We start from the raw sequence: 55207 nt of genomic DNA, 5'->3' as shown, positions 1-55207 counted from the left end.
GGGCCCGATGTGCGCGATCAGGTAGAAGAAGATGAAATAGGCGATGCCCGTGCACGCGACGCCGAGCGCGAGCACCGCGCCCCATGCGTGCACGCCGATCGGCGCGGCCGGCCACGTCGCGATCGCGAACGGCAGCAGCAGCACGGTCGAGCCGATCATGCTGCCCGCTGCGTTGACGAGCGGATCGACGCCGCCGAGGTTGCGTTTCGTATAGTTGGCCGCGACGCCGTACAGCAGCGTCGCGCCCAGTGCGGCCGCCGCGGCGAGCGCGGTCGCGCCGGCGCCCGTGTCGCCGTGCGCGGTCGCGATCTGGTTCCACACGAGCGTGAGTACGCCGGCGAACCCGATGACGAGGCCGAGCGCGCGCGGCAGCGACAGCTTGTCCTTCAGCCACAGATAAGCGAAGAGCGCGCCCCACAGCGGCGTCGTCGCGTTGATCACCGACGTCACGCCGGCCGACAGCGTCAATTCGGCGAACGCGAACAGGCAGAACGGGATGCCGGAATTCAGCGCGCCGACGACGAACAGCGGCCACGCATGACGGCGCAACCGGGCGCCGAGATCGGCCGGTTTGAAGCGCGTCAGCGCGAAGCCCGCGAGAAACAGCGCGCCGATGCCCACGCGCAGCGCCATCAGCGGCGCGACGCCGAAATCGACCACGCCGATCCGGATGAACAGGAAGGATGCGCCCCACAGGGCGGCGAGCACGGTCAGCAGGAAAGCGTTTTTGGGCGACATCGATCGGGGAGGGCGGGACGGGATGCGAGGATCTTACACCGCGTTACCACACCGTCGTTTCACGATCGGATGAAACGACAAGAAACGGGAACGTCGCCGGTCGTGCCCGGCGGCGGGCGGCCACGCGCGGTGCGGCCGATCAGCGATGACGCCAGCCGCCGCGTCCGCCGAAACCGAAATTGAGCGACAGTGCCGGGCCCCAATAGCCGCCCCACGCCGGCCCATACGCAGGCGCCGGATAGTAGTAGGCGGGGGCCGGATCGACATACACGGGCGCGGGCTGTACCGGCGCCGGCGCCGCCGTGTAATAGCCTCCGGGATAGTAGGCGTATGGGTAATAGCAGCCGGCAAGCGTCGCGCAGGCAAGCGCCGAGGCGACGAAGGTCCTGTTCATGATGTGTCTCCGGCGCAGCCGGCTATCGGCAGATACTCGAAGCTTAGGCCGAGGACCGGTGACACGGTATGAGAAACGGTAACCGATCATTTCCGGTCAGCGGCCACGCCCTGCGGCGCTACATGCAAAAACGGCGCGTCCGCGGTGCGGAAGCGCCGTTGAGCCGATCGGCCGTGGCCGGATGACGCCCGGCCGGCCGGAGTCGGGCTGCTTACTTGCCGATCTGGTTACCGATGATGCCGCCGGCCGCCGCGCCGCCCAGCGTCGACAGCGCGTTGCCGCCGATCGCCGCGCCGGCGACGCCGCCGACACCCGCACCGATTGCCGTATCGCGCTGGCGCCGCGACATCGAATCGCAGGCCGACAGGCTGGCCACTGTCGCGACGAGGAGCGCGCATACCCCAAAACGCCGAATCGAATTCATGATCGTTGTCCTTGTGGTAGTGAACGGAAGGCGCGCGACCGACCGGCGGCCACGCATGACCCCAATCTACGCGCCGTCCTGCGGCGCTGCTGTAAGGACTTGTTAAGGCTCGCGCGGTTTCGTAATCAATTGTTTCCCCTGCGCCGGCAGGCACGCGACATGCGCAAAAAAGCCCGCTCGAAAGCGGGCTTCGCGCGGCGCGATGCGAGCGGTGCGGCTCGCGGCGCGCTTACTGGCGGTGGTAGATCTCGGCGCCGGTCTTCACGAACTCGACCGCCTTGACCTCCATCCCCTTCTTCAGCGCTTCGGTCTCCGACACGCCTTGCTGCGCCGCGAACTCGCGCACGTCCTGCGTGATCTTCATCGAGCAGAAGTGCGGGCCGCACATCGAGCAGAAGTGCGCGACCTTCGCCGAATCCTTCGGCAGCGTCTCGTCGTGGAATTCGCGCGCCTTGTCCGGGTCGAGACCGATGTTGAACTGGTCTTCCCAGCGGAACTCGAAGCGCGCCTTCGACAGCGCGTTGTCGCGCACCTGCGCGCCCGGATGACCCTTGGCGAGGTCGGCCGCGTGCGCGGCGAGCTTGTACGTGATGATGCCTTCCTTCACGTCGTCCTTGTTCGGCAGGCCGAGGTGTTCCTTCGGCGTCACGTAGCACAGCATCGCGGTGCCGAACCAGCCGATCATCGCGGCGCCGATGCCCGACGTGATGTGGTCGTAGCCCGGCGCGATGTCGGTGGTCAGCGGCCCGAGCGTGTAGAACGGCGCTTCCTTGCACCAGTCGAGCTGGAGATCCATGTTCTCCTTGATCAACTGCATCGGCACGTGGCCGGGGCCTTCGATCATCACCTGCACGTCGTGCTTCCACGCGATCTGCGTGAGCTCGCCGAGCGTCTTCAGTTCGCCGAGCTGCGCTTCGTCGTTCGCGTCGTAGATCGAGCCGGGGCGCAGGCCGTCGCCGAGCGAGAAGCTCACGTCGTACGCCTTCATGATCTCGCAGATCTCTTCGAAGTGTTCGTACAGGAAGCTTTCCTTGTGATGCGCGAGGCACCACTTCGCCATGATCGAGCCGCCGCGCGACACGATGCCCGTCATCCGGTTCGCGGTGAGCGGCACGTACTGCAGGCGCACGCCCGCGTGGATCGTGAAGTAGTCGACGCCTTGCTCGGCCTGTTCGATCAGCGTGTCGCGGAAGATTTCCCAGGTCAGGTCCTCGGCCTTGCCGTTGACCTTTTCGAGCGCCTGGTAGATCGGCACCGTGCCGATCGGCACCGGGCTGTTGCGGATGATCCACTCGCGCGTTTCATGGATGTGCTTGCCGGTCGACAGATCCATCACCGTGTCGCCGCCCCAGCGGATCGCCCACGTCATCTTGTCGACTTCCTCGCCGATCGACGACGTGACGGCCGAGTTGCCGATGTTCGCGTTGATCTTCACGAGGAAGTTGCGGCCGATGATCATCGGCTCGGATTCCGGATGGTTGATGTTCGCGGGGATGATCGCGCGGCCGCGCGCGACTTCGTCGCGCACGAATTCCGGCGTGATCTCGGCCAGCGCGTTCGCGCCAAAGGCCGCGGCGCCGAACGCCTGGCCCGGATGCTGGCGGCCCATCATCGCGGCGAGCTTCGCGCCGTTCGGGCCGCTCGACTTCAGGCTCTCGATGTATTCGGCGCGGCGCTGGTTCTCGCGGATCGCGATGTATTCCATTTCCGGCGTGATGATGCCCTGACGCGCGTAGTGCATCTGCGTGACGTTCTTGCCGGGCTGCGCGCGGCGCGGGTTGCGGTGCAGGCCCGGGAAACGCAGGTCGGCGGTGGCCGGGTCGGCCGCGCGCTCGAGGCCGTACCGGCTCGACAGGCCGGGGAGCACTTCGGTGTCGCCGCGCGCTTCGATCCAGCGCTGACGCAGTGCGGGCAGGCCCGCGCGGATGTCGATCTTCGCGTCCGGATCGGTGTACGGGCCCGACGTGTCGTACACGTAGATCGGCGGATTCTTCTCGCCGCCGAAGCCGGTCGGCGTGTCGGCCTGCGTGATCTCGCGCATCGGCACGCGAATGTCGGGTTGCGAGCCGGTGACATACACCTTGCGCGAATTGGGCAGCGGGGCGACGGCGGCGGCGTCGACGTGGGCGTCGGCAGACAGAAACTTCGGATTGGCGTTCATGCAATCTCCTGTGCGGGCGCCGGACAGGCGCTTCGGCGCTTGCCCGGAGCCCTTGACGAATGTGGGGCTCGAGCTAAGCAGGAGACAAGGCTTGGTGAGGCGGCGGGTTTCGTCAGAGGGATGGCGGCGAAATCCGTACGCTTCCCTGCGCTGGCATTATCCAGATCAGGTTCAAAGGGTATTTCTCACCCGCAATGCCGGTTGTTTGACCGAACGCATTGCAGGACCCCCGCGTTAGCAGCGCACACGATACACCGGCTTGGCGGTGGTTTCAACCGGGTGCGGATCGGATTGCGCCGGGCGATGGCCGGATCGCGGCCGCTGGTGCGCGCACGCTGCGCCGCAGCAAGCGCTGCGGTCGAACCGCGATGCAGGGCCGGACAGAACGGCCGAGCGGGGCAGTAGTCCGTTCCCTTTTTTCAGGCGCAAAAAATTTTCGTCATCGCTGTCATTTCCGTCCGCGTGCTCCGTCTATTCGGCTCCTTAACCCATGTATCGGAGAGATGTCATGAAAAAAGTATTCGTCGCCACCTGTATCGCCGCACTTGCCACGATCGCAACGGGGGCCTACGCGCAGAACGATGCGATGTCGAAGGACGGCATGTCGATGTCGAAGGACGCGATGGGCCACGACGCGATGTCGAAGGACGGTGCGATGGCGAAGGACGGCATGAAGAAGGACGGCATGAAGAAGCAGGCGATGAAGAACGACGCGATGAAGAAGGACGCGATGGGTCACGATTCGATGAAGAAGGACGACGCGATGAAGAAGGACGCCATGAGCCCGTCGAACTAACGAATGCGTGCGGGGCGCGACCGGCCGGTCACCGGCGCGCGTCGCGCCCCGTCACATCATCCCGGGAGTCTTCATCATGCAAACGGTCCCTGTCACTGATCGCGCGAATGCGCCGCCGCCCGCGCCGACGATCCATCCGCGGTGGGTGCGCGCGAGCCACTGGCTCAACGCGCTCGCGGCGATCCTGATGGCGTTGTCCGGCTGGCGCATCTATGACGCGTCGCCGATCTATCCGTCGTTCACGTTCGCGCACGGCATCACGCTCGGCGGCTGGCTCGGCGGTGCGCTGCAATGGCATTTCGCGGCGATGTGGCTGCTGGTCGGCAACGGCCTGTTCTACCTCGCGATGTCGATCGCGACGGGGCGCTTCGCACGCAAGCTGCTGCCCGTGACACCTGCGTCGGTGTGGCGCGACGTGCGCGCCGCGCTCGGCGGGCGGCTGTCGCACGACGACCTGAGCGTCTACAACGCGGTGCAGCGTGCCGCGTATCTGACCGCGATCGTCGATCTCGTCGTATTGGTGCTGTCGGGGCTCGCGATCTGGAAATCGGTGCAGTTCCCGCTGCTGCGCGAACTGTTCGGCGGTTACGACAATGCGCGCATCGTGCACTTCTGGGCGATGTCGCTGCTGGTCGCGTTCGTGGTCGTCCACGTCGCGATGGCGTTGCTGGTGCCGCGCTCGCTGCTCGCGATGCTGCGCGGCCGCTGACCCGTACACCGCGGGCGAAGGAAATCATCATGTCGGAATCTGAAAACAACCGCGGCGAGCCGCGCTGGGCGCTCGACCGGAAATCGCTCGAGCTCGACGTGCGCCGCGAACTCGAGATGCCGTCGCGACGGCTCTTCAACCGGCGCGTGCTGACGCTCGGCGGCCTCACGATGCTGACCGGCTGCACGCTGCAGGACGACGCGTCGGTCAACACGTTCCTCGAGAAAGTGTCGCGCATGAACGACCGCGTGCAGGCGTGGCTGTTCAACCCGAACCAGCTCGCGCCGACCTACACCGAGGCCGACATCACGCGGCCGTTTCCGTTCAACGCGTACTACGGAATCGACGACGTGCCGCACGTCGACGAATCGACGTATCGGCTCGTGCTGTCGGGCCGCGTGACGGGCAAACGCGTATGGACGCTCGACGAGCTTCGCGCACTGCCGCATGCGGAACAGATCACCCGGCATATTTGCGTGGAAGGGTGGAGCGCGATCGGCCGCTGGGGCGGCACGCCGTTCGGCGCATTTCTCGCGCGCGCGGGCGCCGACACGCGGGCGAAATACGTCGGCTTCAAGTGCGCGGACGACTACTACGAAAGCATCGACATGCCGACCGCGCTGCATCCGCAGACGCTGCTCGCGTTCGAGTACGACGGCCGCCGGCTGCCGGCGGAATACGGCTTCCCGATGAAGCTGCGGATGCCGACCAAGCTCGGCTACAAGAACCCGAAGCACATCATGGAAATCTTCGTGACGGACACGTTCCCCGGCGGCTATTGGGTCGATCAGGGCTACAACTGGTTCGGTGGATCGTGATGTGGGCCGCATCGCGCGAGGGGGCGGCGACTCATCTCGAAAATGATCGGAAAAGATCGAATTTTATGGCGTCAATGAGGCTGGTAATTTAGTACTTGTACGATTGTTTGTCAGATGCATCGAATTTTATAATTTTCTCATCGCGCCAGGTCTCCTCGCTGGAGATCGGCGCCGATTGACGGATGTATCTGGCAGCAGCGGAATTTAACCTATTCGCTATTCGAATCGCGAATGACAGGTCGAGTAACGCTGGTCGCGCACGGTGTGATGCGTGTGCGGCTGCGCCTTCCTTTTTCCTATTCGCGGTGAGTCGATTAGCATGGGTCGTGTATTTTTTCGGCGTGGTTTGCCGTTGGGAGCATTTTGTCTGCTGGCGGGTTTGACGTTGTCGGCCTGCGGCGGTGACGATTCGTCCGAGGTCGTGCAGATCGAGGACGCGAGCCCGCGTCCGGAGCCGGGCGATGTTGAAGTGGTCGATCCGCCGCCCACGCTGCCCGAGGCGGTGCCCGGCGAGCCTCCGCCGGTTGTGCCGCCGCCGGTTGTGCCTCCACCGGTTGTGCCTCCGCCGGTCGAGCCGCCCCCGGTCGAGCCGCCGCCGGTTGTGCCTCCACCGGTTGTGCCTCCGCCGGTCGAGCCTCCGCCGGTCGAGCCGCCCCCGGTCGAACCACCCCCGGTCGAACCACCCCCGGTCGAACCGCCGCCTGCACCCATCGACACGAGCTTCGCCATCCGCAACCTCGCCCAAGGCGGCGAGCGCTGCCTCACGATGTCGACTGTCGATGGCGTGTCCGTCGGGTTCGCGGCCTGTTCGGGATCGGACGCGCAGCGCTGGCGCATGGAGCGGGCCAACAACGAGAACTTCAGGGTGAAGAACGTGCTGGCCGCATCGCAGAGCCGCGACGTCTGCCTGCGTGCGGCGCCTGCCGCGCCGGGCGCGGTGAGCATGTCGTCGTGCGGCGGCGCCGATTACCCGGCGACGCGGCTGTGGCGTGCGGCGATGCTCGATCCGAACGGCATGTTCACGATGCTGAACAAGCACTGGGCCGCGACGAACACGCTGCAGGCGACGGAGGGCGCACCCGCGATGCTGCCCGAAACCGGCCAGCCCGCCGCGCGCTGGACCTATGAAGGCGAGGTGCCGACCCTCATGCGAAGGGTCGGCGGCACCGATCGCGTGTTGCTGATAACGGGCCGCTTTACGGGCCAGACGGCGAATCCCGCCGAGCCGATCCGCAAGGCGGTATTCGGTGACGGCGACGATTTTTCGTCGCTCGCGCACTACCTCAAGCTGGCATCGCGCGGCAAGTTCGGGATCGAAGGCACAATGCTGACCGACGTGGATCTCGGCGATTTCCCCAAGGGGTGCGATTCGGTCGCCATTCGCGCGCAGGCGAAGGCCGCGGCGAAGGCGCGCGGCGTCGATGCCGGCAAGTTCAACTTGTTGTTCGTCGATTTCCCGTCGAACCGCGAATGCAGATTTTCAGGTCTGGCCGGGAGCCCGGGCGCGTGGGTCCTGTCGAACGGCTCCGGGCATGGGTACTGGATGTGGACGCACGAGTTCGGGCACGGGCTCGGCGTACACCACCCCGATTCGCTGCAACACTGCCCGGTCAAGGATGGCGCCGTCGTGATCGGCAACGGCTGCGTGACGGGCGGCATCGACGATCCGACCGATACCGTGGGCGGTGGCGGCCGGCGGATGTATCCGGTCGATTACCAGTTGTTTACCGGCTGGCTTTCCGAGGAGGACGTGCCCGCCATCGTCAAGCCCGGCACGTATCGCCTCGCGCCGTTGTGGAGCACGCTGCCGGGCAAGCAGGGCTACCGGCTGCCGCGTGGGGACGGCTCGGCGCTGGTGCTCGAATTCCGCCGTCCGCAGCTCGACGCGGGCAAGCGCGGCACGTTCGAGGACTGGCCGGACACGTCGCCGTTCGTCAACGGCGTGACGGTGCGGATCATGCGCCACCCGAACACCGTGAGCATCAAGAACACCCTCGTCGATGCGACGCCCGGCAGCGCGGACGGCATGAAGGACGCGCCGCTGATGCCGGGCAAGTCGATCGTCGATACGGTGTCCGGACGCCGGATCACCGTGCTGTCGGCCGACGAGAGCGGCGCGGTCGTGCAGGTCGAACTGGCGCGGTAGACGGGAAGGGCTCGCGGCACGCCAGGTGTCGCGCCGAAACGTCACTCCCGATCCTTTCGGATAGGTCTGACGATGCTTTCGAATCCTTGATGCCATAATGCCGAGCGTGCGCAACCGAAAACGGTTGCGCGCGTTTTTTTTGTCCCTCTGCCGCCGCTTGCCGGTTCTTTTTCGTCGCCGTTCGCACTGCCATGTCGTTCCGCACGTTTGCTCTGCCTTCCCGGTTCCGCCTGGACCGTTTGCCGGCATTGCCGGCGTCTTTCCGCGGAGCACGCGACGCGACGTGCGGGCGGGCAGCGCAATGACACCGCTCGACCGCCTTCTCGATTTCCTCGCCCGATTTTCGTTCCGGATCCGCCTGCCCCAAAGCCGCGGCGGTCGCGTGGCGCTGGCGCTCGTCTTCATCTATTTCGTCTGGGGCTCGACTTACAGCGGGCTGCATTTCGCGCTGCAGTCGTTTCCGCCGCTGCTGCTGTCGGGGCTGCGCAACCTGCTCGGTGGGGTCGGCCTGTTCATCTTCGCGCTGCGGCGCAAGCCCGAATGGCCGACGCTGCTGGAAATCCGCAACTCGGCGATCGTCGGCACGATGCTCGTCGCGCTGTCGTCCGGCACGATCGCGCTCGGCATGCGCACGGTCAGCAGCGGGTCGGCCGCGGTGATGGTGGCCACGGTGCCGCTGTTCGCGACCGTGATCGCGGCGGTCGCCGGGCGGCCGGTGGCGAAGGGCGAATGGGCGGCCGTCGCGCTCGGGATGGTCGGCATCGTCGTGCTGAATTCGGGCGGCGCGGCCGCCGCGAACTCGGCGCTCGGCACGATCTGCGTGCTGGCCGGCGCACTGTTCTGGGCGGGCGGCGCGCATCTCGCGACGCGGCTCAAGCTGCCGTCCGACCTGTTCCTGTCGACGTCGCTGCAGATCGGCCTCGGCGGGCTGATGTCGACGATCGTCGCGTGGCTGTTGGGCGAACGCGTCGAACAACTGGCCGTCGGGTCGGTGTTCGCGTTCGTGTACCTGATGGTGTTCTGCACGATGGCCGCGTACGTCGCGTACGGCTATCTGATCCGCCATACGAGCCCGATCATCGCGAGCAGCTGCATGTACGTGAATCCCATCGTCGCGGTCGCGCTCGGTGCGCTGCTGCTGGGCGAACCGGTGACGATGGCGACCGTCGTTGCGACCGTCGCGATTCTCGGCAGCGTCGGGTTGTCGTTCGTGTTCGATCCGGCGCGTCGGCCTGCGGCTGCTACGGCCACCGCCTCGGCCGCCACTTCACCGGCCGCACCGGCCGCACCGGCCGCGGCGGTGGAGCAGGCGCTCACAAGCGATGCTTCGCCGCCGTCCGAGCCGATGGCGACCCCCGATCCGGCGCCGATTCTCGCGCCTTCGGCCGTCCCGTTGGCGGTACCGACGCCTGCCGCGGTGATGGATCCCGGCGCGGTGATCGACCCGGCCCCGGCGTTCGCGCCGCCGCCCGCCGCCGCCGAGCCGGCCGCCGCGCGCACCGACGCGTGACGCCGCCGCAGCCGTAGCAGCCGCAGCCGATCCCGCTCAGCCGCGCCGGCCGCCGCGATGGTGGGACCAGCCGGCGAGCGCGGCAAACAGCAGGCCGGCCGCGCACATGCCGGTCCAGCCGAACGCGCGCCATGCGGCGACGCCGGCCGACGAGCCGAGCGCGCCGCCGATGAAGTAGCACACCATGTACACCGTGTTCACGCGGCTGCGCGCGTCGGGCTTCAGCGCATAGATGCGCGACTGGTTCGAGATCTGCGCGGCCTGCACGCCCACGTCGAGCACGATCACGCCGATCACGAGCCCGACGAGGCTCGACCCCGACAGCGCGAAGATCACGAACGACAGCGCGAGCAGCGCGATCGCGAGCGAGATGATCGCGCGTGGGCCGCGCGTGTCCGCGAAGCGGCCCGCATAGGGCGCGGCGAGCGCGCCCGCGGCGCCGACGATCCCGAACAATCCGGCTGCCTGCGGGCCGAGATGGAACGGCGCGCCGGCGAGCAGCAGCGTGAGCACGGGCCAGAATGCGCTGAACGCCGCGAACAGCGCGGCGCCCGTCAGCGATGCCTCGCGCAGCCCCCGCAATTCGACGGCCAGATGCCACATCGAGCCGAGCAGCTTGCCGTACGACAGCGTCGACGTCGGCGAGCTGCGCGGCAGCCGCAGCACGATCACGACGGCGAGCGCGACGAGCGCCGCGACCGAGGCGGCGAACACCGCACGCCAGCCGAAATACTCGGCGACGAAGCCGGCGGCGGTACGCGCGAGCAGGATGCCGAGCAGCAGGCCGCTCATCACGGTGCCGACCGCGTGGCCGCGTTCGGCCGGCGGCGCGATTTCGGCGGCGAACGGCACGGCCTGCTGCGCGATGGTCGCGAGGATGCCGATCGCGAGGCTCGCGATCGCGAGCACGGCCAGCGACGGCGCGGCGGCCGCCACGATCAGCGCGATCGACAGCCCGGCGATCTGCAGCAGGATCAGCCCGCGGCGATCGAAACGGTCGCCGAGCGGCGCGAGCAGGAACATGCCGGCCGCATAGCCGAGCTGCGTCGCGGTCGGCACCGCGCCGATCCATGACGCGCCGTCCGGAAAGGTCGCGCGGAAGCTGTCGAGCAGCGGCTGGTTGTAGTAGATGTTGGCGACCGACACGCCCGCGATCGTCGCGAGCAGCAACAGCAGGCTGCGCGAGTAGTGGGGCGAGGCGGCGTCGGTCGGACGATCGGTGGAGGCGGTGGACATGGCGGCGGCAACGAAGTGGGGCGGCGCGGCAGGCGGCGCACGCGTCGGATGCGCCGGCAGGCCGGGCGCCGGTCGAGGCTGCCGATCATACCGGAGCGACGCGAATCCTGCCGGCGGCAAGCCGGCGCGACGGGCCGGCCTTCGCCCGTCACCGCGCTTCACATCGGTCAGTCGACCAGCTCGCCCGTCGGCTCGTAGAACGGATACGGCCCCGCGCCTTCGTCGATATACACGTGATGCGACGTCATCCCCATATCGGGCGCATGACGGTGGACCGCGAACGCCGGCGGTTCGAGCCGGAACGCGGACGGCGCGTCGGCCCGCAGGTCGAACGCGACCTGGTGCGCGGGCGACGGCACCGCGCACGCGAGCGTGCCGCCGAAGCGCGTGAACATCGTGCGGTGCACGTGGCCGCACAGCACGCGCTCGACGTTCGGATGCGCGCGCAGCAGCGCATCGAGTTTCGCCGCGGCGCCAGGTGCGAGACGCAGCTTGTCCATGTGGCCGATGCCCGACACGAACGGCGGGTGATGCAGCGCGACGATCACCGGCTGCGCGCGCGCGGCGTCGAGCTGCGCGGCGAGCCACGCGAGCCGCGCGTCGCACAGGTCGCCGTGGCTCGCGCCCGGCACCTGCGAATCGAGCGCGAGCACGCGCACCGCGCCGACATCGAGCGCGTACTGCACGAATTTGCCGTCCTGCAACTCGGCGCGATCGGCGAACGCACGGCGCAGACCGGCACGGTCGTCGTGATTGCCGATCATCAGGTAGTACGGCATCTCGAGTGCCGCGAGCAGCTCGCGCAGGTTGCCGTACTCTTCATCGTGGCCGAAGTCGGTCAGGTCGCCGGTGACGAGCACGGCGTCGGGGCGCGGCACGAGTGCGTTCAGCTTCGCGATGCAGCGCGCGAGCGCGGCCCCGGTGTCGACGCGCCGGTACGCGAGCTGGCCCGGCCGCTTGATGTGGAGATCGCTGATTTGAGCAAGCAGCATCGTCGTTCCTCGGAATCGTCTGGTTGTTGTCGCGGCGGCGTGCGCCGTCGTGGGGGGCTGCATGCATGATGCCCGATCGGCGGCTTACGCGCCGAGCGCGATCAGGCCTTCCGGCGCGATCGTGAGACCGACCGCCGTGCCGCGCGCGAGCGCGATGCGGCCCGGTACGTCGATCACGAGCGCGTCGGGCGCCGCATCCTCGATCGTGAGCCGCGTGCGCTCGCCGAGGAACGCGCATGCGCCGACCGCCCCGCGCAGCGGCGCGTGCGCGGGATCGGCGAGTTGCGCGTCCTCGGGGCGGAAGAACCATTCGTCGGCCGCATGCGGCGTGACGATCGCGCCGCCCGTCGTTGCGAGCGCCCCGTCGCGCCACTGGCCCGCCAGCCGGTTCAGCGTGCCGATGAAGTGCGCGACCGTGCGGTTCGCGGGGTGGTAGTAGATCTCGCGCGGCGTGCCGATCTGCTCGATGCGGCCCGCGCCCATCACGACGATCCGGTCGCCGAGCTCCATCGCCTCGGCCTGATCGTGCGTCACGTAGACGGTCGTCACGCCGAGCGCGCGCAGCAGCGCGTTCATGTCGCGGCGCAGCACGTCGCGCAGCTTCGCGTCGAGCGCGGTCAGCGGTTCGTCGAGCAGCAGCACGCGCGGCCGCACCGCGAGCGCACGCGCCAGCGCGACGCGCTGACGCTGGCCGCCCGACAGTTGATCGACCGGTTTGTCCGCATGCGCGTCGAGCCGCATCATCGCGAGCAGTTCGTCGACGCGTTCGCGCAACGCTCGCGGCGCGGTCTTGCGGATCTTCAGCCCGTAGCCGACGTTGCCGCGCACCGTCAGGTTCGGAAACAGCGCGTAGTTCTGGAACACCATGCCGACCTGCCGGCGCTCGATCGGCAGCGCGGTCACGTCGTCGTCGCCGAACGCGATCGTGCCGCCGGCGTCCGGCGTGTCGAGGCCCGCGATCAGGCGCAGCGTGGTCGTCTTGCCGCAGCCGGACGGCCCGAGCAGCACGAGCGTTTCCCCGGCGCCGATCGACAGGTCGAGCGGCTCGAGCACGCGTGTGCCGCGGAACGTCTTCGCGCAGCCGGTCAGGGTGATGGGCGTGGAATCGAGTTTCATGGAATCGGTAAAGTCAGCACAGGGTCAGTGCGGGCGCTTCTTCAGCGCACGCGTACCGGACGGATCGACGCCGAGCCACTGCATCGCGACGAGCAGCGGCAGCGTCATCAGCAGGAACAGGATCGTGTACGCGCTGCCGACTTCGAGGCGCAGCGACGCATAGGTATCGGCGAGCCCGACCGGCAGCGTCTTGGTGTCGGGCGTATGCAGCATCCACGTGAGGTTGAACTCGCCGATCGACAGCGTGAGCACCGCGAGCGCGCCGGCGACGATGCCCGGCCGCAGGTTCGGCAGCACGATCGTGACGAAGCGCGTGACGAACGACGCGCCGAGGCTCGCCGCGCCTTCCTCGAGCGTGCGCAGGTCGGCGCCGGCCGCAACCGCCGCGACCGCGCGCACCATGAACGGCAGCGTGAACACGACGTGGCCGACGACGATGAACCACAGGCTCATCCGGAATGCGGTGAAGCCGCCGTACACGACCAGCAGCGCGAGCGCCGAGGCCAGGCCCGGCAGCGCGACCGGCAGCACGAGCGCTTCCTCGATCGCACGCGCGACGCGGCTCTTGCTGCGCGCGAGCGCATAGCCGGCCGGCACGCCGATCGCGAGCACGATCGCGAGCGTCGCGAACGCGACGTAGAGCGACAGCGCGACCGAGCCGTGATACTGCTGCCACACCTGTTCGAGCCAGCGCAGCGTGAGGCCGCTCGACAGCCCGCGGAAATAATTGACGGTGAGGCCCGCGAGCACCGACATCACGACGGGCACGATCAGGAACGCGCACAGCAGCAGCGTGACGCTCCATTGCAGCGCGGCGATCGCGCGCGCGCCCGTGACGCGCGGTGCACGTCGTGCGACGCCGTTCGCATGCGACGGAGCGGGCGCCGACGACAGCGTGGAAGAGCCGGAAAGCGATTGCATGAAGGAATCCTCAGGCCGCGGCGGCGGCGGTGTGGCCGGTGAAGCGGCGCGCGAGCGCGAGCACGGCCCAGGTGACGATGCCGAGCACGATCGACAGGCCGGCCGCCGTCGCGATGTTCGCGTTCAGCGTGAACTCGGTGTAGATCGTCATCGGCAGCACGTTCAGGTCGGTGGCGAGCGTAAACGCGGTGCCGAACGCGCCCATCGCGGTCGCGAAGCAGATCGCGCCGGCCGCGATCAGGCCCGGCGCGAGCGCGGGCAGCACGATGTCGACGAAGATGCGCCACGGCGACGCGCCGAGCGAACGCGCCGCTTCCTCGAGCGACGCGTCGAGCTTCGACGCGGCCGCGATCACGGTGACGATCACGCGCGGAATCGAGAAATACAGGTAGCCGATGAACAGGCCGGCAACCGAGTACGCGAACACCCACTTGTCGCCCGTGAGCTTCGCCGACAGCATGCCGATCAGCCCCTGGCGCCCGGCGAGCATGATCACCATGAAGCCGACGACGACGCCCGGGAACGCGAGCGGAAACGTGAGCAGCGCGAGCAGCACGCGCTTGCCGGCGAATTCGCGGCGCGCGAGCAGCAGGCCCGAGATCGTCGACAGCGCGAGCGTCGCGAGCGTGACGCCCGCGGACAGCGCGACCGTCTCGCCGAGGCTCTTCATGTAGCGCGCATTGCCGAGCAGCGCCGCGTAGTGCGAGAAGAAGGCGCCGTCGGCGGACACCTGCACGAGCGACGCCATCGGCAGCAGCCAGAACGCGGCGAATACCGCGAGCGCCGGCGCGACGAGCGCGATGCGCCAGCGCAGCGGGAAAGTCAGGTCGAGCATCGGTTGCGTCCCGCGGCTTACTGCATCACTTGCAGGTACTGCTGGCCGAACGCCTGCTGGCCGGCCGCCATCTTGCCGAAGTCGACCGGCTTGGCGCGCGCGTATTCGCTCGCCGGCAAGAACTTCGCGGCGACGTCGGCGCCGAGCGCCTGCGCGCGCACCGGGCGCAGGTACGCATTGGCCCACAGCTTCTGGCCTTCGTCGGACAGCACGAAATCGAGCACCTTCCTGCCGTTCGCGTCGTGCGGCGCGCCCTTCACGAGGCTCATCACGTACGGTACCGCGATCGTGCCTTCCTTCGGAATCACGAATTCGACGTTCGCGTTGTCCTTGTATTTCGCGCGATACGCGTCGAAGTCGTAGTCGAGCAGGATCGGAATCTCGCCGGACAGCACGCGCGCATACGCGGTCTGCTTCGGCACGATCGGCGCATTTGCCTTCAGCTTGCGAAACCAGTCGAGCGCCGGCTTGAAGTTGTCGAGGCTGCCGCCGAGCGCCTGGTTGACGGCGACGGCGCCCGCGTAGCCGACGAACGCGCTCGACGGATCGAGGTAGCCGACCATGCCCTTGTATTCGGGCTTCAGCAGATCGGCCCACGAGCGCGGCACCGGCTTGCCGTCGAGCGCGTCCTTGTTCACGAAGAAGCCGAGCGTGCCCGAGTGGATCGCGAACCAGTAGCCTTGCGGATCCTTCAGGTTCGCGGGAATGTCGTTCCAGTGCGCGGGCTTGTACGGTGCGATCACGCCCTTGTCCTTTGCCTGGAACGCCGACGACACGCCCAGGTAGACGACGTCGGCGACCGGGCTCTTCTGCTCGGCAATCAATTGCGCGATCGACTGGCCCGAGTTCTTGTTGTCGAACGGCACGCGAATGCCGGTTTTCTGCTTGATCGCCGCGATCTGCGCGGCCCAGTCCGCCCATTCGGGCGGGCAGTTGTAGCAGATCGCCGTTTCGTCGGCATGAGCCGCGGGGGCGCCGGCGACGAGCGCGGCAAGGGCGAGCGGCGCGGCAAGCGCGCGCAGCAGCGAGGTCAGGCGAAAGGACACGGTGGGTCTCCGGGCGAGTGGGAGGGTGGTCGGTGTGCGTGGCGCGTGCGTGTTGCGATCAGGCCTTGCGCAGTTGCAGGTCGGTGGCGGGCGGCGCAATCGTCGCACCGTCGCGCACCGCATGCGGCAGGATCGTCGACGTGCGGTCGATCGCCGCGCCGCCGATGCATTCGACGAGACGCTGCCACGCGTGGCAGCCGATGTCGTGGTTCGGCGTCGCGACGCTCGCGAGCGGCGGCGCGAGCAACTCGCCGATCGCGATGCCGTCGAAGCCGAGCACCGACAGATCGTCGGGAATCGAGAAACCCGCGCGGCGCAGGCCGCGCATCACGACCATCGCGAGCAGGTCGTTGCTGCAGAAGAGGGCGGTCGGGCGCGTGGCGTGCGCGGTGAGATGCGCGAGCACCGCATCGGGCAGTTCGGGTGCGTTGAAGTCGACCTCGACGGGCGGCAGCGGGGCCACGCCGCTTTCCTTGAGCGCCTGCGCATAACCGAGATGACGCTGGCGCGCGCGATCTGACGCGGCGAGCGAACCGGCCAGCATCAGCACGCGGCGGTGGCCGCGCGCGGTCAGCAATTGCACGCCGTCATGGGCGGCGCGGCGGTTGTCGACCGACACCGACGGACGGCGCCGCGTGTCGTTGTGCATCAGCACGTAGTGCGGGCCGTCGCGGTCGAGCATGTCGAGCAGCGGGTGCGTGTCCGCATCGGCGACGGTGAGGATCAGCCCTTCGACGCGCTGCTCGCGCAGCGTCTCGATCGCATGACGTTCGCGCGCCGCATCGTATTCGGTGGTCATCAGGATCAACTTGAAACCGGCCGCGGTCGCGAGCGCGTCGATGCCTTGCAGGCAGTCGGCGAACACCGGGTTCGACAGCGTCGGCACGACGACGCCGACAAGCCGCGTGCGTTCGCCGCGCAGTTGCCGGCCGAGCGGACTCGGGCGGAACTGCAGCGTGTCGATGGCGGTGCGGATCGTCTGCAGCGTGGCGGGGCTGACGGTATGCGGCGCGTTGATCGCACGCGAAACGGTGGCGATCGAGAAGCCCGCGAGGGCAGCGACGTCCTTGATGGTCGAGGTCATGAAGTCATGCGATGTAAACGTTTTCGGCCGGGGAATTATCGAAAACGTTTGTGACTTCGCGATGACGCATGCGACGCTTGTTTCGCGAACGGCACGACACAAACGTCAGACGGTTGACGGCGTCGGACGACGCGCGACCGATTGTATCGACGGAGGCGGCGGCGCGGGATGAAATCGTCGGGCGTGGTGTCGGTATCGAATGCGCGGGCCGAGGCGGTGCGACGATGGCCGGTGTCGCGATGCGGCGCGGCGGAATAAGGGAACGCATGCGCCAAGCAATGGTAGAATCGCGTCCGCCCTCTTGCCGGGGTGATGAAATTGGTAAACATAGCGGACTTAAACGATTGAGTGCCCGGCCGGAAACGGTCGGTGCAGAACCCTTCAAATTCGGCGAAACCCCTGATGCGCGCATCGAGGCAACGCCGAGCCAAGCCTCGCGGCACCCGCGAGGAAGGTGTAGAGACTAGACGGGGGGCGCCTAAGGCGCACGGGCAGCGGTCACGCCCGCGCGCGACGGTGAAGGCATAGTCCAGCGCACGAACGGTTCTCGCACGCGAGGCCGGCTTTGAAAGAAGCAGTGTGACGAAAATCCGCCGCCTTAACTGGCTTGCCGGTTCGAGTCCGGTCCCCGGCACCATCGATTGCGTCGACGCGATCGATTCGATGACGGTGTAAAAAACCCGCGAGAAATGCAGCGCTCGCGGGTTTTTTATTGCGTGCACGCATGTGCGGCGGCACGCCGGCGTGGCTCGCGATGAGCTTCGCTGCGCCGAAAACGGCGCCATGTGATACTGGCACGCTCGTCGCGGCGTACGCCAGCGTCACCCTGGCGAACGCGTCCCCCGACCGCTTTTTCCCCATCGTTTGCCTCTCGCCAGACCACCCGTCATGACCGACTCGACCCATCACTATTACGAACCGTCGCAAGGCCACGGCCTGCCGCACGATCCGTTGAACGCGATCGTGGGCCCGCGCCCGATCGGCTGGATTTCATCGCGCGGCAGCGACGGCACGCTGAACCTCGCGCCGTACAGCTTCTTCAACGCGTTCAACTACCGCCCGCCGATCATCGGCTTTTCGAGCACCGCCGCGAAGGACAGCGTGCGCAACGTGCAGGAGACTGGCGAGTTCGTGTGGAATCTCGCGACGCGCGATCTCGCGGAGCGGATGAACCAGACCTGCGCCGCCGTGCCGTACGACGTGAACGAATTCGAACTCGGCGGCCTGACCGCGGTGCCGTCGCGTCTCGTGAATGTGCCGCGTGTCGCGGAAAGCGGTGTGAACTTCGAATGCAAGGTGACCGACGTGATCCGGCTGCGCGATCATCACGGTGTCGAGACACCAGCCACGCTGGTGCTGGGCGAGGTCATCGCGGTCCATATCCGCCACGACCTGCTGAAGGACGGCATCTTCGACACGTTCGGCGCGGGCATCATTCTTCGTGCGGGCGGCCCGTCGGCGTACGTGCACGTGAAACCCGACAGCCGCTTCGACCTGTTCCGTCCCGACGCGTGATCGATCGCGCGCCGCAGTAAGCCGGCAACCGGCGCGTACAAGCGCCCGAACCAGACGCAAGACCCCGCGGAGATCCCAGGATTTCTCCCGGGGTCTTTTGCTTCGTACCCTCACATGATCGGGACGGTGCCGATCCGTCCGTTCCTCGATGCCCGCTCGTCGTCCCAGCCCCGGCGACGATGCGCTGCAGCAAACCCGTCCTTCGCCGCCTCCGCCCGCCGCACTCACGAGCCGCCGACCGCGCCATGGCAAATCTGCTCACCACGAACGAGCGGCTTGGGCATCGACGCCCGCCGCTGCCAGGCATAAATTTCCAAGGTTGACGCGCTTATCCGCGCGCCAGCTCACGCGCGGGCCGGCAACCGGCTCGCGCGTTCCCAACCAGCGTGAGACACAATCGAGCGTGGAGACGACACGATGAGCCTGTCAGAGCCATTGCGTCTGCATGTGCCGGAGCCCACCGGGCGCCCGGGCTGCAAGACGGACTTTTCCTATCTGCATCTATCGCCGGCCGGCGCCGTTCGGCGCCCGCCGATCGACGTAGCCGCGGCGGACACCGCCAATCTCGCCCGCAGCCTCGTGCGCGTGCTCGACGACAGCGGCAAGGCCGTCGGCCCGTGGGCGCCCGATCTCGACGATGCGCGACTGATCGCCGGGCTGCGCGCGATGCTCAAGACCCGCATTTTCGACGCGCGCATGATGATCGCGCAGCGCCAGAAGAAAATCTCCTTCTACATGCTGAGCCTCGGCGAAGAGGCGATCGGCACCGCGCACGCGATGGCGCTGCGCGACGGCGACATGTGCTTTCCGACCTATCGGCAGCAGAGCATCCTGATCGCGCGCGACGTGCCGCTCGAACGGATGATCTGCCAGCTGATGTCCAACGAAGGCGATCCGCTGAAGGGCCGCCAGCTTCCGGTGATGTACTCGGATCGCGAAGCCGGCTTCTTCTCCATTTCCGGCAACCTCGCGACGCAGTTCATCCAGGCGGTCGGCTGGGCGATGGCGTCGGCGATCAAGGGCGACACGAAGATCGCGTCCGCATGGATCGGCGACGGCGCGACGGCCGAGGCCGATTTCCACACCGCGCTCACGTTCGCGCACGTGTACCGTGCGCCGGTCGTGCTGAACGTCGTCAACAACCAGTGGGCGATCTCGACGTTCCAGGCGATCGCGGGCGGCGAGGGCACGACCTTCGCCGGGCGCGGCGTCGGCTGCGGGATCGCGTCGCTGCGCGTCGACGGCAACGACTTCCTCGCGATCTACGCGGCGTCGAGCTGGGCGGCCGAGCGCGCGCGCCGCAATCTCGGCCCGACGCTGATCGAGTGGGTGACCTACCGCGCGGGCGCGCATTCGACGTCGGACGATCCGACCAAGTACCGGCCGAGCGACGACTGGTCGCATTTCCCGCTTGGCGACCCGATCGAGCGCTTCAAGCGTCACCTGATCGTGAAGGGCATCTGGTCGGACAGCGCCCATGACGCGTTGACGGCCGAGCTCGAGGCCGAGGTGATCGCCGCGCAGAAGGAAGCCGAGAAATACGGGACGCTGGCCGACGACCGGATTCCGTCGCCGGCCTCGATGTTCGACGACGTGTACAAGGAGCTGCCCGCGCACCTGCGCCGTCAGCGCCAGGAACTGGGAGCGTGATCATGGCGCGACACGAAACGGATACGGCGACGCAGCCGATGACGATGATCCAGGCGCTGCGCTCCGCGATGGACGTGATGCTCGGGCGCGACAGCGATGTGGTCGTGTTCGGGCAGGACGTCGGCTATTTCGGCGGCGTGTTCCGCTGTACCGAAGGACTACAGAACAAATACGGCAAGTCGCGCGTGTTCGATGCGCCGATCTCGGAAGGCGGGATCGTCGGCGCGGCGGTCGGGATGGGCGCGTACGGATTGCGGCCCGTCTGCGAGATCCAGTTCGCCGACTATTTCTATCCGGCTTCCGACCAGATCGTGTCGGAAGGCGCGCGGCTGCGCTACCGCTCGGCCGGCCAGTTCACCGCGCCGATGACGATCCGGATGCCGTGCGGCGGTGGCATCTACGGCGGGCAGACGCACAGCCAGAGCCCGGAGGCGATGTTTACGCAGGTGTGCGGGCTGCGCACGGTGATGCCGTCGAATCCGTACGACGCGAAAGGGCTGTTGATCGCATCGATCGAGAACGACGATCCGGTGATCTTCCTCGAACCGAAACGGCTGTACAACGGCCCGTTCGACGGCCATCACGAACGGCCGGTCACGTCGTGGCTCAAGCATCCGGCGAGCGCGGTACCCGAAGGCTACTACACGGTGCCGCTCGATACGGCCGCCATCGTGCGGCCCGGCAACGACGTGACGGTGCTGACGTACGGCACGACCGTGCACGTGTCGCTGGCCGCGGCCGAGGAGACGGGCATCGACGCGGAAGTGATCGACTTGCGCACGCTGTGGCCGCTCGATCTCGATACCGTCGTCGCGTCGGTGCGCAAGACCGGGCGCTGCGTCGTGGTGCACGAGGCGACGCGCACCTGCGGTTATGGCGCGGAGCTCGTATCGCTGGTCCAGGAACACTGCTTCTATCACCTCGAAGCGCCGGTCGAGCGCACGACGGGCTGGGACACGCCGTATCCGCATGCGCAGGAATGGGCGTACTTTCCGGGGCCGACGCGGGTCGGTGAAGCGTTGCGACGCGTGATGGAGGCGTGAGATGGGGATTCATGTCATCAAGATGCCGGATATCGGCGAAGGGATCGCCGAGGTCGAGCTGGTGGCCTGGCATGTGGAAGTCGGGCAGACGATCAAGGAGGACCAGCCGCTCGCCGACGTGATGACCGACAAGGCGGCGGTCGAGATTCCGTCGCCGGTGGCGGGCAAGGTGATCGGGCTGGGCGGCCGGATCGGCGAGATGATGGCGGTCGGCAGCGAGCTGATTCGGCTGGAAGTCGAAGGCGACGGCAACCTGAAGGCGGCGGCACCGGTGCGAGAAACGAAGGTAGCAACCGCACCGGTCGCGTCGGCGACGTCGAAGCCGGTGGCCGACGCGCCGTCCGAATCGCCCGAGCGGCCCGAGCCGCCCGCGCATGCGGCGCATCGCGTACCGGCGAAACCGCGCCGCGACGAACCGGCCGCGCAGCCGCGCGCGGCGCTCGCGCCGGGCGAACGGCCGCTCGCGTCGCCTGCCGTGCGTCAGCGTGCGTGGGACATGGGTATCGAGCTGCGCTACGTGCGCGGCACCGGCGAAGCCGGGCGGATCCTGCATGCGGATCTCGATGCGTATGCGCGTACCGGCGGCACCGCGAGCGGCGCGCAACCGCGCGGCTACGACGAACGCCATGACCAAACCGACGTGCCGTTGATCGGCCTGCGGCGCGCGATCGCGCGCAAGATGCAGGAAGCGAAACGCCGCATCCCGCATTTCAGCTACGTCGAGGAAATCGACGTGACCGAGCTCGAATCGTTGCGCGCGGAACTGAACCGCCGCCACGGCGACACGCGCGGCAAGCTCACGCCATTGCCGCTGCTGATTCGCGCGATGGTGATCGCGCTGCGCGATTTCCCGCAGATCAACGCGCGTTTCGACGACGAGGCGGGCGTCGTCACGCGCTACGGCGCGGTGCACATGGGCGTCGCGACGCAGACCGACGGCGGCCTCACGGTGCCCGTGCTGCGCCATGCGGAAGCGCGCGACGTGTGGTCGATCTCGGCGGAAATCGCGCGGCTCGCCGACGCGGTGCGCGCGAACCGTGCGCAGCGCGACGAGCTGAGCGGCTCGACGATCACGATCTCGAGCCTCGGCGCGCTCGGCGGCATCGTGTCGACGCCGGTGATCAATCATCCGGAAGTGGGCATCGTCGGCGTAAACCGGATCGTCGAGCGGCCGATGATCCGCGACGGCGCGATCGTCGCGCGCAAGATGATGAACCTGTCGTCGTCGTTCGATCATCGCGTCGTCGACGGCGCGGATGCGGCCGAATTCATCCAGGCCGTGCGCGCGGTGCTCGAACGCCCGGCACTGCTGTTCGTGGAGTGAGCCGATGAAGAACGAACACACCACACTGCTCGTCATCGGCGGCGGCCCGGGCGGCTACGTGGCCGCGATCCGCGCCGGCCAGCTCGGCATCCCGACCGTGCTCGTCGAACGCGACCGGCTCGGCGGCACCTGCCTGAACATCGGCTGCATTCCGTCGAAGGCGCTGATCCACGTGGCCGACGCGTTCGAACAGGCGTGCGGCCACGCGGGCGAAGAGGCGCTCGGCATCCGTGTGCGCACGCCGGAGATCGACATCGCGAAAAGCGTCGCCTGGAAGGACGGCATAGTCGAGCGGCTGACGCGCGGCGTCGGCGCGCTGCTCAAGAAGAACGGCGTGCGCGTGCTGCACGGCGAAGCGCGCGTGATCGACGGCAAGACCGTGGAAGTGGTCGCCGGCAGCCATACGGTGCGGATCGGCTGCGAACATCTGTTGCTCGCGACCGGGTCCGAGCCGGTCGAGCTGCTGTCGATGCCGTTCGGCGGACACGTCGTGTCGTCCACCGAAGCGCTGTCGCCCGCGACGCTGCCGAAGCGGCTGGTCGTCGTCGGGGCCGGCTATATCGGGCTCGAACTCGGGATCGTCTATCGCAAGCTCGGCGTCGACGTCAGCGTCGTCGAAGCGGCCGAGCGCGTGCTGCCCGCGTACGATGCCGAACTCGTGCGGCCGGTTGCCGATTCGCTCGCGCGGCTCGGCGTGCGGCTGTGGCTCGGCCACAAGGTGCTTGGGCTGGCCAAGGACGGCGCGGTGCGCGTGCAGGCGGCCGATGGCGCCGAGCAGACGTTGCCGGCCGACCGCGTGCTGGTTGCCGTGGGCCGCCGGCCGCGCGTCGACGGGTTCGGACTCGAGACGCTGATGCTCGATCGCAACGGCCGCGCGCTGCGGATCGACGACGCATGCCGGACCTCGATGCGCAACGTGTGGGCGATCGGCGATGTCGCGGGCGAGCCAATGCTCGCGCATCGCGCGATGGCGCAAGGCGAGATGGTGGCCGAGCTGATCGCCGGCCGGCGCCGCCGGTTCACGCCCGCGTCGATTCCAGCCGTGTGCTTCACCGATCCCGAGATCGTGACGGCCGGCTGGTCGCCGGACGACGCGCACGCGGCCGGCGTCGATTGTCTGAGCGCGTCGTTTCCGTTCGCCGCGAACGGGCGCGCGATGACGTTGCAGGCGACCGACGGATTCGCGCGCGTCGTCGCGCGGCGCGACAATCATCTGATCGTCGGCTGGCAGGCGGTCGGGCGCGGTGTATCGGAGCTGGCCGCGGCGTTTTCGCAGTCGCTGGAGATGGGCGCGCGGCTGGAAGACATCGGCGGCACGATCCACGCGCATCCGACGCTCGGTGAAGCGCTCCAGGAAGCGGCGTTGCGTGCGCTCGGGCATGCGCTGCATGTCTGACGTCATCGCCTGACGGGGCGCCGCCGGTGCGTCACGCACGTATCGGCGGCGCTCGCGGCGTCTGATGCACTTCATGTTGTTCATCGGTATCGGCACGCGCCGGTCCCGAAGCCGATCCGGTTGCCCGTACTCGCACGCCGGGTCGGGAACGCGCGCAACGGCAGCGCCGGCCGCGCCGCATTCGATCGCATCCGACAGTGCCGTAATTTTTCGAGACGAGGGGAGGGTTGCCGCCGCCGCGTCGGCCGACGATCATGTCGATAGCCGGAAACCGGGCCGCCTGGGTCCGCCAACGCAGGCTCCCTCCACACGGAATAGCGGACATGAAACTGCTGCTCGTCGGTGCGACCGGACTCGTCGGGCGCCACGTCCTCGAAGCCGCGCTGGCCGATGCGCGGGTCGATCAGGTGATCGTCCTCGCGCGCCGGCCGTTGTCGCCGCATCCGAAGATGCGCGCGCTGGAAGTCGATTTCGACCATCTGCCCGACGCGGCCGACTGGTGGCGCGCGGATGCCGTGATCTGCACGCTCGGCACCACGATGCGGGCGGCCGGTTCGCAGGCGGCCTTCCGGCGCGTCGATCACGACTATCCGCTCGCGGTCGCGCGGCTCGCGCACCGGCACGGCACGCCAACCTACGTGCTGAATTCCGCACTCGGCGCGGATGCTGCTTCGCGGATCTTCTACAACCGCGTGAAGGGCGAGGTCGAACAGGCGCTCGCCGGCGTCGGGTTCGATTCGCTCACGTACGGGCGACCGGGCCTGATCGGCGGCAGCCGCGACGAGTTTCGATTCGGCGAACGGCTGCTGGTGTTCGCGCTGAGCGCCGCCGCGCCGGTGCTGCCGGCGAAGTGGCGCGTGAATCCCGCGTCGCGGATTGCGCGCGCCTTGCTCGACGCGGCGATCGACGCACGGCCGGGCGTGCGGGTCGTCGCATCCGACCGGCTCGTCTGACGCGGCCGGGGCGGTGCGCTCGGCAGGCCATTCGTCTGCGCTTGCCGTGCAGTGACGGCTGCTCCCGATCGACTACCCCAGGCCAGCAAAATTTTCATTTTCCCGACATCCGGCTCGCGCCGAAATTGCGTGGGCGCGCCGCAATTGCTGGGACGATTTCGAAAATCCGTCGATTCCGGGTAATCACCGATATCTCGTAAGTTGTATATACAAGATCATCCGCTGGCAATGTCGGCACCCATCGTGCCGCTTGCGCGCCAGCGTGCGGACCATGCGTGCGTGGTGCATGCCGGCGATCCACGGCGCCCCGCATTCGCGGAGCCGAAAGAGTGGCGCGCAGCTTCCTGTCCCGTTCAAACCATGTGTGGTCCTGAGTATCGTGGAGATCGACCCGTGTCAACGAATTCCAGTGGAAAAGCCGGCGGACTGATCGAGGTACGCTCGATCGACTTCATTCCCGACGCCGAGCGCCACGGCGGCCTGCTGAGCCAGTTCACGCTGTGGCTGTCGGCGAACATGCAGATCACCGCGATCGTCACGGGCGCGCTCGCGGTCGTGCTCGGCGGCGACGTGTTCTGGTCGCTGGTCGCGCTGCTGCTCGGCCAGCTCGTCGGCGGCGCGGTGATGGCGCTGCACGGCGCGCAGGGCCCGCAGCTCGGCTTGCCGCAGATGATCTCGAGCCGCGTGCAGTTCGGCGTGTACGGCGCGATGATTCCGATCGTGCTCGTGTGCCTGATGTACATCGGTTTTTCCGCGAGCGGCTCGGTGCTGGCCGGGCAGGCCGTCGCGCAACTGCTGCACGTCGACGACGCGGCCGGCATCCTGCTGTTCGCGGCCGTGATCGTCGTGCTGACCGTGTTCGGCTATCGCGCGATCCACTTCGTCGGCCGGATCGCGAGCGTGGTCGGCATCGTCGCGTTCATCTACATGTTCGTGCAACTGTTCGCGAACCACGACGTCGGCGCGCTGCTCGCGAACAAGCATTTCTCGCTGGCGAGCTTCCTGCTCGCGATGTCGCTGTCCGCGTCGTGGCAGATCGCATTCGGCCCGTACGTGGCCGACTATTCGCGCTACCTGCCGCGCGCGACGTCGTCGGTCGCGACGTTTCTCGCGGTCGGCCTCGGCTCGGTGATCGGCGCGCAGGCGGCGATGGTGTTCGGCGTGTTCGCGGCCGCGCTCGCCGGCAGCCAGTTCGCGCACCATGAAGTGTCGTATATCGTCGGCCTGGGCTCGACGGGCGCCGTGGCCGCGCTGCTGTATTTCAGCATCGCGTTCGGCAAGGTGACGGTGACGGCGCTCAACGCGTACGGCAGCTTCATGTCGATGGCGACGATCGTCAGCGGCTTTCGCGGCAAGGGCGCGGTGTCGTCGAAGAGCCGCCTCGCGTACATCCTCGGGATGATCTGCGTGTCGACGCTGATCGCGCTCGCGGGCCGTCATTCGTTCCTGAAGGAATTCACCGCGTTCATCCTGTTCCTGCTCGCGTTCTTCACGCCGTGGAGCGCGATCAACCTCGTCGATTACTACTGCTTCACGCGTTCACGCTACGACGTGCCGGCGCTGTCCGATCCGGACGGCCGCTACGGCCGCTGGAACGGGATGGCGATCGCGATCTACGTGGTCGGCATCCTGGTGCAACTGCCGTTCATGTCGACGCACATCTACACGGGGCCGCTCGTCGACGCGCTCGGCGGCACCGACATCTCGTGGATCCTCGGCCTCGTCGTGCCGGCCGTGCTGTATTACGTCGGCGCCCGCGCGTCGCGACGCAGCATTCCCGAACGCCTGATTCTGCCGCTCGAACGCGGCGAGGTTCACCACTGACGACACGTCTCGCGCATCGGGCGGGCACGCCGCCGACTCGAGCGCCGGGCCGGGCGCTGCCCACGGGCCGTCACTTCCCCAGTCGCTCCGCGAGCGAGTAGCGCTGCATGCAGCGCTCCATCGCGTCGAGAAACGCGTGCTCGGCCGCATTCATCTTGCGGTCGCGATGCCATAGCAGGAACACGTCGACGTCGACGAGCCCGTCGTCGGGCGGCAGCCGCCACAGCCGTTGCTGCGCGATGTCGTCGCGCACGATGTGCTCGGGCAGGCAGCCGATCCCGTAGCCGGCGAAGATCAGCCGCCGCACTTCGTCGAGGCTCGGCGACGATGCGACGATGCGCCCCGTAAAACCCTTCTGGTCGCGGAACACCGTGAGCGGCGACAGGCTGTCGCCGATCTGGTCGCTCGTAAACGACACGAAATTCTCCGCGAGCAGATCGTCCATCCGCAACTGCGTCTGCCCGAACAGCCGGTGATGGCGGCCGCAGTAGATCGCATAGCGCTGGCGCAGGAAGCAGCGCATCTCCAGCTTGTCGTGCGGCGTGCGGCACAGGCCGAGCCCGGCCGTGGCCGTTTTCTGCAGCAGCGACGACAGGATGTCCGACGAGCGCATTACTTCGATCTGCAGATCGATACGCGGATACGCGCGATGGAAATCCGCGAGGAATTCGTCGTAGACGGGCGATTCGATGCGGCTCACCGTCAGCAGCCGGATCGAGCCGGTCAGGTCGGCCGTGCTGTCGTCGATTTCGGTTTCGAGGCGCGAGATGCCGCCGTAGATGTCGCTCGCGATCCGGTACACGGCTTCGCCGGCCGGCGTCGGCGCGAAGTGCGCGCCGCGCCGCTCGATCAGCCGGCGCTCGAGCGTCTCCTCGAGCCGACGCAGCGCCTGGCTCACGGCCGGCTGCGTGACGTGCAGGCGGGCCGCCGCGCGGCTCACGCTGCGCTCCTGCATGATCACCAGATAGGTGCGCAGCAGGTTCCAGTCGAGGCGGTCGTTCAGGAACGGGGCGAGATCGGGGCGCATCGGGTCTCCGGACAGGGCGGCGGCTAGTCATTAGTTGAATTTATACGGAGAATAATAACTTGAAATTTGACTAATGATTTGCGGCCACCGATAAAGGAGGGGCGCCGCAGCGTGCGGCGCGAGGCCGCGACAGACGGCCGTCGTCACGATATTGCGTGCCGCCCCGCCGCGGCGCGCGTCAGGAGCCCGCATGAGCCAGTCCCTTCCTTCCGCCCGCCAGCCGGCACGCGCCGCGACGGCCGCGTTCATCGGCACGATGATCGAGTGGTACGACTTCTACATCTACGCGACCGCCGCCGCGCTCGTGTTCGGCGAACTCTATTTCCCGTCGCACGACCCGTTCGTCAGCACGATGGCATCGTTCGCGACGTTCGCGGTCGGCTTCTTCGCGCGCCCGCTCGGCGGCGTGATCTTCGGCCATCTCGGCGACCGCATCGGCCGCAAGAAGGCGCTGATGACGACGCTGATGATGATGGGCGTCGCAACCGTGTGCGTCGGGCTGCTGCCCGCCTATTCGAAGGTCGGCATCCTTGCACCGGTGCTGCTCGTCGCACTGCGCGTCGTGCAGGGGATCGCGGTCGGCGGCGAGTGGGGCGGTGCGGTGCTGATGGCGGGCGAGCATGCGCCGCAGGGGCGCCGCACGTTTTTCGCGTCGTTCGCGCAGCTCGGCAGCCCGGCCGGGCTGATCCTGTCGCTGGTCGCGTTCCGCGCGGTCACGTCGATGGACAAGGCCGACTTCCTCGCGTGGGGCTGGCGCCTGCCGTTTCTCGCGAGCGCGGTGCTGCTCGTGGTCGGCATCCTGATCCGGCTCGGCGTGAACGAGTCGCCGGAATTCGCGCGGGTGAAGGAAGCCAACCGCACGGTGAAGCTGCCGGTCGCGGAAGTGTTCCGCTCCGCGTCGGGGCTCGTGCTGCTCTGCATCGGTGCGAACACGATCGGCATCGCGGGCGTCTATTTCACGAACACGTTCATGATCGCGTACACGACGCAGTATGTCGGCGTCTCGCGCTCGCTGATCCTCGACAGCCTGTTCGCGGTCGCGATCATCCAGTTCTTCGCGCAGCCGCTCGCCGCGTGGATCGCCGAGCGCATCGGCGGCGCGCGCTTCCTGAAGCTCGCGGCGCTGCTCGCGATGCTGTCGCCGTATCCGATGTTCATGCTCGTGCAGGGCGGCACGTCCGCGTCGCTGATCGCCGGCATCGCACTGGCCGTCGTCTGCATGGCCGGGTTCTATTCGGTGATCGCGGGCTTCGTCAGCGACGTATTTCCCGCGCACGTGCGCTATTCGGCGATCTCGCTCGCCTACCAGATTTGCGGCGCGATCGCGGGCGGCCTGACGCCGCTCGTCGGCACGTGGCTCGCGCATCGCTTCACGGGCCAGTGGTGGCCGCTCGCGGTGTTCTACACGTGTCTCGCCGGCGTTTCGCTGCTCTGCATCGTCGCGCTCGACGCGCGCCGTGCCGCGCAGCCGGCCGCCGCCGAAGCGCTCGGCTCGCATTGACCCTCAACGCACGAATCGATCCGGAATCCCTATGAACGACCTGCTGGAAATCGACGGCGCCCGCCTGTGGCGGAGCCTGGCCGACATGGCGCGCGTCGGCGCGACGCCGCGCGGCGGTGTACGGCGCCTCGCGCTCACCGATGACGACCGCCGCGGGCGCGACCTGTTCACACAATGGTGCCGCGACGCGGGGCTGACGGTGAGCGTCGATGCCGTCGGCAACCTGTTCGCGCGGCGCGACGGCGCCGATGCGCACGCCGCGCCGGTGCTGATCGGCAGCCATCTCGACACGCAGCCCGAAGGCGGTCGCTTCGACGGCGTGTACGGCGTGCTCGCCGCGCTCGAACTCGTGCGCACGCTGAACGACGCGGACATCGCGACCGACAAGCCGCTCGAGATCGTGTCCTGGACCAACGAGGAAGGCGCGCGCTTCGCGCCGGCGATGCTCGGCTCGGCCGTGTTCACGGGCGCGTTGCCGCTCGACGATGCGCTCGCGAAGCAGGACGCCGACGGCGTCACGCTCGGCGCGGCGCTCGACGCGTGCGGCTACCGCGGCACGCGCGCCACGGGCGGGGCGGTCGATGCATATTTCGAGGCGCACATCGAACAGGGCCCCGTGCTCGAAGCGAACGGCACGACGATCGGCATCGTCACGGGCGGGCAGGCGATCCGCTGGCTCGACGTGACGGTGACGGGCGTGGCCGCGCACGCGGGCACGACGCCGATGCCGTATCGCAAGGATGCGTATTTCGCGAGCGCGCAAATCGCGCTCGAACTCGAGCGGATCGTCGCCGGTTACGCGCCGCGCGGGCTCGCGACGATCGGGCAGGTTGGCATCCGCCACGCGTCGCGCAACACGATTGCCGGCGACCTGACGTTCACGGTCGACCTGCGTCATCACGACGATGCGGAAGTCGATGCGATGGAGCGCGACCTGCGCGACGCCTGCGCTCGCGTGGCCGCCGCGCGAGGCGTGCAGGTGTCGGTCGAGACCTGCTGGCGCAGCCCGGCGACGCCGTTCGACCGCGAGTGTGTCGGGCTGGTCGCGCAGGCTGCTGCCGCGTTCGGCTACACGCACGAGCGGATCGTGAGCGGCGCCGGCCATGACGCAATCCTGCTCGCGCGCCGCTTCCCGACCGCGATGGTGTTCATCCCGTGCGTCGACGGGCTGTCGCACAACGAAGCCGAGGATGTATTGCCCGACGACGTGAGGCGCGGCACGAACGTGCTGCTCCATGCGGTGCTGGCGCGCGCGGGAATCGCGGCGCGCGTCGACGCGGCGGCGGCCACGCACGATGCCTGAAATGGCAAATCGATGAGGATTCCGATGAAAACCTATTTCCATCCCGAACAACTGCTGCACCACCCGCGCAGCTACCTGTCGCGCGGCCGGATGCGCGAGCCGCAGGAAGTGCCGGAACGCGCGGCGCGGCTCGTCGCGGCCGTCCGGTCGCTCGACTTCGACGTGCGCGAGCCGGCCGACCGCGGCACCGCACCGATCGCGGCCGTGCACGACATGAACTACCTGCGCTTTCTCGAGGACGCGCACCGCGACTGGAAGCAGATGCCCGACGACTGGGGCGACGAAGTGATGTCGAACGTGTTCGTGCGCGATCCGAATCCGTTGCGCGGCGTGCTCGCGAAAGCCGCGCGCTATCTGGCCGACGGCAGTTGCCCGGTGGGCGCGAACACATGGCGCGCGGCGTACTGGTCCGCGCAGGGCGCACTGGCGGCCGCGGCCGACGTCAACGACGGCGCGCGCGAAGCGTACGCGCTGTGCCGGCCGCCCGGCCATCATGCGCGCCGCGACGCGGCCGGCGGCTTCTGCTACCTGAACAATGCGGCGATCGCCGCGCAGGCGCTGCTGGGCCGCCATCGGCGCGTCGCGATCCTCGATACCGACATGCATCACGGGCAGGGCGTGCAGGAGATCTTCTACGGCCGCGACGATGTGCTGTACGTGTCGATCCACGGCGACCCGACCAACTTCTACCCGGTCGTCGCCGGTTACGAGGACGAGACGGGAACGGGGGCCGGCGACGGCTTCAACCTCAACCTGCCGATGCCGCACGGCGCGCCGGAGTCGGCGTTCTTCGAGCGGCTCGACGACGCGCTGCGCGCGCTCGCGCGGTTCCAGCCCGATGCGCTCGTGCTCGCGCTCGGCTTCGACATCTACAAGGACGATCCGCAATCGCAGGTCGCGGTCACGACCGACGGATTCGGGCGGCTCGGCGGCGCGATCGGCGCGCTCGGGTTGCCGACGGTGATCGTGCAGGAGGGCGGCTATCACCTCGAGAGTCTCGACGCGAACGCACGCGCGTTTTTCGGCGGGTTTGGCGCTCGGCGCTGACCGGGCCGTCGAACCGAGCGCACGCCGAAAATGAAAACGGCCGCATGGCGCGGCCGTGAGCATGCACGCGGAAGATTCCAGATGGCCCGGGCGTGCCCGCGCTTACGAATTCGCGGCGGCCGGCGAGCGGCGGCGCTGCGTGACCTGCAGCATGACGAGCACGAGGCCGGCGGCCGCGATCAGCGCGCCGACGAGCGGCACCGCCGCGTAGCCGAATCCGGCCGAGATCGCCGCGCCGCCCGCGGCGGCGCCCAGCGCATTGCCGAGGTTGAACGCGCCGATGTTCACCGCCGATGCGAGGCCCGGCGCTTCATGGGCCGCGCGCATCACGCGCATCTGCAGCGGCGGCACGACCGCGAACGTCGCGATCCCCCAGACCAGCAGCGTGACGGCGGCGCCCGCATGCGTGGCCGCAAGCAGCGGGAACGCGGCCATCGTCGCGATCAGCAGCAACAGGAAGCCGATCAGCGTGCCGTCGAGCGAGCGGTCGGCGAGGCGTCCGCCCGCGATGTTGCCGATCGAGAAACCGACGCCGATCAGCACGAGCATCGCGGTCACGAAGCCGGGCGTCGCGCCCGTCAGGTGTTCGAGCGTCGGCGCGACGTACGTATAGAGCGTGAACATCGCGCCGGCGCCGAGCACGGTCGTCCCGAGCGCGCCGAGCACGACCGGGCGCGTGAGCACGGAGAGTTCGGCACGCAGGTCGGGCATCTTGCCGGCTTCACCTTTCGGCAGCGCGGCGAACAGGCCGGCGATCGCGATCAGGCCGAGGCCCGCGGTCGCCGCGAACGACATGCGCCAGCCGATGATCTGGCCGAGCCAGGTCGCGGCCGGCACGCCGCCGACGTTCGCGATCGTCAGGCCCATGAACATCGTCGCGACCGCGCTGGCCTGCTTTTCGCGCGGCACGAGGCTTGCCGCGACCACCGAGCCGAGCCCGAAGAACGCACCGTGGTTGAGGCTCGTCACGAGACGTGCGAGCAGCAGCGTCGTGTAGTCCGGCGCGACGGCCGACAGCAGGTTGCCGATCGTGAAGATCGACATCAGCGCGATCAGTGCGGAACGGCGCGACCAGCGCGCGAGCAGCAGCGTCATCAGCGGCGCGCCGACCATCACGCCGATCGCATACGCGCTGATCAGCATGCCGGCTTGCGGAATCGACACGTGCACGCCTTCGGCGATCACGGGCAGCAGGCCCATCGGCGAGAATTCGGTCGTGCCGATGCCGAACGCGCCGGCGGCGAGCGCGAGCAGCGGTAGCGCGGCGCCGCCGCCGGGACGGGAAGGAGAGGAAGTCGTGGGGTTCACGCGGTGGACTCCTGTGATCGTGGGACAACGGCACGAAGCCATTGAGGACAGCCGAAGTGTGCCTGCATTACTTTTGCGGAAAAAGCCGCATTCGGACGAAATTATCTTGATTTGATGTCAACAATGCAGGGCGCGGGGAGGTGTGCGCGCCGTGGCCCTCGGATGGTGCTTCGACGGGACCGGCATCGCACAAGGGCTGGAAAGCGTCGAACTGCCAGCGTCGGCAGCAAAAAAGCCCCGACCACAGGGGGTCCATGGCCGGGGCGGAAACGCATCCTCTCTTTGGCACGAGGGTTGGATGCGCGCGCAGTATATTTCGGGCCATGACGATTCGAATCGGCGTTAAACGGCCGTTTTTGGTGTCAATTTGAGAATTGCGGTGTCGTCGCGTCGTCCGTCGGCGTTCTGAAAGATTTTTCGATGATGCGGCTGTGTCGTTCACCGTGCTACAGCATCAAAAACGACGCGATGACGGAGGTCGGATTCCGTCCCGTCGGCCCGTCGGCCGGCGCCGCAAGTCGTGTCGCCGGAGCGCGCGCCGCATCCGGCATGCGCTCAGCCCGATTCGCCGGCCGCGTCACGGACCGCCGCGAGAAACCGCGCGACGACGGGCGACGGGGCCGCCGCCGCGCCGTCGAACACGAACTCGATGTCGAAGCGGCTCGCGAGTTCGTCCAGCGCGACGAGCCGGACCGTGCGCGGGCAGGTCGGCGACGCGCTTTCCGGCACGAACGCGCAGCCCATGCCGGCCGCGACGAGGCCGATCAGCGTCGGGATGTCGCTGCCGACCTGCGCGATGCGCGGCGTGAAGCCGGCCTGCTGGCACTGCGTCATCAGGAAGCGGTGGTGCGCGGCGGAACGCTGCGCATCGAACCAGACGAACGGTTCGTTCGCGACGTCGGCCAGCGCGCGCGGTGCGACGAAGCGGCCGCCCGGCGGCGCGGGCATCGCGAGCACGAAGCGGTCGCTCAGTAGCCGCACGCCCGTCAGGTGAGGCGCTTCCTCGCGACGCCACGCCATGATCCCCGCGTCGAGCTGGCCGCGCGTCAGCGCGCTCGCCTGTTCGGCCGACAGCATCGGCGCGATCGACAGTTTCACATCCGGGCACGCATCGCGAAACGCCTTGAGGACGTTCGCGACGATCGGCAGCGGCAGGCAGTTCGGCAGCGCGCCGAGCCGCAGTTCGCCGAGCTGGCCGTCCGCGCTGCGCAACGCGCGCTCGCGGCTGTCCTGCAGCATCGCGAGCAGGCCGGTCGCATCGTGCAGGAAGCTCGTGCCGGCCGCCGTGAGCGTGACGCCGGTCGCGCGACGGACCAGCAGCGGCGTGCCGATCGCATCTTCGAGCTCGCGGATCTGCCTCGACAGCGCGGGCTGCACGATGCCCACCGCGCGGGCGCCGGCCATCACGCTGCCGGCCTGGGCGACGGCGACGAAGTAGCGCAGGTGACGCAGTTCGATCTGGCGCATGCGGTGTCCGGTCGGGTTCGTTGATATGCCTGGCAAGCATAGCAAATGCCATTCGATGGTATTGGAAAGCATGGCGCGCCTGCCGTACGATGACCGTCATTGCCGCATCCGCTTCCTGGCTCGCGAGTCGTGCGAGTTTCCTCAGTTTCCCCTTGCGTTCCGTCCCATGCCGCTTCATATCCCGACGCCTTACATCCGCTCGCAAATCGCGTCCCGCCGGCTCGGCAGGACCATCCGGCTGAAGCTCGACGCGTTGCAGCCGTCGGGCTCGTTCAAGCTGCGCGGCATCGGCGCCGTGTGCGAGGCGCGCCATGCGGCCGGGGCGCGGCGGTTCGTGTCGTCGTCGGGCGGCAACGCGGGCATCGCGGTCGCGTATTGCGGCCGCGAACTCGGCGTGCCGGTGCGCGTCGTCGTGCCGGAAAGCGCGTCGGCCCGGGCGCGCGAACTGATCCGCGTCGAAGGCGCGGAACTCGTCGTGCACGGCGCGAGCTGGGCCGAGGCGAACGCGTTCGCGCAGTCGACGCTCGACGGGCACGATGCATTCGTGCATCCGTTCGACGACCGCGTGCTGTGGCAGGGCCACGCGACGATGATCGACGAGATGGCGGCGGTCGGCCCGAAGCCCGACGCGGTCGTGCTCGCGGTCGGCGGCGGCGGCCTGCTGTGCGGCGTGCTCGAAGGGCTGGCGCGCAACGGCTGGCAAGACGTGCCGGTCGTCGCGGCCGAAACGGCAGGCGCCGACTGCTATGCACGCTCGGTCGCGCAGGGGCGCCCGGTTGAATTGCCGGCCATCGCCAGCATCGCGACGACGCTCGGCGCGAAGCGGCCGTGCGACGCGGCGGTCGAATGGGCGACGCGTCACGCGATCCATCCGGTCGTCGTGTCCGATGCCGACGCGGTGGCCGCGTCGCTGCGGTTTCTCGATGAGCACAGGATCGTCGTCGAGCCGGCGTGCGGCGCTGCACTGGCCGTGCTCGAGCAGCCGGTGCCGGTGCTCGCGTCGGCGTCCGACATCGCGGTGATCGTCTGCGGCGGCGTGACCGCCACCGTCGAGGATCTGCAGACGCTGCGCGCGACGTTGCGGTAGGCGGGGCGCCGGCGAGCCGCGCAGTCGCGGGACGACGGATCGTTTTGCGATTTTCGCGGGGTGACTGCGAGCCTGGGGCATACGTGGCTCACCGTGACGCGTCGACGTTGCCTTTCCGTCAACCCCGCACGGCCAAGTGCGGCCGGCGTACGGCCGGATAGGCAGAAACGACTTCAGGAACGGTGCGCAAGGCGGGCGTGCCGTCGCGCTGCGCCGCATGCGGCCGGGCGCGACGATACGGGAGTGCGATCAGTTCGCGGTGGGGGCGCTCGCGCCGGACGGCGCGGACGATGCGACGGGGTTGTCGGTAGCCGTTGCAGGCGATGCGCTCGACGGCGCCGATGCCGATGCGGGCGCGGATGCTGCCGATGAAGACGCGGGAGCGGCCGATGACGGCGTCGCGGTGGCCGGCGCTGCCGCCGGAGCCGAGGCAGATGCGGGCGCGGAGACCGGCGCGGCCGTCGAACCGGAGGTCGGCGAAGGTGCCGGCGCGGTTGCCGGGCCGGAACCCGGCTTCGGCGCCGAAGCCGGCGCGGCAGCCGAAGCGGGAGCAGGCGCCGATGCAGGCGCCGGGCCGGCAGCCGAAGCCGGCACCGGCCCGGACGCCGCCGCCGGCGCGGCAGCGCGCATCGCGGCGGGCGCCGCGACGGCCGATGCCGCGGCCGGCACGGCATTCGCGCCCGACCCCGGCGTGACACCCGGCACCGAAAGCGGCACGGGCGCCGCGGGCGGCGTCGGCACGACCGGCGTCGTCATCTTCATCGGTTCACCCTGCGGCGTCGGCGCGGGTTCGGGCAGCGGCGCGACGGGCTCCTTCTCGGCGGCCTTCACGGTCGCGCGGTCGCGCCGCGCCGGGTCGATCTTCAGGAAATGGTCGACGAGCGTGAAGAAGCGTTCATAGAACACGCCGGCGGGAATCGTCTCGCTCGCGGTCTTCACGAGCGCATCGTCGCTCGACCCGATCGGCAGCGACAGCGAGCCGAACACGCTCAAGCCGACGCTGGCCGACGTATTCGACTTCTTCAGCGTATAGCGGTCCTGCACCGCGTTCACGTATGCGATGCTCGACGAGCCGTCCGCGGTCGCGTCCGCGCACACGACGTGAAACTCGATCACGACGTGCATGTCGTTGCTCGGCTGGAAATTCTTGCTGCCGTCGACCGCGTCGTTGCGCGACGACGACACCACGTAGCCCTGGCTCAGCAGCGCGCGCCGCGCGGCCTCGCAGGCCGCGTCGGATTTCGAGTGGAACGTATGCGCATACGGGCTGGTGGTCGCGTCGAACTGTTCCTGCTGGTAGATCGGCTTGGGCGGCGACGAGCATGCCGCCAGCACGGTCGCGGCCGCGAGCGCGCACGAAACGGAAAACAGGCGAAATCGGTTGTGCATGGCGTCTTTCAGAAGGCTCGGCGAGAGGTGGCGCAAGGGCGATGCCCGGATGGGCGCACGCGCACATCTCGTATGGCCGGGGCGACATTATAGTTTCGTTTGATGTCGCGGCTCGCTTCAGTCGGCCGGCGCGCCGCGCGCCGCGGCCAGCAATCGCGACGTCAGCGGATGATGTTCGCCGCGCCGCGAGCGGATCGCGTGGATCTCCTCGGTCACGTCGCCCGCGCGCCCGAGCCGCCTGAGCCCGCGCAGCAGCGACGCATCGTTCGCGCCGAGTTCGCTCAGCGGGAACACGCCGAGGCCGCGCGCCGCGAACACGGCCATCAGCGCGCTGTCCTCGAACTCCCCGGCCACGCGCGGCACGATCCGTTCGCTTTCCAGCCACTGGTCGAGGCGGGCGCGCAATGCCGAATGCGCGGTCGGCAGCAGCATGGGCAGCTCGGTCAGGCACTGCGGAAAGCGCTGACGGGCGGCCGGCGTGACGAGCGCCGCGGGCCCGTACCAGTCGACCGGCGAGGCCACGAGCCGCTCGCTCGTCACGCGCAGGTTCGACCCCGACGGCGCGCCCTGGCCGGCCAGCACGAGATCCAGATGATGCAGCGCGAGTTCCGCGAGCAGCGCGTCGTGCTCGCCCTCGTGGCACAGCAGCCGCAGCGTGGGCGTGTCGAGCACCGGGGCCAGGATCGCGTGCGCGGCGAGCTTGGAGATGCCGTCCGCGAGGCCGACCGCGAGCCGCACGGTTGGCCGGCTGGCCGCCGCGCGCACGTCGTCGGGAATCAGCCGGCCCATCTCGAAGATGACTTCCGCGCGCGCGAAGGCGGCCTGCCCGGCGTCGGTCATCGCGACGCCGCGCCCGGCAGGGCGCAGCAACTGGTGCCCGAGCGATTTCTCCAGCTCGCGCACCTGCGCGCTGATCGTCTGCACGGCCATGTCCAGCCGGCCGGCCGCACGCGCGAAACCGCCTTCCTTCACGACGACCCAGAAATAGTACAGATGGCGAAAATTCAGCATCGGAGCACGATATATCGAAAAAAACGAACCTGAAGTCAGATTCTGTCTGATTTTTCCGAAGTACGGAGCGGCATATCATCGGGTTTTCCACTTTCGTATCCGCCCATCCCATGGACTATCTGCTGACGCTTGCCACCGACCCCGCCGTCTGGGCCGCGCTCCTGACGCTCGTCGTGATGGAAGTCGTGCTCGGCATCGACAACCTGATCTTCATCTCGATCCTCAGCAACAAGCTGCCCGAAGCGCAGCGCGCACGCACGCAGCGCCTCGGCATCGCGCTCGCGCTGGTGATGCGCCTCGCGCTGCTCGGCAGCGTCGCGTGGATCGCGAGCCTCACCGAACCCGTGTTCACGCTGTTCGACCATGCGTTCTCGTGGCGCGACATGATCCTGCTGTCGGGCGGCCTGTTCCTCGTGTGGAAGGCGACCACCGAGATCCATCACCACGTGTCGCATGACGGCGACGGCGCGGGCGGGGCCGCCGGCGCGGCCGGCCTGACGATGTGGGCCGCGATCGGCCAGATCGTAATGCTCGACATCGTGTTCTCGATCGACAGCATCGTGACCGCGATCGGCATGACCGAGCACGTCCCGATCATGTTCGTCGCCGTGATCGTCGCCGTGACCGTGATGCTGTTCGCCGCGCAGCCGCTCGCACGCTTCATCGACCGCAACCCGACGATCGTGATGCTCGCGCTGTCGTTCCTGGTCGTGATCGGCATGACGCTGATCGCCGAAGGGTTCGGGTCGCACGTGCCGAAGGGGTACATCTATGCGGCGATGGCCTTCTCGGCGTTCGTCGAGGGCATGAACATGCTCGCGCGGCGCGCGAAGGCGAAGCGGGCCGGGCACGCGACGCGCGACTGACGCGGCACGCGGGATGCCGGCCGCCGCGGCGGCCGGCTCGCGCGCCTCATACGGAATCCGGATGAAATTCGCACGGAAAGGAGAAACGCGATGAAATGTCCTGTCTGCAAGACGCCCGACCTGCTGATGGCCGAGCGCCAGTCGATCGAGATCGACTATTGTCCGACCTGCCGCGGCGTGTGGCTCGATCGCGGCGAACTCGACAAGCTGATCGCCCGCGAAACCGGTGACGCGCCGGTTCGCCGCGACGCCGTGCCGGCGCAACACGATGCGCACGCGCCGCGCGGCCGCGACGACGGCTGGGGGCGCGACGGCCGCTCGCACGACGAGCGTGATCGGCACGACGGCCGGCGTCGCAAGAAGTCGGTGTTCGATCTGTTCGATTTCGATTGAAGCGGCCGTTCGCGTGCCCGAACGCGCGCGGCCCGATGTAAAAAATCCCCGCCCGGCATCGCGCCGGGGCGGGGATTTTTCATGCGCGTCGCGTCAGCACACGCGCCGATGCTTACGCATGGCCGGCCGTCACGTCGATGCGGCGCGGACGCGTTTCCTCGCGGCGCGGAATCGTCAGCGTCAGCACGCCGTCGCGCAGGTTCGCGTCGATCCGCGACGTGTCGAGGTCGGCGCTCAGCACGAACGACCGTGCATAGCGCGTCGCGCGTACTTCCGCGTGCCGCATGCGCAGGCCGGCCGGCGCGTCGAATTGCGTCGCGGCTTCGATCGTCAGCGTATTGTCGTGCACCTTCACGTCGAGGTTGTCGCGCGGCACGCCGGGCAGGTCGGCCCGCAACGTGACGCCGCGCGCGTCCTCGACGATGTCGACGGACGGCGTGATCGCGGGCCGGCGCGCGGCTTCGGCGGCGGCAGCGTGAACGGTGCTCGAGTGGCGTTCGGCCAGGGTCGGGTTCGTGTTCATGTCGGTATCCTGAAGATTACTGAATCGTGATCGCACGCGGCTTCGATGCTTCGCGCCGGCCGACGCGAATCAGCAGGCAGCCGTTTTCGTAGCGGGCGCTGACCTGGTCGGGGTCCGCGTCGCGCGGCAATTCGACCACGCGGCGGAACGCGCCGTGAAAGCGCTCCTGCGCATACGTGCGCACGTCGTCGCCTTCGCGCGGCGCCGGCTTGCGCTCGCCGCTGATCGTCAGCAGATCCTTGTCGATCGACACGTCGAAGTCGCTCGCGGCCATGCCGGGTGCGAACGCGACGATCTCGATCGCATCGTCGGTGGCGCCGACGTTGAGTGCGGGAAACGTGCCGGCGCGCCCCGCACGGATGCCGGACGGGCGTTCGCCGAGCAGGCTCGCCATCTGCCGCTGCACGCGGGCGAATTCGTCGAACAGATCGTAGCCGTGATGGATACCGCTCATGTTGGTCCTCCTGAACAGGGAACGCGGGAGACGTGACCGCGCGACGCCTGCGGCGGGCGCGACGGGGGCTCCACGAGGTCGATAACGGGGGCGGTGCGTTGGATGCGGCACTGCCCGACGACGCTTAATTAGTGGCCGCCGCCGCGCATTTCAAGAGGGCATGGGCAATCCCCGCGTCGACGCATGCGCACGGGATTCGATGCGACAATCGCCGCGGCATATCCGCAGACCAACCACACGGGACAACCATGGACATTCGACGTATCGCGATCGTCGGCGCCGGCGTGATCGGCGCGAGCTGGGCCGCCTTCTACCTGACGCAGGGCTTCGACGTCGTCGCGACCGACCCGGCGCCGCAGGCCGACCAGCGGCTGCGCGACGCGCTCGCCGCCTTCCTCGGCGAGCGGGCCGCCGAACTTGCCGCGCGGCTGTCGTTCGACACCGATCTCGTGCGCGCGCTCGACGGCGTCGACTTCGTGCAGGAGAACGGCCCCGAGCGACTCGACCTGAAGCGCGCGCTCTATCGCCAGATGGACGACGTACTGCCCTCGCACGTGCCGATCGCGTCGAGTTCGTCGGGCCTGAAGATGTCCGAGATCCAGACCGCGTGCGCGAAGCATCCGGAGCGCTGCCTGATCGCGCATCCGTTCAATCCGCCGCACCTGATCCCGCTCGTCGAGCTGGTCGGCGGCGATGCGACGGACCCCGACGTGATCGCGCGCGTGAAGCAGTTCTACGATGCGCTCGGCAAGCAGACGATCGTGCTGAACAAGGAGATGACCGGCCACGTCGCGAACCGGCTCGCGGCCGCGCTGTTCCGCGAGGTGTATCACCTCGTCGGCGAAGGCGTCGTGAGCGTCGCCGACGCGGACAAGGCCGTCGCGTGGGGCCCCGGCCTGCGCTGGGGGCTGATGGGGCAGTGCCTGACCTATCACCTCGGCGGCGGCGCGGGCGGGATCGCGCACTTCCTCGAACACCTGTCGGGGCCGATCGCGAGCTGGTGGGACGACCTCGGCACGCCGTCGTTCGATCCGGAGGTCGATCGCAAGCTGACCGACGAACTGCGCGCGATCCAGGGCGAGCGCTCGATGCAGGCGCTGGCGGCCGAGCGCGACCGGCTGCTCGTCGAGCTGATCGACGCGCGGCGCCGCAGCTTCCTGCCTTGATCCTGGTCCGGTCGTGCACGCGCGGCGGCGTCGGTTATTGCTGCGACGTCCCCTGGCTGGCGGGCGGCACGTGGGCCAGCCACGCGGGGCTCGTGGCCTGCACGAGTTCGCGGTTGCGTGCGCGCGTCGCGGCGTTTGGCGGATAGTTGCCGTCGTTGGTCGGCAGTTCGCCGTCGAGATAGGCCTGCTTGAGCTGCTCGATGACTTCCGCGCGCGTCAGGCCCTGTGCGGGGGCCGACGCGTCGGTCTGGGCAAAGGCGGGGGACAGCAAGGCGGCTGCGGCGGTCGCGACGGCGAATCGCAGGGCGTTGTTCATGGCGGGCTCCGATCAAGGGGACGGGGTAGCGGATGCGCGCGGCGATGTGCGGTGCATTCCGTTGGGTCCCATTGTCGCGAGCGCGTGCTGCGCGGACGATGACGCGTTCCGGGCAACGCTGTCAGGTGCGGGCGCGACCGCGCCCCGTGCGGTGCCGTTACAACTCGGCCGCCGCCGCGATCAGCGTGGCTTCCAGCGCGAGCGTCGAGCGCGACGCGGCCGCCGGGCGGTCGATCACGTATTCGAGTTCGCCGAGCTCCGGCAGCCCCGCGTCGAGCCGCGCGAGCCCGGCCGGGATCACGTAGCCGGCGAACGCGCTGACGCCGAGCCCCGCGCTCGCGGCCGCCCGCAACACCGCGATGCTGCTGCTCACGACGGCGATCCGGTACGGCCGCCCGACGGCTTCGAGCGATTCGAGCACGCGCCGGCGCGACACGCTCGGCTCCGGATGCATCGCGAGCGGCAGCACGGCCTCGTGGCCGGTGATCCGCGAATCGGGGCCGGTGCACCAGTACAGCGGTTCGCTGCGGATCACGCGGCCGCGCCGGCTGCCGGCGATGCGCTTCGCGAACACGAGATCGTGCCGGCCTTCGTCGAGCGCGTCGAACAGGTCGCCGGACAGCCCGGTCGAGATCGCGAGCTCGACGTCCGGGTTGCGCTGCACGAAGCTCGCGAGCGCGGCCGTCAGGTGCGCCGACGCGAAATCCTCCGACATCGCGAGCCGTACCTTGCCCGACAGCGGCGGCCCGCATACCGACGTGACGGCCTCGTCCATCAGTTCGAGAATCCGCACCGCGTAGCGGAACAGCGCGTCGCCGTGCTGCGACAGGTGCACGTTGCGCGTGTCGCGCTCGAACAGCGGCCGGTCGAGCAGCTCCTCGAGGCGGCGGATATGCTGGCTGACGGTCGATTGCGACAGGTTCACGCGCTCGGACGCGGCGGTGAAGCTGCCGGACTGGGCGACGGCGACGAAGCTGCGCAGCAATTCGGGCGGTAACGGACGCATTGCTAAATCCACTGAATCGGTTTCGACAACTTCATAAATGGCCGGATTTTGCGGCGCTAGTATCGGATCACGCGCCCGTGCGGCCTCCGCGAAACGGGGGACACCGGACGCGTAGCCCGTGTCGCGCCGCCGGCTGCATCGATCAGTCTAAGCCATCCGGCGTCCGGCCCGAAACCGCATCATCCCATCGACCCCGAGAACGCGCTCGCACGACGAGCCGCCGGGCCGCGGCGCCCCGCCGCAGGAGACACACAGTCCGCCCGGGATCGGCGTGCGGGCCTGGCTCCCGCACGCGTCAGGCGCCCGTCACGAAGAGACTGGAGACGACTCATGATCATCTATGGAACCGCGCTGCTGGCGTTCTGCCACCTGGCCGGACTGTTTCTCGGCGACCTGCTCGGCAGCGCGATCGGCGTGAAGACCAACGTCGGCGGCGTCGGTATCGCGATGCTGCTGCTGATCTGCCTGCGCCTGTGGCTGCACCGGCGCGGCTGGCTGCCGAAGGAGACCGAAGCGGGCGTCGGCTTCTGGGGGGCGATGTACATCCCGGTCGTCGTCGCGATGGCCGCGAACCAGAACGTCGTCGCCGCGCTCAAGGGCGGGCCGGTCGCGCTGCTGGCCGCCGTCGGCGCGGTCGCGATCTGCGCATGCTGCATCGCGGTGCTCGCGCGCACGGGCCGCGACGACACGGCCTTCGCGGGCGTGCCGCAATTCGAAGAACGGTAACGGAGGCCGCCATGCTGCAGATGCTCGAAAAAACCGTCGCCCACAACGGGCTCGTCGCGTCGTTCGCGCTGGTCGGCCTGATCATGTGGCTGTCGTCGATCGCGTCGCGCAAGCTCACGTTCGGCCGCGTGCACGGCTCGGCGATCGCGATCGTGATCGGCCTCGTGCTCGCCTACGTCGGCGGCGCATTCACCGGAGGCGAGAAGGGGCTGGCCGACGTCAAGCTGTTCGCCGGCATCGGCCTGATGGGCGGCGCGATGCTGCGCGATTTCGCGATCGTCGCGACCGCGTTCGAAGTGCAGCCGACCGAGGCGCGCAAGGCCGGACTCGTCGGCGTCGTGTCGCTGCTGCTCGGCACCGTGCTGCCGTTCATCGTCGGCGCGTGCGTCGCGCGTGCGTTCGGCTATACCGATGCGGTCAGCATGACGACGATCGGCGCGGGCGCCGTCACCTATATCGTCGGGCCCGTCACGGGCGCGGCGATCGGCGCGAGCTCCGACGTGATCGCGCTCAGCATCGCGACGGGGCTCGTGAAGGCGATCATCGTGATGGTCGGCACGCCGGTCGCGGCCAATTTCATGGGGCTGAAGACGCCGCGCTCCGCGATGATCTTCGGCGGGCTGGCCGGCACCGTCAGCGGCGTGAGCGCCGGCCTTGCCGCGACCGATCGCCGGCTGGTGCCGTACGGTGCGCTGGTCGCGACGTTCCATACCGGCGTGGGCTGCCTGCTCGGGCCGTCGGTGCTGTTCTTCACGACGCGCGCGCTGGTCGGCGCGTGAGGCCATGCGAGTGGCCCGTGCGCGGGCCGCATCCATCGCGGCGTCCTCTGAGTCGCATTCGGCAACATCATCAATCGACGGCGGCGCCAGGCTTAGAATGCCGCTGAACCCTCGAAGCGGAGAACTGTTCATGACCGGATGGAATCACGCGCGGCAAGCGCGCGATGCCCGGCTCGCGGCCGGCGCGGCTTACGCGCGGGGCAAGCGGGTCGACGCGCGCGACACCGTCGCGTTGCTCGAAGCGGTGCTGCGGCCGGGCGACCGCGTATGCCTCGAAGGCGACAACCAGAAGCAGGCCGACTTGCTCGCCGTCGCGCTCGCCGACGTCGACAGCGCGAAGATCCACGACCTGCACATGGTGCAGTCGGGCGTCGTGCTGCCCGAGCATCTCGACGTGTTCGAGCGCGGCATCGCGAAGCGGCTCGACTTCGCGTATTCGGGCCCGCAATCGCAGCGCATCGCGAAGCTGCTGTTCGGCGGCAAGATCGCGCTCGGCGCGGTGCATACCTATCTCGAACTGTTCGCCCGCTACTTCATCGATCTCACGCCGCAGGTCGCGCTGATCGCGGCCGTGAGCGCCGACGCCGACGGCAACCTGTACACCGGCCCGAACACCGAGGACACGCCGACCGTCGTCGAGGCGACCGCGTTCAAGGACGGCATCGTGATCGCCCAGGTCGACCGCATCGTCGACAAGGTGCCGCGCGTCGACATCCCGGGCGACCGCGTGCATTTCGTCGTCGAGGCCGGCCGGCCGTTCTACGTGGAGCCGCTGTTCACGCGCGACCCGGCCGCGATCACCGAGACGCAGATCCTGACCGCGATGCTCGCGATCAAGGGCCTCTACGAACCGTACGGGATCAAGCGCCTGAACCACGGGATCGGCTTCAACACGGCCGCGATCGAGCTGCTGCTGCCCACCTACGGCGCGAAGCTCGGGCTGAAGGGCAAGGTCTGCACGCACTGGGCGCTCAATCCGCATCCGACGCTGATCCCCGCGATCGAATCGGGCTGGGTCGAGCAGATCCACTGCTTCGGCTCCGAGGTCGGGATGGACGACTACATCCGTGCGCGCTCCGACGTGTGGTTCACGGGCCCCGACGGGTCGCTGCGCTCGAACCGCGCGTTCTGCCAGACGGCCGGCCTCTATGCGTGCGACATGTTCATCGGCTCGACGCTGCAGATCGACCTGTCCGGCCATTCGTCGACGGTCACGGCCGAGCGGATCGCCGGCTTCGGCGGCGCGCCGAACATGGGCAGCGACGCGCGCGGCCGGCGCCATCCGAGCGAGCCGTGGCTGAAGGCCGGCGCGGAAGCCGACCCGGACACGCCGGCGGCGCTGCGGCGCGGCCGCAAGCTGGTCGTGCAGATCGGCGAGACGTTCGGCGACAAGAACGTGCCGATGTTCGTCGAGAAGCTCGACGCGCTGAAGCTCGCCGACAAGCTGCAGCTCGACCTCGCGCCGATCATGGTCTACGGCGACGACGTCACGCACATCGTCACCGAGGAAGGGATCGCGAACCTGCTGATGTGCCGCGACAAGGACGAACGCGAGCATGCGATCCGCGGCGTCGCCGGCTATACGGACGTGGGCCGCGGCCGCGACCGGAAGCTGGTCGAGCGGCTGCGCGAGCGCGGCGTGATCCGCCGCCCGGAGGATCTCGGCATCGATCCGCTCGACGCCGACCGCCGCTGGCTCGCCGCGCGTTCGATCAAGGATCTCGTGCACTGGTCGGGCGGGCTCTATGCGCCGCCGGCCCGGTTCCGCAACTGGTGAGGAAGAGGGCATGGAACAGTTGAACTACCGCTTCACCGCGCGCGAACGCGCGAAGGGCGAGCAGGCCGCGGCGCTCGTCGGCGTGGTCGCGTCCGGCAACCTCGAGGTGCTCGTCGAGCGTGTGTTGCCGGGCAACGAATGCGAGATCGACATCCGCACCGCGGCCGTCGGCTTCGGCGCGGTGTGGCAGGCCGTTGTGTCGGATTTCGTCGAACGGCGCACGCCGGGCGGCCTGAAGCTGTCGATCAACGACGGCGGCGCGCGGCCCGACATGGTGTCGCTGCGGCTCGCGCAGGCCGTGCGCGCGATCGAGGGGGACGCATGATGAGCGACGCGATCCACGACGCGCCGGCGTTCGTCCCGAACGCGGCGAGCTGGTACGAAGCATCGGCGCGACAGCGCATCGACGGGCTGCTCGACGCGGGCAGTTTCAGCGAATTCCTCGGGCCGGCCGAGCGCGTGACGAGTCCGCACCTGCCGCTGTTCGACCTGCCGCGGCAGTTCGACGACGGGATGGTGGTCGGCCATGGCCGGCTCGACGGCCGGCCGGTGTTCGTCGCCGCGCAGGAAGGCCGCTTCATGGGCGGCGCTTTCGGCGAAGTGCACGGCGCGAAGCTCGCCGGGCTGCTGCGCGCCGCACGCGACGTCGGTAAGCCGGTGCTGATCCTGTTCGATACGGGCGGCGTGCGGCTGCAGGAAGCGAACGCGGGCGAGCTCGCGATCGCCGAGATCATGCGCGCGCTCGTCGACGCGCGTGCGGCCGGCGTGCCGGTGATCGGGCTGATCGGCGGGCGCGCAGGCTGCTACGGCGGCGGCGGGCTGCTCGCCGCGTGCTGTTCGGCGCTCGCGGTGTCGGAACAGGGGCGCATCAGCGTGTCGGGCCCCGAAGTGATCGAGACCAATCGCGGCGTCGAGGAATTCGATTCGAAGGACCGCGCGCTGATCTGGCGCACGATGGGCGGCAAGCACCGGCGGCTGATCGGCGGCGCCGATCGCTACGTGGCCGATACGCCGGACGCGTTTCGCGCGGCCGCGCTCGATCTGATCGGCCGCGCGCCGGCGTTCGATGCGGCGATGCTGCGCGCGGAACAGGCGCGTCTCGAAGCGCGGATCGAACGGTTCGGCGGCTGCGAGGATGCGCTCGACGTGTGGCGTGCGCTCGGCGCCGACAAGCCGGAAGCGATTCCCGGCATGCCCGACGATGCATTCGCGAAGCTCGCCGACCAGTTACAGGAGGCCCGGCATGACGCTCGATGAAGTACTGAACGCGCTGTTTCCCGCCGGCCATTCGATTGCGCGTCATGGCGGCCTGCTCACGGGCCACGCGGAACTGGCCGGTACGCGCGTCGACGTGATCGGTGTGGCCGATCGCTTGCCGTTCGGCATCGACGAGGCGCTGACGCTGGCGTCGCGCGTGCTCGACACGGTCGCGCGCGGCGGCGACACGCCGATCCTCGTGCTCGTCGACAGCGACAGCCAGCGGATGAGCAAGCGCGACGAACTGCTCGGCCTGAACGAAGGGCTGTCGCATCTCGCGAAGTGCCTGATGCACGCGGATCTCGCCGGACACCGGACGGTCGGCGTGCTGTACGGCCACACGGCGGCTGGCGCATTCATCGCGACCGCGCTCGCGACGCGCACGCTGCTCGCGGTGCCGGGCGCCGAGCCGGAGGTGATGGACCTGCCGTCGATGTCGCGCGTGACCAAGCTGCCGATCGACGTGCTGAAGGAGATGGCGCGTTCGACGCCGGTGTTCGCGCCGGGGCTCGACAACCTCGTGAAGATGGGCGCCGTCGACGCCGTGCTCGATCCGACCCGCGCGCTCGACGCGCAGGTCGGCGAATGGCTCGGCAAGCCGGCCGAGCGCGTCGATCGGCGCGCGGCGCGCGGCCGGCCGGTCGCGACCGACGTCGCCGCCCGCGTCGAGGCACTCGCGCGTGCCGCACGCTGAGCTGCCGCTGCGCCGCCACACGCTCGTCACGCTGACGGCGGCCGGGTGGCGCGCGGCCTTTGCCCGCGACCCCGCGCTCGCGGGCGATCCGCTCGTGCGCGCCTGGGCCGAACGCGGCCGGCCGCTGATCGTGCGTCGCGCGTCGCCGGATGAAGCCGACGCCGGCCGCGTGCCGCTCGGCCTGCCGCTGCCGCCGTCGGCGGGCAAGCGGCGCATCGCGCTCAACGTGACTGCCGACGCGCTCGCGACGGTCGGCCCGCTTCCCACATTGACCGACGTGCTCGCCGCCGCGCCCGCGGCCTGGCATGCGCCGCTGCGCGAGCTCGATGCGCTCGGCGCGCGCTGCGGCGTGCAGGGCCGCGTGTTCGGCAGCCTTGCATGGCAGGCGCTGACGGGTGACTCTTACCTGAGCGCATCGTCCGATCTCGACATCGTGTTTCCGCTGCCGGACGCCGCGTCGCTCGCGCCGCTGCTCGACGGTCTCGCGGCGATCGACGCGCGCGCGCCGATGCGCATCGACGGCGAACTGCTGCGCGCCGACGGCGCAGGCGTCAATTGGCGCGAACTGCATGCGCGGTTGCCCGAAGTCGCGGTGAAGACCGCGGTGGCCGTCGAATTGATGCGCGCCGACGCCTTCACCGGGGGCACGCGATGAACGCACGAGCTGCCTGCCGCGTCGCCGCGCCGTCCGATGCCGAGCGCATCGCCGCGCTGGCCGAGCGTAGCCTCGTACTCGAGATCGACACCTATCCGAAGCCGGGCCTCGTCAGTCACGTCGACACCGGCAGTCATACGGACATGGATGCCGCGACGTTCGCGCGCAGCGCCGCCGTGCTGCGGCCGTACTTCGCGGAACTCGTCGACGCCGGCGCACGCGATGCCGACATGGCCGTGCTGCGCAAGATCGGCCTGCGCGCCGAGCACGCGATGCTCGCCGCGACCGGCGGCGTCAATACGCATCGCGGCGCAATCTTCGGGCTCGGGCTGCTGTGCGCGGCCGCCGGCCGGCGCGCGATACCGGGCGCGGCGCCGGACGGGACGACGCTCGGCGCGTTCGTGTCCCGCCGCTGGGGCGTCGAGATCCTTGGCGGCCCGCGTCTGCCGGACAGCCACGGCGAGCGCGCGAGCCGCCGCTACGGTGTCGGCGGTGCGCGTCGCGAGGCGGCCGACGGCTTCCCGACCGTGTACGCGGTCGGCTTGCCCGCGCTGCGCCGCGCCCGGCGCGACCTGCCGGACGATCCGGAAGCCGCGCGGGTCGCCGCATGCTTCGCGCTGATCGCCGCGCTCGACGACACGAATCTGCTGCACCGGGGCGGGCAGGACGGCCTCGATTTCGCCCGCGCGACCGCCCGTGCGTTCGTCGCGCGTGGCGGCGTGCGGGCGCGCGACTGGCGGCTGCGCGCGGCGGCCGCGCATCGGGCGTTCGTCGCGCGCCGGCTGAGCCCCGGCGGGGCAGCCGACCTGCTCGCGATGAGCGTGTTCGTCGATGTGCTCGAAGCCGAAGGGCACGTGCGATGACGCTGGCGATCCTGTGTTCGGGGCAAGGCGCACAGCGCGCCGACATGTTCGACCTGACCGGGGTGGCGCCGCAGGCCGACGCTTTGTTCGCGCATGCGGGCCGGCTGCTCGGCGACGATCCGCGCACGTGGGTCCGGCAGGCCGGGCCCGACGCGCTGACGGAAAACCGCGCCGCGCAGATTCTCTGCACGCTCCACGCGCTCGCGGCGGCTTCACTGCTCGACGCGGTGTGGCCGCGCCGGCGCTGCGTCGCAGGCTACAGCGTCGGCGAGGTCGGCTCGTGGAGTGTCGCGGGGATGATCGACCCGCACGACGCGCTCGATCTGGCCGATGCGCGTGCACGCGCGATGGATGCCGCGAGCGGCGGCGACGAGCGAATGGTGTTCGTGCGCGGCCTGACGCGCACGCAGCTGGCGCGGCTGTGCGACGGTCGCGACGCGGCCATCGCGATCGCGAACCCCGGCGATGCGTTCGTGGTCGCGGGGCGGCACGCCGATGTCGATGCGGTGGCCGACGCCGCGCTGCGAGCCGGTGCGCTGCGCGTCGCGCCCGTCTGCGTGCGGATCGCGTCGCACACGCGCCGGCTCGCGGCGGCCGTGCCGGCATTCCGCGCGACGCTGGCCGCGACGCGCGTGCGCCGGCCGCTGCCCGGCACGCGGCTGTTCTCGGGGATCGACGGCGCGTCGGTGCTCGACGTCGACACGGGCCTCGACAAGCTCGCGCGGCAGATCGCGGAGCCGGTCGAGTGGGCGGCCTGTCTGGCGGCGTGCGTCGAGGCCGGCGCAACCGCGTTTCTCGAACTCGGCCCGGGGCGCGCGCTGGCCGAGATGGCCGGCGGCGCATATCCCGCGCTGCCGGCGCGCAGCCTCGCGGATTTCCGTTCCGTCGACGGCGTGACGAGCTGGCTCGCGCGCGTCGCGGGCGGCTGACCGACGGGTCGAAACCCGGTCGAAACCCGGCTTGAAACCCAGCCGTCGGGCACCGCTTTCGCACGGTGTGTTGCGCCGGCGCAGCAGCGTCGCGGCCGCCTCTTGCCACGCGAATTGGCGTCGCTACAATGGCGCCCGCCATGAGACCAGCCGCCATCCTGCTCGCCGCGTTCTGCTGCGCGACGAGTGTCCACGCCAGCCAGATTCCGTCCGACGCCGCATCGGTCGGCACGTACTTTTCGTATGACAACGCGGCGGTCGACGCGACCGTCGATCTGATCGAACAGGCACAGCGCCGCGTGCTGCTGGCCGGCTACACGCAGGTGTCGCCGGCGGTCGCGAGCGCGCTGCGCGCGGCCCGCGCGCGCGGGATCGAGGTACGCGTCGTGCTGGTGCGCCCGCCGCGCGCGGGCAAGACCAGCGGCGCCGGCTATCTGAAATCCGCTGGCATCGACGTCGCGATCGATTCGCGGCACGGCGGCCCCGCGTCGCGCTTCGTGATCGTCGACGACAGCGTCGCGCTGACGACGCTGTCCGACGGCGCGGCCGAGCGGGCCGACACGGTGAACGTGTTCCGACGCGCGCCCGAACTGGCGCAGTCCTACGCGCAGTCGTTCTGGCGGCTGTACCGGCAGGCCGCCGGCCTCTGACCTTCCTCCGGCGCGTCGCGCGCCGGTTTGACCCGGCTTGCGTCGGTGCGCCCGATGAACCATGCTCGTTGACAGGCGCCGGCGCGGGTTGCGCGCATCCGGCGCAACGGCAGGGAGGCGATCGTGACCGAACCCAGTTTTGCCGATCGCGCCGAGGCCGGCCGCCAGTTGGCCGACGCGTTGCGCGAATACGCGGGGCGCGGCGATGTCGTCGTGCTCGCGCTGCCGCGCGGCGGCGTGCCCGTCGCGTATCCGGTCGCGTGCGCGCTGCGCGCGCCGCTCGACGTGCTGGTCGTGCGCAAGCTCGGCGTGCCGTTCGACCCCGAGCTCGCGATGGGCGCGATCGCGACGGGCGGCGCGACGCATCTGCAACGCTCGACGATCCGCGCGATGGACGTATCGGACGCGCAACTCGCCGACGTGATCGCGCGCGAGACGGCCGAGTTGCATCGCCGCGAAGCGCTGTATCGTGGCGCCGCGCCGCCGCTGGCGGTGGAAGGGCGCATCGCGATCGTCGTCGACGACGGTGTCGCGACCGGCGCATCGATGCGTGTCGCGCTGCAGGCGCTGCGCGAGCGCCACCCGGCGCGCATCGTCGCGGCGGTGCCGGTGGCGCCGGCGGGGGCCGCGCATGCGTTCGACGGTCTGGCCGACGCGTTCGTCGCGGTGTCGCAGCCGCTACGGTTCTTCGGGATCAGCCAGTTCTACGCGCGCTTCGATCAGACGAGCGACGACGAGGTGCGCGCGCTGCTCGACGCCGCGCGCCCCTGACACGGGGTCACGTCCGACGGCTTCGGCGCGGGCGCTGGCGCGGTCGCCGGGCTTCCGCCAGCGCGAACGCGCGCTGCAGCGCCGGATGGACGTTGCCGTGCCAGCGCGGTCCCGTAAACAGCCCGTAGTGATCGCAATCGTCGATGTCGGCGCGATGGCGCTCGTCGGCGCGGAGGCCGCTGCACAGGTCGAGCGCCGCATGCGTCTGGCCGGCGCCCGTGACCGCGTCGCTGGCGCCTTCGACGGTCAGCAGCGCGGCGTCGCGCAGCGCGGCCGGTTCGACGCGCCGGCCGCGCACGCGCCACGCGCCGGTCGCGAGCAGCATGCGCTGGAACACGACGTCGACCGTGTCGAGGAAATAGTCGGCCGGCATGTCGAGCAGCGCGGTGTATTCGCGCAGCGCCCGCCGTGCGTCGGCGAGTCCGGTCATGTCGAAGCGGGAAGCGGCGAGCGCGTAGGTCTCGATCAGTGTCAGGAAGCGTTGCGGATACAGCAGCGCGATCTCGCCCTGTTGCAGATAGGTCGGAAACACGTGGCGACCGTGCCCGGCGAAGCCGGGCGGCACGACGTCGATCAGGTGGCGCCGGCACCAGTCGAGCGAATGGGCGGCGGCCGCGGCGCCGAGCGCGCTCGGGTTCCGGCGCGCATCGATCGGGCCGCCGATCAGCGTGACGCTCGCGGGCGGCGCGAGCCCGCGCGCGGCACGCAGCGCGAGGGCGCCGAGCGCCGGCACGGTCGCCTGGCACACGGCGACGACGTGCAGCGGCCGGGCGTCGCGCTGGAGCATGCCGACGAAGTCGTCGAGCATCGCGACGTACTCGTCGAGCCCGAAACGGCCCGCCGCGAGCGGCACGTCGCGCGCATTGCGCCAGTCGGTCACGCAGACGTCGCCGTCCGCGAGCAGCGTTTCGGCGGTTTCCCGCATCATCACGGCCGCGTGCCCGACGAGCGGCGCGCACAGCAGCACCGTGCGGCGCGCGTCGTCGTGCGCGAAGCGCCGCAGGTCGCAAAACGGCGTGTGCGCGACGACCTGCTCGCCGACGGCGGGCCACGCGAGGTCGAAGCCCGGTGGCGCGGCCTGCGGGCCGAGCAGCGGCTCGAACAGGTCGTCGTAGCACGACGAAGCGGCATGCGGCAGCGACGCCGCGGGCCATGCGTCGAACGCGTACCGCGTCGCCGCGCGCCATGCGCGCATCCATTCCCGCTGCTGCTCGACGACGGCATACCACATGGCGGACCCTGGGGCGGAAGGAGCGTGAATCTGCATTATGGTCACTGTGGCCGGGCAGCGGGAGCCGGATGTGCGGGCGGCTGATCTGCATCACGCGAACGGGCGCGCTAGGCGCCGCCGCGCGACGCTGCTACAGTCGTCGGTCCCATTCCCTCGAAACGGAGCGTTTGCGATGAAGCTGATCGGCATGCTGGATTCCCCGTTCGTACGCCGTGTCGCCATTTCGGCGAAGCTGCTCGACCTGCCGTTCGAACACGAGTCGATCTCGGTGTTCCGTCATCTCGAACGGTTCAGGACGCTCAACCCGGCCGTCAAGGCGCCGACGCTTGTGACCGACGGCGGCGCGACGCTGCTCGACTCGTCGCTGATCGTCGACTATCTCGACCACCTGGCCGCGCCGGAGCGGCGCCTGTTGCCCGACGCCGTCGATGCCCGGCTGCGCGCGCTGGTGCCGATCGGGTTCGCGCTCGCCGCAGCCGAGAAAACCGTGCAGCTCGTCTACGAGCAGGCGCTGCGCCCGTCGGACAGGCAGCATGAGCCATGGATCGAACGCGTGCTGAGCCAGCTCGAAGGCGCGTACGGCGCGCTGGAGCCGCTGGCCGCCGCCACGGACGGCTGGTTCGGCGGCGCACGACCGTTGCAGTCGGACGTGACGGTCGCGGTGGCGTGGCGCTTCACGCAGTTCATGGCGGCCGACTACCCGGTGCTCGCGCGGATCGATCCGGCCCGTTATCCGGCGCTCGCCGCGCATTCCGCGCGCGCCGAAGCGCTGCCGGCCTTCGTCGACACGCCGCTCGCATAGGGCCGGCGCAAGCCCGTTACCGGCGTGAACGGGCCCTCGGCTTCGAAGCGGTCCGCCGGGCGCTCGCAGACCGCTGTCGGCCGCCGCGCGGCCTTGTCCGGCAAGCCGCTGCCGATTGTTCTCGACGGCTGACAAGTGACTTCGCATTCGCGCTGTTTATCCGGCGTCGACCGATCCCTAGAATCCACTCCATCAAATCACGCATTGCCAGATGGAGCCGATGATGAAAGCCCTGATCGAATCGAGCCTGTACCACCCGTCCGTCGTGTTGCCGCTTGCCGCGCTGACGCAACTGATGGTCGAGCGCGATTTCAATCTCGGCCAGGTCGGGCTGATCGTCGCGGCGCGCGGTGCGCAGGCGGCCGTGTCGCGGTCGCGCGCGCTGATCTTCTGCCGTGACTGCGAAGCGCGGGCATGAGCGCGTTCGCGTCGATCGAATGAAAAAAAGCCCGGCCGGCGCAAGCCGGTCGGGCGGGATCGGTTTCGATCGGGCCCCGGCTTCGGCCGGGGCCTTTTTCATTGGGCGACGCTTACGCGCGGGCGGGCGTCGCGACGCCGTAAACCTCCGATTCGTCGTCCTCCTCGCGCAACTGGCGAGCGAGTTGATGCGCTTCGCGGCGCGTCGCGACGGCCGGCGGCGAGCCCTTCAGCGGCTGGCGCGCGGATTCGGCGAGCGCGACGACCGACACGATGCCGATCAACGCGGCGCCCATCATGTAATACGCGGGCATCATCAGGTTGTGCGTCACGTCGACGAGCCACGCGGTCACCAGCGGCGTCGTGCCGCCGAACAGCGACACCGACACGTTGAAGCCGATCGCGAGCGCGCCGTAACGGATCTCGGTCGGGAACAGCGCGGGCAGCGCCGACGGCATCACGCCGGTGAAGCACGACAGCAGCACGCCGAGTATCAGCAGGCCGCCGAACACCGACGCGGTGGTGCCCGCATGGATCAGCAGCAGCGACGGGATCGACAGCACCAGCAGGCCGACGCAGCCGGCGAGCATCACCGGCTTGCGGCCGACCTTGTCCGACAGGCGGCCGGCGTACAGCGTCATCGGCATCATCAGCACCATCACGAGCAGCACCAGCACGAGGCTGTGCGATTCGTCGAAGTGCAGCGTCGACGACATGAAGCTCGGCAGGTACGACAGCACCATGTAGTCGGTTACGTTGAAGATCAGCACGAGGCCGACGCACAGCAGCAGCGCGCGCCAGTTGGCGAACAGCGTCTCGCGAAAGCGCGCCTTCGGCACGGCCTTGTCCTGCGCTTCGCGCGCTTCGGCCTGGCGCTTGAACGCGGGCGTTTCCTCGAGCTTCATCCGGATGTAGAGACCGATCAGGCCGAGCGGGCCGGCGATCAGGAACGGCACGCGCCAGCCCCACGACAGCAGCGCTTCCTGCGACAGCGACGCGGTGAGCAGCGCGACGACGCCCGCGCCCAGCACATAGCCGATCAGCGTGCCGAACTCGAGAAAGCTGCCCATGAAGCCGCGGCGCTTGTCGGTCGAGAACTCGGCGATGAAGGTGGCGGCGCCGCCGTATTCGCCGCCGGTCGAGAAGCCCTGCACGAGGCGG

At 69.2% G+C, this 55207-nt stretch carries 54 protein-coding genes and 1 riboswitch (1 of these 55 cut by a window edge); of the genes, 32 read left to right on the top strand and 22 right to left on the bottom strand.

Going from position 1 to position 55207, the window contains the following annotated elements:
* The 4 genes from C5F75_RS12960 to thiC form a co-directional block, all read right to left on the bottom strand.
* On the bottom strand, positions 1 to 738 hold the 5' portion of the coding sequence (locus C5F75_RS12960; RefSeq protein WP_059573928.1) for a DMT family transporter. Its footprint begins 189 nt before the window's first position; only the first 738 of its 927 coding nucleotides appear in the window; it begins with the start codon at positions 736 to 738; the stop codon falls past the left edge of the window.
* A gap of 139 nt (positions 739 to 877) precedes the next feature.
* Positions 878 to 1132 (bottom strand): hypothetical protein, encoded by a 255-nt coding sequence (locus C5F75_RS12955; RefSeq protein WP_059573927.1) that lies wholly within the window; start codon positions 1130 to 1132, stop codon positions 878 to 880.
* Between the two features lie 211 nt (positions 1133 to 1343).
* On the bottom strand, positions 1344 to 1556 hold the full coding sequence (locus C5F75_RS12950) for a glycine zipper 2TM domain-containing protein (protein ID WP_059573926.1): 213 nt from the start codon (positions 1554 to 1556) through the stop codon (positions 1344 to 1346).
* Between the two features lie 229 nt (positions 1557 to 1785).
* On the bottom strand, positions 1786 to 3717 hold the full coding sequence (thiC, locus tag C5F75_RS12945) for a phosphomethylpyrimidine synthase ThiC (protein ID WP_059573925.1): 1932 nt from the start codon (positions 3715 to 3717) through the stop codon (positions 1786 to 1788).
* 124 nt (positions 3718 to 3841) lie between these two features.
* Positions 3842 to 3958, bottom strand: a riboswitch (TPP riboswitch).
* Positions 3959 to 4225: 267 nt separating this feature from the next.
* On the opposite strand from thiC, the gene C5F75_RS12940 reads away from it, so the two are divergent.
* From C5F75_RS12940 to C5F75_RS12910, 5 genes are all read left to right on the top strand, one after another.
* Positions 4226 to 4513, top strand: a complete 288-nt coding sequence (locus C5F75_RS12940; protein WP_104012332.1) for a pentapeptide MXKDX repeat protein — start codon at positions 4226 to 4228, stop codon at positions 4511 to 4513.
* 76 nt (positions 4514 to 4589) lie between these two features.
* Positions 4590 to 5222 carry a cytochrome b/b6 domain-containing protein gene (locus C5F75_RS12935; RefSeq protein WP_060011466.1) on the top strand — a complete coding sequence of 211 codons (633 nt, stop codon included), beginning with the start codon at positions 4590 to 4592 and terminating at the stop codon, positions 5220 to 5222.
* 29 nt (positions 5223 to 5251) lie between these two features.
* Positions 5252 to 6040: a molybdopterin-dependent oxidoreductase gene (locus C5F75_RS12930; RefSeq protein WP_060965801.1), complete on the top strand. Its 789-nt coding sequence runs from the start codon at positions 5252 to 5254 to the stop codon at positions 6038 to 6040.
* Between the two features lie 766 nt (positions 6041 to 6806).
* Positions 6807 to 8186 (top strand): RICIN domain-containing protein, encoded by a 1380-nt coding sequence (locus C5F75_RS12920; RefSeq protein WP_181035416.1) that lies wholly within the window; start codon positions 6807 to 6809, stop codon positions 8184 to 8186.
* A 301-nt stretch (positions 8187 to 8487) separates the two neighbouring features.
* On the top strand, positions 8488 to 9696 hold the full coding sequence (locus tag C5F75_RS12910) for an EamA family transporter (protein WP_104012340.1): 1209 nt from the start codon (positions 8488 to 8490) through the stop codon (positions 9694 to 9696).
* A gap of 36 nt (positions 9697 to 9732) precedes the next feature.
* Here C5F75_RS12910 and C5F75_RS12905 read toward each other — a convergent pair whose 3' ends face one another.
* From C5F75_RS12905 to C5F75_RS12875, 7 genes are all read right to left on the bottom strand, one after another.
* Complete coding sequence (locus C5F75_RS12905; RefSeq protein WP_104012331.1) at positions 9733 to 10932, bottom strand: MFS transporter; 1200 nt, start codon at positions 10930 to 10932, stop codon at positions 9733 to 9735.
* Positions 10933 to 11099: 167 nt separating this feature from the next.
* Positions 11100 to 11924, bottom strand: a complete 825-nt coding sequence (locus tag C5F75_RS12900; RefSeq protein WP_104012330.1) for a phosphodiesterase — start codon at positions 11922 to 11924, stop codon at positions 11100 to 11102.
* A gap of 84 nt (positions 11925 to 12008) precedes the next feature.
* Complete coding sequence (locus C5F75_RS12895) at positions 12009 to 13040, bottom strand: ABC transporter ATP-binding protein (RefSeq protein WP_059573919.1); 1032 nt, start codon at positions 13038 to 13040, stop codon at positions 12009 to 12011.
* A gap of 24 nt (positions 13041 to 13064) precedes the next feature.
* Positions 13065 to 13961: an ABC transporter permease gene (locus tag C5F75_RS12890; RefSeq protein ID WP_104012329.1), complete on the bottom strand. Its 897-nt coding sequence runs from the start codon at positions 13959 to 13961 to the stop codon at positions 13065 to 13067.
* 10 nt (positions 13962 to 13971) lie between these two features.
* Positions 13972 to 14796, bottom strand: coding sequence for an ABC transporter permease (locus C5F75_RS12885; protein WP_059644126.1), 825 nt, complete (start codon positions 14794 to 14796; stop codon positions 13972 to 13974).
* A 17-nt stretch (positions 14797 to 14813) separates the two neighbouring features.
* Entirely contained in the window at positions 14814 to 15842 is a 1029-nt protein-coding gene (locus tag C5F75_RS12880) for an ABC transporter substrate-binding protein (protein WP_059644129.1), read from the bottom strand.
* A gap of 58 nt (positions 15843 to 15900) precedes the next feature.
* A complete protein-coding gene (locus tag C5F75_RS12875; RefSeq protein ID WP_060965807.1) occupies positions 15901 to 16926 on the bottom strand; it encodes a LacI family DNA-binding transcriptional regulator in 1026 nt (341 codons plus the stop codon).
* 888 nt (positions 16927 to 17814) lie between these two features.
* Between C5F75_RS12875 and C5F75_RS12860 the strand changes: the two genes are divergently transcribed.
* The 7 genes from C5F75_RS12860 to C5F75_RS12825 all read left to right on the top strand — a co-directional run bounded on the left by C5F75_RS12860 (position 17815) and on the right by C5F75_RS12825 (position 26631).
* Complete coding sequence (locus C5F75_RS12860) at positions 17815 to 18441, top strand: flavin reductase family protein (RefSeq protein ID WP_059573915.1); 627 nt, start codon at positions 17815 to 17817, stop codon at positions 18439 to 18441.
* Between the two features lie 417 nt (positions 18442 to 18858).
* Positions 18859 to 20091 (top strand): 3-methyl-2-oxobutanoate dehydrogenase (2-methylpropanoyl-transferring) subunit alpha, encoded by a 1233-nt coding sequence (locus C5F75_RS12855; RefSeq protein ID WP_059573914.1) that lies wholly within the window; start codon positions 18859 to 18861, stop codon positions 20089 to 20091.
* Between the two features lie 2 nt (positions 20092 to 20093).
* A complete protein-coding gene (locus tag C5F75_RS12850; protein ID WP_059573913.1) occupies positions 20094 to 21134 on the top strand; it encodes an alpha-ketoacid dehydrogenase subunit beta in 1041 nt (346 codons plus the stop codon).
* A 1-nt stretch (position 21135) separates the two neighbouring features.
* Positions 21136 to 22458: a dihydrolipoamide acetyltransferase family protein gene (locus C5F75_RS12845; protein WP_059573912.1), complete on the top strand. Its 1323-nt coding sequence runs from the start codon at positions 21136 to 21138 to the stop codon at positions 22456 to 22458.
* 4 nt (positions 22459 to 22462) lie between these two features.
* Positions 22463 to 23854 (top strand): dihydrolipoyl dehydrogenase, encoded by a 1392-nt coding sequence (lpdA, locus tag C5F75_RS12840; protein ID WP_060011479.1) that lies wholly within the window; start codon positions 22463 to 22465, stop codon positions 23852 to 23854.
* A 323-nt stretch (positions 23855 to 24177) separates the two neighbouring features.
* Positions 24178 to 24807 carry an NAD(P)H-binding protein gene (locus tag C5F75_RS12835; RefSeq protein WP_060011481.1) on the top strand — a complete coding sequence of 210 codons (630 nt, stop codon included), beginning with the start codon at positions 24178 to 24180 and terminating at the stop codon, positions 24805 to 24807.
* Between the two features lie 393 nt (positions 24808 to 25200).
* The gene (locus tag C5F75_RS12825) at positions 25201 to 26631 is read left to right on the top strand and encodes a purine-cytosine permease family protein (RefSeq protein ID WP_059573909.1); all 1431 of its coding nucleotides are present in this window, start codon (positions 25201 to 25203) and stop codon (positions 26629 to 26631) included.
* 70 nt (positions 26632 to 26701) lie between these two features.
* On the opposite strand, the gene C5F75_RS12820 is transcribed toward C5F75_RS12825, so the two are convergent.
* Positions 26702 to 27658 (bottom strand): LysR family transcriptional regulator, encoded by a 957-nt coding sequence (locus C5F75_RS12820; RefSeq protein WP_050015147.1) that lies wholly within the window; start codon positions 27656 to 27658, stop codon positions 26702 to 26704.
* A 190-nt stretch (positions 27659 to 27848) separates the two neighbouring features.
* On the opposite strand from C5F75_RS12820, the gene C5F75_RS12815 reads away from it, so the two are divergent.
* From C5F75_RS12815 to C5F75_RS12805, 3 genes are read left to right on the top strand one after another with little or no spacing between them, the layout of a single operon-like run.
* Positions 27849 to 29159: an MFS transporter gene (locus C5F75_RS12815; RefSeq protein ID WP_059573908.1), complete on the top strand. Its 1311-nt coding sequence runs from the start codon at positions 27849 to 27851 to the stop codon at positions 29157 to 29159.
* Positions 29160 to 29190: 31 nt separating this feature from the next.
* A complete protein-coding gene (locus tag C5F75_RS12810; protein ID WP_104012327.1) occupies positions 29191 to 30462 on the top strand; it encodes a Zn-dependent hydrolase in 1272 nt (423 codons plus the stop codon).
* Positions 30463 to 30486: 24 nt separating this feature from the next.
* Positions 30487 to 31509, top strand: coding sequence for a histone deacetylase family protein (locus C5F75_RS12805; protein ID WP_059573906.1), 1023 nt, complete (start codon positions 30487 to 30489; stop codon positions 31507 to 31509).
* A 102-nt stretch (positions 31510 to 31611) separates the two neighbouring features.
* Here C5F75_RS12805 and C5F75_RS12800 read toward each other — a convergent pair whose 3' ends face one another.
* Positions 31612 to 32817 (bottom strand): MFS transporter, encoded by a 1206-nt coding sequence (locus C5F75_RS12800; protein ID WP_104012326.1) that lies wholly within the window; start codon positions 32815 to 32817, stop codon positions 31612 to 31614.
* A gap of 555 nt (positions 32818 to 33372) precedes the next feature.
* The gene (locus C5F75_RS12795) at positions 33373 to 34284 is read right to left on the bottom strand and encodes a LysR family transcriptional regulator (RefSeq protein WP_104012325.1); all 912 of its coding nucleotides are present in this window, start codon (positions 34282 to 34284) and stop codon (positions 33373 to 33375) included.
* Positions 34285 to 34450: 166 nt separating this feature from the next.
* Between C5F75_RS12795 and C5F75_RS12790 the strand changes: the two genes are divergently transcribed.
* Complete coding sequence (locus C5F75_RS12790) at positions 34451 to 35371, top strand: pyridoxal-phosphate dependent enzyme (RefSeq protein ID WP_089464651.1); 921 nt, start codon at positions 34451 to 34453, stop codon at positions 35369 to 35371.
* A gap of 249 nt (positions 35372 to 35620) precedes the next feature.
* Here the strand turns inward: C5F75_RS12790 and C5F75_RS12785 are convergent, their stop codons facing one another.
* A complete protein-coding gene (locus C5F75_RS12785) occupies positions 35621 to 36760 on the bottom strand; it encodes a DUF2242 domain-containing protein (protein WP_059573902.1) in 1140 nt (379 codons plus the stop codon).
* 117 nt (positions 36761 to 36877) lie between these two features.
* Positions 36878 to 37771, bottom strand: a complete 894-nt coding sequence (locus C5F75_RS12780) for a LysR family transcriptional regulator (RefSeq protein WP_059573901.1) — start codon at positions 37769 to 37771, stop codon at positions 36878 to 36880.
* Between the two features lie 110 nt (positions 37772 to 37881).
* Here C5F75_RS12780 and C5F75_RS12775 point away from each other — a divergent pair, with 110 nt between their 5' ends.
* Together C5F75_RS12775 and C5F75_RS12770 are read left to right on the top strand one after the other, a co-directional pair.
* Positions 37882 to 38637, top strand: a complete 756-nt coding sequence (locus C5F75_RS12775; RefSeq protein ID WP_104012324.1) for a TerC family protein — start codon at positions 37882 to 37884, stop codon at positions 38635 to 38637.
* Positions 38638 to 38727: 90 nt separating this feature from the next.
* On the top strand, positions 38728 to 39030 hold the full coding sequence (locus tag C5F75_RS12770; protein ID WP_099316259.1) for a TFIIB-type zinc ribbon-containing protein: 303 nt from the start codon (positions 38728 to 38730) through the stop codon (positions 39028 to 39030).
* 112 nt (positions 39031 to 39142) lie between these two features.
* Here C5F75_RS12770 and C5F75_RS12765 read toward each other — a convergent pair whose 3' ends face one another.
* A complete protein-coding gene (locus tag C5F75_RS12765) occupies positions 39143 to 39553 on the bottom strand; it encodes an Hsp20/alpha crystallin family protein (protein ID WP_104012323.1) in 411 nt (136 codons plus the stop codon).
* Between the two features lie 16 nt (positions 39554 to 39569).
* Entirely contained in the window at positions 39570 to 40007 is a 438-nt protein-coding gene (locus tag C5F75_RS12760) for an Hsp20/alpha crystallin family protein (protein WP_104012322.1), read from the bottom strand.
* Positions 40008 to 40255: 248 nt separating this feature from the next.
* Here C5F75_RS12760 and C5F75_RS12755 point away from each other — a divergent pair, with 248 nt between their 5' ends.
* Positions 40256 to 41173 (top strand): 3-hydroxyacyl-CoA dehydrogenase NAD-binding domain-containing protein, encoded by a 918-nt coding sequence (locus tag C5F75_RS12755; RefSeq protein WP_104012321.1) that lies wholly within the window; start codon positions 40256 to 40258, stop codon positions 41171 to 41173.
* Positions 41174 to 41207: 34 nt separating this feature from the next.
* Here C5F75_RS12755 and C5F75_RS12750 read toward each other — a convergent pair whose 3' ends face one another.
* Together C5F75_RS12750 and C5F75_RS12745 are read right to left on the bottom strand one after the other, a co-directional pair.
* A complete protein-coding gene (locus C5F75_RS12750) occupies positions 41208 to 41489 on the bottom strand; it encodes a DUF4148 domain-containing protein (RefSeq protein ID WP_089464654.1) in 282 nt (93 codons plus the stop codon).
* Between the two features lie 157 nt (positions 41490 to 41646).
* Positions 41647 to 42495 (bottom strand): LysR substrate-binding domain-containing protein, encoded by an 849-nt coding sequence (locus C5F75_RS12745; protein ID WP_059573894.1) that lies wholly within the window; start codon positions 42493 to 42495, stop codon positions 41647 to 41649.
* Positions 42496 to 42825: 330 nt separating this feature from the next.
* Between C5F75_RS12745 and madL the strand changes: the two genes are divergently transcribed.
* The 11 genes from madL to C5F75_RS12690 all read left to right on the top strand — a co-directional run bounded on the left by madL (position 42826) and on the right by C5F75_RS12690 (position 51596).
* Complete coding sequence (gene madL, locus C5F75_RS12740; protein WP_059573893.1) at positions 42826 to 43221, top strand: malonate transporter subunit MadL; 396 nt, start codon at positions 42826 to 42828, stop codon at positions 43219 to 43221.
* A gap of 11 nt (positions 43222 to 43232) precedes the next feature.
* Positions 43233 to 44000 (top strand): malonate transporter subunit MadM, encoded by a 768-nt coding sequence (gene madM, locus C5F75_RS12735; RefSeq protein WP_006476364.1) that lies wholly within the window; start codon positions 43233 to 43235, stop codon positions 43998 to 44000.
* A gap of 130 nt (positions 44001 to 44130) precedes the next feature.
* A complete protein-coding gene (gene mdcA / locus C5F75_RS12730) occupies positions 44131 to 45777 on the top strand; it encodes a malonate decarboxylase subunit alpha (RefSeq protein ID WP_060966886.1) in 1647 nt (548 codons plus the stop codon).
* A 10-nt stretch (positions 45778 to 45787) separates the two neighbouring features.
* Positions 45788 to 46102: a malonate decarboxylase acyl carrier protein gene (gene mdcC / locus C5F75_RS12725; RefSeq protein ID WP_006485317.1), complete on the top strand. Its 315-nt coding sequence runs from the start codon at positions 45788 to 45790 to the stop codon at positions 46100 to 46102.
* Entirely contained in the window at positions 46099 to 47034 is a 936-nt protein-coding gene (locus tag C5F75_RS12720) for a biotin-independent malonate decarboxylase subunit beta (RefSeq protein ID WP_104012320.1), read from the top strand. Before mdcC ends, C5F75_RS12720 begins: the two co-directional genes overlap by 4 nt.
* The gene (gene mdcE / locus C5F75_RS12715) at positions 47021 to 47728 is read left to right on the top strand and encodes a biotin-independent malonate decarboxylase subunit gamma (protein WP_099316263.1); all 708 of its coding nucleotides are present in this window, start codon (positions 47021 to 47023) and stop codon (positions 47726 to 47728) included. Before C5F75_RS12720 ends, mdcE begins: the two co-directional genes overlap by 14 nt.
* Positions 47715 to 48383 (top strand): malonate decarboxylase holo-[acyl-carrier-protein] synthase, encoded by a 669-nt coding sequence (gene mdcG / locus C5F75_RS12710; protein ID WP_104012319.1) that lies wholly within the window; start codon positions 47715 to 47717, stop codon positions 48381 to 48383. Before mdcE ends, mdcG begins: the two co-directional genes overlap by 14 nt.
* Positions 48380 to 49246 (top strand): triphosphoribosyl-dephospho-CoA synthase MdcB, encoded by an 867-nt coding sequence (mdcB, locus tag C5F75_RS12705; protein ID WP_104012318.1) that lies wholly within the window; start codon positions 48380 to 48382, stop codon positions 49244 to 49246. The genes mdcG and mdcB overlap by 4 nt, the downstream gene beginning before the upstream one ends.
* The gene (locus C5F75_RS12700; RefSeq protein WP_104012317.1) at positions 49243 to 50175 is read left to right on the top strand and encodes an acyltransferase domain-containing protein; all 933 of its coding nucleotides are present in this window, start codon (positions 49243 to 49245) and stop codon (positions 50173 to 50175) included. The genes mdcB and C5F75_RS12700 overlap by 4 nt, the downstream gene beginning before the upstream one ends.
* Before the next feature lie 128 nt (positions 50176 to 50303).
* Positions 50304 to 50825 carry a phospholipase D-like domain-containing protein gene (locus tag C5F75_RS12695; RefSeq protein WP_059573887.1) on the top strand — a complete coding sequence of 174 codons (522 nt, stop codon included), beginning with the start codon at positions 50304 to 50306 and terminating at the stop codon, positions 50823 to 50825.
* Between the two features lie 123 nt (positions 50826 to 50948).
* Positions 50949 to 51596: a phosphoribosyltransferase gene (locus C5F75_RS12690; RefSeq protein ID WP_060313510.1), complete on the top strand. Its 648-nt coding sequence runs from the start codon at positions 50949 to 50951 to the stop codon at positions 51594 to 51596.
* Between the two features lie 7 nt (positions 51597 to 51603).
* On the opposite strand, the gene C5F75_RS12685 is transcribed toward C5F75_RS12690, so the two are convergent.
* The gene (locus tag C5F75_RS12685) at positions 51604 to 52827 is read right to left on the bottom strand and encodes a polyhydroxyalkanoate depolymerase (protein WP_104012316.1); all 1224 of its coding nucleotides are present in this window, start codon (positions 52825 to 52827) and stop codon (positions 51604 to 51606) included.
* 172 nt (positions 52828 to 52999) lie between these two features.
* On the opposite strand from C5F75_RS12685, the gene C5F75_RS12680 reads away from it, so the two are divergent.
* A complete protein-coding gene (locus C5F75_RS12680) occupies positions 53000 to 53629 on the top strand; it encodes a glutathione S-transferase family protein (RefSeq protein WP_089464660.1) in 630 nt (209 codons plus the stop codon).
* Positions 53630 to 53840: 211 nt separating this feature from the next.
* Entirely contained in the window at positions 53841 to 54047 is a 207-nt protein-coding gene (locus C5F75_RS12675; protein WP_059573884.1) for a hypothetical protein, read from the top strand.
* A gap of 112 nt (positions 54048 to 54159) precedes the next feature.
* Here C5F75_RS12675 and C5F75_RS12670 read toward each other — a convergent pair.
* Positions 54160 to 55207 (bottom strand): MFS transporter (locus C5F75_RS12670; RefSeq protein ID WP_104012315.1); only part of this gene is annotated, 1048 nt, incomplete at its 5' end.

The sequence above is a fragment of the Burkholderia anthinoferrum genome, assembly GCF_002925705.1.
Lineage (GTDB): Bacteria > Pseudomonadota > Gammaproteobacteria > Burkholderiales > Burkholderiaceae > Burkholderia > Burkholderia semiarida.
The sequence above is the reverse complement of the archived record's forward strand: the minus strand, read 5'-3'. Positions and strand labels throughout refer to the sequence as shown.

What these genes read in the sequence shown, in the direction of transcription:
- C5F75_RS12955 (WP_059573927.1), bottom strand. Translation starts at nt 1,132, where the DNA reads ATGAACAGGACCTTCGTCGCCTCGGCGCTTGCCTGCGCGACGCTTGCC.
- C5F75_RS12950 (WP_059573926.1), bottom strand. Translation starts at nt 1,556, where the DNA reads ATGAATTCGATTCGGCGTTTTGGGGTATGCGCGCTCCTCGTCGCGACA.
- thiC (WP_059573925.1), bottom strand. Translation starts at nt 3,717, where the DNA reads ATGAACGCCAATCCGAAGTTTCTGTCTGCCGACGCCCACGTCGACGCC.
- C5F75_RS12940 (WP_104012332.1), top strand. Translation starts at nt 4,226, where the DNA reads ATGAAAAAAGTATTCGTCGCCACCTGTATCGCCGCACTTGCCACGATC.
- C5F75_RS12935 (WP_060011466.1), top strand. Translation starts at nt 4,590, where the DNA reads ATGCAAACGGTCCCTGTCACTGATCGCGCGAATGCGCCGCCGCCCGCG.
- C5F75_RS12930 (WP_060965801.1), top strand. Translation starts at nt 5,252, where the DNA reads ATGTCGGAATCTGAAAACAACCGCGGCGAGCCGCGCTGGGCGCTCGAC.
- C5F75_RS12920 (WP_181035416.1), top strand. Translation starts at nt 6,807, where the DNA reads ATGTCGACTGTCGATGGCGTGTCCGTCGGGTTCGCGGCCTGTTCGGGA.
- C5F75_RS12910 (WP_104012340.1), top strand. Translation starts at nt 8,488, where the DNA reads ATGACACCGCTCGACCGCCTTCTCGATTTCCTCGCCCGATTTTCGTTC.
- C5F75_RS12905 (WP_104012331.1), bottom strand. Translation starts at nt 10,932, where the DNA reads ATGTCCACCGCCTCCACCGATCGTCCGACCGACGCCGCCTCGCCCCAC.
- C5F75_RS12900 (WP_104012330.1), bottom strand. Translation starts at nt 11,924, where the DNA reads ATGCTGCTTGCTCAAATCAGCGATCTCCACATCAAGCGGCCGGGCCAG.
- C5F75_RS12895 (WP_059573919.1), bottom strand. Translation starts at nt 13,040, where the DNA reads ATGAAACTCGATTCCACGCCCATCACCCTGACCGGCTGCGCGAAGACG.
- C5F75_RS12890 (WP_104012329.1), bottom strand. Translation starts at nt 13,961, where the DNA reads ATGCAATCGCTTTCCGGCTCTTCCACGCTGTCGTCGGCGCCCGCTCCG.
- C5F75_RS12885 (WP_059644126.1), bottom strand. Translation starts at nt 14,796, where the DNA reads ATGCTCGACCTGACTTTCCCGCTGCGCTGGCGCATCGCGCTCGTCGCG.
- C5F75_RS12875 (WP_060965807.1), bottom strand. Translation starts at nt 16,926, where the DNA reads ATGACCTCGACCATCAAGGACGTCGCTGCCCTCGCGGGCTTCTCGATC.
- C5F75_RS12860 (WP_059573915.1), top strand. Translation starts at nt 17,815, where the DNA reads ATGACCGACTCGACCCATCACTATTACGAACCGTCGCAAGGCCACGGC.
- C5F75_RS12855 (WP_059573914.1), top strand. Translation starts at nt 18,859, where the DNA reads ATGAGCCTGTCAGAGCCATTGCGTCTGCATGTGCCGGAGCCCACCGGG.
- C5F75_RS12850 (WP_059573913.1), top strand. Translation starts at nt 20,094, where the DNA reads ATGGCGCGACACGAAACGGATACGGCGACGCAGCCGATGACGATGATC.
- C5F75_RS12845 (WP_059573912.1), top strand. Translation starts at nt 21,136, where the DNA reads ATGGGGATTCATGTCATCAAGATGCCGGATATCGGCGAAGGGATCGCC.
- lpdA (WP_060011479.1), top strand. Translation starts at nt 22,463, where the DNA reads ATGAAGAACGAACACACCACACTGCTCGTCATCGGCGGCGGCCCGGGC.
- C5F75_RS12835 (WP_060011481.1), top strand. Translation starts at nt 24,178, where the DNA reads ATGAAACTGCTGCTCGTCGGTGCGACCGGACTCGTCGGGCGCCACGTC.
- C5F75_RS12820 (WP_050015147.1), bottom strand. Translation starts at nt 27,658, where the DNA reads ATGCGCCCCGATCTCGCCCCGTTCCTGAACGACCGCCTCGACTGGAAC.
- C5F75_RS12815 (WP_059573908.1), top strand. Translation starts at nt 27,849, where the DNA reads ATGAGCCAGTCCCTTCCTTCCGCCCGCCAGCCGGCACGCGCCGCGACG.
- C5F75_RS12810 (WP_104012327.1), top strand. Translation starts at nt 29,191, where the DNA reads ATGAACGACCTGCTGGAAATCGACGGCGCCCGCCTGTGGCGGAGCCTG.
- C5F75_RS12805 (WP_059573906.1), top strand. Translation starts at nt 30,487, where the DNA reads ATGAAAACCTATTTCCATCCCGAACAACTGCTGCACCACCCGCGCAGC.
- C5F75_RS12795 (WP_104012325.1), bottom strand. Translation starts at nt 34,284, where the DNA reads ATGCGCCAGATCGAACTGCGTCACCTGCGCTACTTCGTCGCCGTCGCC.
- C5F75_RS12790 (WP_089464651.1), top strand. Translation starts at nt 34,451, where the DNA reads ATGCCGCTTCATATCCCGACGCCTTACATCCGCTCGCAAATCGCGTCC.
- C5F75_RS12785 (WP_059573902.1), bottom strand. Translation starts at nt 36,760, where the DNA reads ATGCACAACCGATTTCGCCTGTTTTCCGTTTCGTGCGCGCTCGCGGCC.
- C5F75_RS12780 (WP_059573901.1), bottom strand. Translation starts at nt 37,771, where the DNA reads ATGCTGAATTTTCGCCATCTGTACTATTTCTGGGTCGTCGTGAAGGAA.
- C5F75_RS12775 (WP_104012324.1), top strand. Translation starts at nt 37,882, where the DNA reads ATGGACTATCTGCTGACGCTTGCCACCGACCCCGCCGTCTGGGCCGCG.
- C5F75_RS12770 (WP_099316259.1), top strand. Translation starts at nt 38,728, where the DNA reads ATGAAATGTCCTGTCTGCAAGACGCCCGACCTGCTGATGGCCGAGCGC.
- C5F75_RS12765 (WP_104012323.1), bottom strand. Translation starts at nt 39,553, where the DNA reads ATGAACACGAACCCGACCCTGGCCGAACGCCACTCGAGCACCGTTCAC.
- C5F75_RS12760 (WP_104012322.1), bottom strand. Translation starts at nt 40,007, where the DNA reads ATGAGCGGTATCCATCACGGCTACGATCTGTTCGACGAATTCGCCCGC.
- C5F75_RS12755 (WP_104012321.1), top strand. Translation starts at nt 40,256, where the DNA reads ATGGACATTCGACGTATCGCGATCGTCGGCGCCGGCGTGATCGGCGCG.
- C5F75_RS12750 (WP_089464654.1), bottom strand. Translation starts at nt 41,489, where the DNA reads ATGAACAACGCCCTGCGATTCGCCGTCGCGACCGCCGCAGCCGCCTTG.
- C5F75_RS12745 (WP_059573894.1), bottom strand. Translation starts at nt 42,495, where the DNA reads ATGCGTCCGTTACCGCCCGAATTGCTGCGCAGCTTCGTCGCCGTCGCC.
- madL (WP_059573893.1), top strand. Translation starts at nt 42,826, where the DNA reads ATGATCATCTATGGAACCGCGCTGCTGGCGTTCTGCCACCTGGCCGGA.
- madM (WP_006476364.1), top strand. Translation starts at nt 43,233, where the DNA reads ATGCTGCAGATGCTCGAAAAAACCGTCGCCCACAACGGGCTCGTCGCG.
- mdcA (WP_060966886.1), top strand. Translation starts at nt 44,131, where the DNA reads ATGACCGGATGGAATCACGCGCGGCAAGCGCGCGATGCCCGGCTCGCG.
- mdcC (WP_006485317.1), top strand. Translation starts at nt 45,788, where the DNA reads ATGGAACAGTTGAACTACCGCTTCACCGCGCGCGAACGCGCGAAGGGC.
- C5F75_RS12720 (WP_104012320.1), top strand. Translation starts at nt 46,099, where the DNA reads ATGATGAGCGACGCGATCCACGACGCGCCGGCGTTCGTCCCGAACGCG.
- mdcE (WP_099316263.1), top strand. Translation starts at nt 47,021, where the DNA reads ATGACGCTCGATGAAGTACTGAACGCGCTGTTTCCCGCCGGCCATTCG.
- mdcB (WP_104012318.1), top strand. Translation starts at nt 48,380, where the DNA reads ATGAACGCACGAGCTGCCTGCCGCGTCGCCGCGCCGTCCGATGCCGAG.
- C5F75_RS12700 (WP_104012317.1), top strand. Translation starts at nt 49,243, where the DNA reads ATGACGCTGGCGATCCTGTGTTCGGGGCAAGGCGCACAGCGCGCCGAC.
- C5F75_RS12695 (WP_059573887.1), top strand. Translation starts at nt 50,304, where the DNA reads ATGGCGCCCGCCATGAGACCAGCCGCCATCCTGCTCGCCGCGTTCTGC.
- C5F75_RS12685 (WP_104012316.1), bottom strand. Translation starts at nt 52,827, where the DNA reads ATGTGGTATGCCGTCGTCGAGCAGCAGCGGGAATGGATGCGCGCATGG.
- C5F75_RS12680 (WP_089464660.1), top strand. Translation starts at nt 53,000, where the DNA reads ATGAAGCTGATCGGCATGCTGGATTCCCCGTTCGTACGCCGTGTCGCC.
- C5F75_RS12675 (WP_059573884.1), top strand. Translation starts at nt 53,841, where the DNA reads ATGGAGCCGATGATGAAAGCCCTGATCGAATCGAGCCTGTACCACCCG.